This is a genomic window from Rhodopseudomonas rhenobacensis, assembly GCF_014203125.1.
Taxonomy (GTDB): Bacteria; Pseudomonadota; Alphaproteobacteria; order Rhizobiales; family Xanthobacteraceae; genus Rhodopseudomonas_A; species Rhodopseudomonas_A rhenobacensis.
Genome location: NZ_JACHIH010000014.1, coordinates 1 through 57,671, shown reverse-complemented (window position 1 = coordinate 57,671; position 57,671 = coordinate 1). Strand labels below are relative to the sequence as shown.

At 65.9% G+C, this 57,671-nt stretch carries 43 protein-coding genes; 13 read left to right on the top strand and 30 right to left on the bottom strand.

Going from position 1 to position 57,671, the window contains the following annotated elements; genetic code table 11:
• Positions 1–99 precede the first annotated feature (99 nt).
• Positions 100–747 (top strand): hypothetical protein, encoded by a 648-nt coding sequence (locus tag HNR60_RS12475; RefSeq protein ID WP_184257911.1) that lies wholly within the window; start codon positions 100–102, stop codon positions 745–747.
• Between the two features lie 100 nt (positions 748–847).
• Positions 848–1,627, top strand: coding sequence for an enoyl-CoA hydratase (locus HNR60_RS12470; RefSeq protein WP_184257909.1), 780 nt, complete (start codon positions 848–850; stop codon positions 1,625–1,627).
• Between the two features lie 284 nt (positions 1,628–1,911).
• Here HNR60_RS12470 and HNR60_RS12465 read toward each other — a convergent pair whose 3' ends face one another.
• From HNR60_RS12465 to HNR60_RS12450, 4 genes are all read right to left on the bottom strand, one after another.
• Entirely contained in the window at positions 1,912–2,193 is a 282-nt protein-coding gene (locus HNR60_RS12465) for a hypothetical protein (protein WP_184257907.1), read from the bottom strand.
• A gap of 715 nt (positions 2,194–2,908) precedes the next feature.
• Entirely contained in the window at positions 2,909–6,250 is a 3,342-nt protein-coding gene (locus HNR60_RS12460; RefSeq protein ID WP_184257905.1) for an error-prone DNA polymerase, read from the bottom strand.
• On the bottom strand, positions 6,247–7,848 hold the full coding sequence (locus HNR60_RS12455) for a Y-family DNA polymerase (protein WP_184257903.1): 1,602 nt from the start codon (positions 7,846–7,848) through the stop codon (positions 6,247–6,249). Before HNR60_RS12455 ends, HNR60_RS12460 begins: the two co-directional genes overlap by 4 nt.
• Positions 7,745–8,548 (bottom strand): ImuA family protein, encoded by an 804-nt coding sequence (locus tag HNR60_RS12450; protein ID WP_184257901.1) that lies wholly within the window; start codon positions 8,546–8,548, stop codon positions 7,745–7,747. The genes HNR60_RS12455 and HNR60_RS12450 overlap by 104 nt, the downstream gene beginning before the upstream one ends.
• Positions 8,549–8,708: 160 nt before the next feature.
• On the opposite strand from HNR60_RS12450, the gene HNR60_RS12445 reads away from it, so the two are divergent.
• Positions 8,709–9,944, top strand: a complete 1,236-nt coding sequence (locus tag HNR60_RS12445; RefSeq protein ID WP_184257899.1) for a putative DNA modification/repair radical SAM protein — start codon at positions 8,709–8,711, stop codon at positions 9,942–9,944.
• Between the two features lie 11 nt (positions 9,945–9,955).
• Entirely contained in the window at positions 9,956–11,431 is a 1,476-nt protein-coding gene (locus HNR60_RS12440) for a UdgX family uracil-DNA binding protein (protein WP_184257896.1), read from the top strand.
• Between the two features lie 296 nt (positions 11,432–11,727).
• Here the strand turns inward: HNR60_RS12440 and HNR60_RS12435 are convergent, their stop codons facing one another.
• From HNR60_RS12435 to hpnN, 4 genes are all read right to left on the bottom strand, one after another.
• Entirely contained in the window at positions 11,728–12,225 is a 498-nt protein-coding gene (locus HNR60_RS12435) for a YciE/YciF ferroxidase family protein (protein WP_184257894.1), read from the bottom strand.
• Positions 12,226–12,343: 118 nt separating this feature from the next.
• Positions 12,344–13,516 (bottom strand): M20 aminoacylase family protein, encoded by a 1,173-nt coding sequence (locus HNR60_RS12430; protein ID WP_184257892.1) that lies wholly within the window; start codon positions 13,514–13,516, stop codon positions 12,344–12,346.
• A 335-nt stretch (positions 13,517–13,851) separates the two neighbouring features.
• Positions 13,852–15,243 (bottom strand): aminobacteriohopanetriol synthase HpnO, encoded by a 1,392-nt coding sequence (gene hpnO, locus HNR60_RS12425; RefSeq protein ID WP_184257890.1) that lies wholly within the window; start codon positions 15,241–15,243, stop codon positions 13,852–13,854.
• A gap of 479 nt (positions 15,244–15,722) precedes the next feature.
• Positions 15,723–18,311 (bottom strand): hopanoid transporter HpnN, encoded by a 2,589-nt coding sequence (gene hpnN / locus HNR60_RS12420; protein ID WP_184257888.1) that lies wholly within the window; start codon positions 18,309–18,311, stop codon positions 15,723–15,725.
• 280 nt (positions 18,312–18,591) lie between these two features.
• Here hpnN and ispH point away from each other — a divergent pair, with 280 nt between their 5' ends.
• Both ispH and hpnH read left to right on the top strand, forming a co-directional pair.
• A complete protein-coding gene (gene ispH, locus HNR60_RS12415) occupies positions 18,592–19,536 on the top strand; it encodes a 4-hydroxy-3-methylbut-2-enyl diphosphate reductase (RefSeq protein ID WP_184257885.1) in 945 nt (314 codons plus the stop codon).
• A gap of 42 nt (positions 19,537–19,578) precedes the next feature.
• Positions 19,579–20,733: an adenosyl-hopene transferase HpnH gene (hpnH, locus tag HNR60_RS12410; protein ID WP_184257883.1), complete on the top strand. Its 1,155-nt coding sequence runs from the start codon at positions 19,579–19,581 to the stop codon at positions 20,731–20,733.
• 118 nt (positions 20,734–20,851) lie between these two features.
• Here the strand turns inward: hpnH and HNR60_RS12405 are convergent, their stop codons facing one another.
• From HNR60_RS12405 to HNR60_RS12380, 6 genes are all read right to left on the bottom strand, one after another.
• On the bottom strand, positions 20,852–21,577 hold the full coding sequence (locus HNR60_RS12405; protein ID WP_184257881.1) for a phosphorylase: 726 nt from the start codon (positions 21,575–21,577) through the stop codon (positions 20,852–20,854).
• Positions 21,574–23,538, bottom strand: a complete 1,965-nt coding sequence (gene shc, locus HNR60_RS12400) for a squalene--hopene cyclase (protein WP_184258036.1) — start codon at positions 23,536–23,538, stop codon at positions 21,574–21,576. The genes HNR60_RS12405 and shc overlap by 4 nt, the downstream gene beginning before the upstream one ends.
• A gap of 59 nt (positions 23,539–23,597) precedes the next feature.
• Entirely contained in the window at positions 23,598–24,851 is a 1,254-nt protein-coding gene (gene hpnE, locus HNR60_RS12395; protein WP_184258033.1) for a hydroxysqualene dehydroxylase HpnE, read from the bottom strand.
• An 11-nt stretch (positions 24,852–24,862) separates the two neighbouring features.
• On the bottom strand, positions 24,863–25,702 hold the full coding sequence (gene hpnD, locus HNR60_RS12390) for a presqualene diphosphate synthase HpnD (protein ID WP_184257879.1): 840 nt from the start codon (positions 25,700–25,702) through the stop codon (positions 24,863–24,865).
• On the bottom strand, positions 25,699–26,577 hold the full coding sequence (gene hpnC, locus HNR60_RS12385) for a squalene synthase HpnC (protein WP_184257877.1): 879 nt from the start codon (positions 26,575–26,577) through the stop codon (positions 25,699–25,701). The genes hpnD and hpnC overlap by 4 nt, the downstream gene beginning before the upstream one ends.
• 193 nt (positions 26,578–26,770) lie before the next feature.
• Positions 26,771–27,004: a hypothetical protein gene (locus HNR60_RS12380; RefSeq protein WP_184258031.1), complete on the bottom strand. Its 234-nt coding sequence runs from the start codon at positions 27,002–27,004 to the stop codon at positions 26,771–26,773.
• Between the two features lie 549 nt (positions 27,005–27,553).
• Between HNR60_RS12380 and HNR60_RS12375 the strand changes: the two genes are divergently transcribed.
• A complete protein-coding gene (locus HNR60_RS12375; protein WP_184257875.1) occupies positions 27,554–28,057 on the top strand; it encodes a hypothetical protein in 504 nt (167 codons plus the stop codon).
• 274 nt (positions 28,058–28,331) lie between these two features.
• Here the strand turns inward: HNR60_RS12375 and HNR60_RS12370 are convergent, their stop codons facing one another.
• The 13 genes from HNR60_RS12370 to HNR60_RS12310 all read right to left on the bottom strand — a co-directional run bounded on the left by HNR60_RS12370 (position 28,332) and on the right by HNR60_RS12310 (position 49,469).
• Complete coding sequence (locus tag HNR60_RS12370) at positions 28,332–30,722, bottom strand: efflux RND transporter permease subunit (protein ID WP_184257872.1); 2,391 nt, start codon at positions 30,720–30,722, stop codon at positions 28,332–28,334.
• Between the two features lie 163 nt (positions 30,723–30,885).
• Complete coding sequence (gene eutC, locus HNR60_RS12365) at positions 30,886–31,671, bottom strand: ethanolamine ammonia-lyase subunit EutC (protein WP_184257870.1); 786 nt, start codon at positions 31,669–31,671, stop codon at positions 30,886–30,888.
• 10 nt (positions 31,672–31,681) lie between these two features.
• Positions 31,682–33,268: a B12-binding domain-containing radical SAM protein gene (locus tag HNR60_RS12360; protein ID WP_184257868.1), complete on the bottom strand. Its 1,587-nt coding sequence runs from the start codon at positions 33,266–33,268 to the stop codon at positions 31,682–31,684.
• 257 nt (positions 33,269–33,525) lie between these two features.
• Positions 33,526–34,908: an ethanolamine ammonia-lyase subunit EutB gene (locus HNR60_RS12355; protein WP_184257867.1), complete on the bottom strand. Its 1,383-nt coding sequence runs from the start codon at positions 34,906–34,908 to the stop codon at positions 33,526–33,528.
• Between the two features lie 66 nt (positions 34,909–34,974).
• Positions 34,975–36,324 carry a globin-coupled sensor protein gene (locus HNR60_RS12350; protein ID WP_184257865.1) on the bottom strand — a complete coding sequence of 450 codons (1,350 nt, stop codon included), beginning with the start codon at positions 36,322–36,324 and terminating at the stop codon, positions 34,975–34,977.
• Between the two features lie 292 nt (positions 36,325–36,616).
• Positions 36,617–38,323: a methyl-accepting chemotaxis protein gene (locus tag HNR60_RS12345; RefSeq protein WP_184257863.1), complete on the bottom strand. Its 1,707-nt coding sequence runs from the start codon at positions 38,321–38,323 to the stop codon at positions 36,617–36,619.
• A 50-nt stretch (positions 38,324–38,373) separates the two neighbouring features.
• Positions 38,374–38,787, bottom strand: a complete 414-nt coding sequence (locus HNR60_RS12340; protein WP_246432920.1) for a cache domain-containing protein — start codon at positions 38,785–38,787, stop codon at positions 38,374–38,376.
• 429 nt (positions 38,788–39,216) lie between these two features.
• Positions 39,217–40,416, bottom strand: coding sequence for a BaiN/RdsA family NAD(P)/FAD-dependent oxidoreductase (locus HNR60_RS12335; RefSeq protein WP_184257861.1), 1,200 nt, complete (start codon positions 40,414–40,416; stop codon positions 39,217–39,219).
• Positions 40,413–41,291, bottom strand: coding sequence for a transglutaminase N-terminal domain-containing protein (locus HNR60_RS12330; protein WP_184257859.1), 879 nt, complete (start codon positions 41,289–41,291; stop codon positions 40,413–40,415). The genes HNR60_RS12335 and HNR60_RS12330 overlap by 4 nt, the downstream gene beginning before the upstream one ends.
• Complete coding sequence (locus tag HNR60_RS12325) at positions 41,288–43,789, bottom strand: circularly permuted type 2 ATP-grasp protein (protein ID WP_184257857.1); 2,502 nt, start codon at positions 43,787–43,789, stop codon at positions 41,288–41,290. The genes HNR60_RS12330 and HNR60_RS12325 overlap by 4 nt, the downstream gene beginning before the upstream one ends.
• Before the next feature lie 164 nt (positions 43,790–43,953).
• Positions 43,954–47,226: a transglutaminase family protein gene (locus tag HNR60_RS12320; protein ID WP_184258027.1), complete on the bottom strand. Its 3,273-nt coding sequence runs from the start codon at positions 47,224–47,226 to the stop codon at positions 43,954–43,956.
• A 158-nt stretch (positions 47,227–47,384) separates the two neighbouring features.
• The gene (locus HNR60_RS12315; RefSeq protein ID WP_184257855.1) at positions 47,385–48,161 is read right to left on the bottom strand and encodes an HpcH/HpaI aldolase family protein; all 777 of its coding nucleotides are present in this window, start codon (positions 48,159–48,161) and stop codon (positions 47,385–47,387) included.
• 222 nt (positions 48,162–48,383) lie between these two features.
• Complete coding sequence (locus HNR60_RS12310; protein ID WP_184257853.1) at positions 48,384–49,469, bottom strand: malate/lactate/ureidoglycolate dehydrogenase; 1,086 nt, start codon at positions 49,467–49,469, stop codon at positions 48,384–48,386.
• Between the two features lie 210 nt (positions 49,470–49,679).
• Between HNR60_RS12310 and HNR60_RS12305 the strand changes: the two genes are divergently transcribed.
• The 4 genes from HNR60_RS12305 (at position 49,680) to HNR60_RS12290 (ending at position 52,841) form a co-directional block, all read left to right on the top strand.
• On the top strand, positions 49,680–50,078 hold the full coding sequence (locus HNR60_RS12305; protein WP_184257851.1) for a 5-carboxymethyl-2-hydroxymuconate isomerase: 399 nt from the start codon (positions 49,680–49,682) through the stop codon (positions 50,076–50,078).
• Positions 50,079–50,189: 111 nt separating this feature from the next.
• Complete coding sequence (locus HNR60_RS12300; RefSeq protein WP_184257849.1) at positions 50,190–51,827, top strand: thiamine pyrophosphate-dependent enzyme; 1,638 nt, start codon at positions 50,190–50,192, stop codon at positions 51,825–51,827.
• 401 nt (positions 51,828–52,228) lie between these two features.
• Complete coding sequence (locus HNR60_RS12295; RefSeq protein ID WP_184257847.1) at positions 52,229–52,567, top strand: hypothetical protein; 339 nt, start codon at positions 52,229–52,231, stop codon at positions 52,565–52,567.
• A gap of 55 nt (positions 52,568–52,622) precedes the next feature.
• Positions 52,623–52,841, top strand: coding sequence for a hypothetical protein (locus HNR60_RS12290; protein WP_184257845.1), 219 nt, complete (start codon positions 52,623–52,625; stop codon positions 52,839–52,841).
• 10 nt (positions 52,842–52,851) lie between these two features.
• Here the strand turns inward: HNR60_RS12290 and alkB are convergent, their stop codons facing one another.
• The 3 genes from alkB to HNR60_RS12275 are packed head-to-tail and all read right to left on the bottom strand — an operon-like array spanning position 52,852 to position 55,533.
• Complete coding sequence (gene alkB, locus HNR60_RS12285; RefSeq protein ID WP_184257843.1) at positions 52,852–53,502, bottom strand: DNA oxidative demethylase AlkB; 651 nt, start codon at positions 53,500–53,502, stop codon at positions 52,852–52,854.
• Positions 53,503–53,504: 2 nt separating this feature from the next.
• On the bottom strand, positions 53,505–54,191 hold the full coding sequence (locus tag HNR60_RS12280) for a DUF2848 family protein (protein ID WP_184257841.1): 687 nt from the start codon (positions 54,189–54,191) through the stop codon (positions 53,505–53,507).
• The gene (locus tag HNR60_RS12275; protein ID WP_184257839.1) at positions 54,184–55,533 is read right to left on the bottom strand and encodes an amidase; all 1,350 of its coding nucleotides are present in this window, start codon (positions 55,531–55,533) and stop codon (positions 54,184–54,186) included. The genes HNR60_RS12280 and HNR60_RS12275 overlap by 8 nt, the downstream gene beginning before the upstream one ends.
• Before the next feature lie 396 nt (positions 55,534–55,929).
• On the opposite strand from HNR60_RS12275, the gene HNR60_RS12270 reads away from it, so the two are divergent.
• Both HNR60_RS12270 and HNR60_RS12265 read left to right on the top strand, forming a co-directional pair.
• Positions 55,930–56,343: a Zn-ribbon domain-containing OB-fold protein gene (locus HNR60_RS12270; protein WP_184257837.1), complete on the top strand. Its 414-nt coding sequence runs from the start codon at positions 55,930–55,932 to the stop codon at positions 56,341–56,343.
• Positions 56,344–56,348: 5 nt separating this feature from the next.
• On the top strand, positions 56,349–57,488 hold the full coding sequence (locus HNR60_RS12265; RefSeq protein WP_184257835.1) for a thiolase C-terminal domain-containing protein: 1,140 nt from the start codon (positions 56,349–56,351) through the stop codon (positions 57,486–57,488).
• Positions 57,489–57,671: the final 183 nt, after the last annotated feature.

The window sequence follows — 57,671 nt, the reverse complement described above, 5'->3', positions numbered from 1 at the left end:
GTTTGTCGGCGAACGGCAAACAATCCCCTTGTTTTTGCCCCGTTGAGAACACCTCAAGGGGCTCTTTTCGCGGCGGGACTGGCAACTGGAGAGATTGTCATGAAGGCCAGCGGGCGCTTCGCAATTATTGTCGCAACGACGGTGTGGATGTGCGGATTTGGACTGGCGCCGGGGGCTGCCAACGCCGCGCCCGATCAGGCTGCAAGCAGCGCCGACAAGACCTCGGTCGGCAAGCCGCTGTCGTTGAAGAAGCCGGCGAAACCCCGCCATGCCGCCCGTCACGCGCCGGCGCCGCGCCACGCCGCCAAGCCGAAATCCGCCGCCGCGACCTCGACCAACGCAGCCGCCGCCGTCGCCAATGCGGACGCCGCCGAGCTTCCGGCGCAGGTCGCCAATGCCAACGCGGAAATGCCGGCCGCGGCCGCCGACGCGCCGAGCGCGCTGCTCGCCCAGGCCGAAGCCGCCCGCCAGGACGCCGCCAGATCCGCCGCGGCGCCGGTGGCCGACGTGGTCGCTCCCGATCAGGTCAACGATGTCGACCTCGCCGCCAATGTCGAGCAGGCCGCGGCGCCGAGCACCACGGCGACCGTCGCCAAGGCCAGCAGCGAACCGGCCGCTCCGGAGACTGCGACCGAGGTCAAGAATGACGACTCGCTGTGGGGCAATACCTCGCTGATCGGCAAAATCTTCATCGCCTTCGGCGGGCTGCTGACGGTGGCGTCGGCGGCGCGGATGTTCATCGCCTGAACGCGCTCTTCGGCTCGCCCATGCCGCGGCCGGGCGAGCCCTTGAAGCGGACCCCGGCAGCGGGCACATTGCGCGGCGTTATCCAGCAGCGCGGGGTCCCATGAACAGCTACGAATATCTACTCGTCGAGCGCAAGGCCGCGGTCGGCCTGATCACCCTCAACCGCCCGAAACAACTCAACGCGCTGTCGTTCGGCGTGTTCGGCGAGATCGCGACCGCGATCGACGAGCTGGAAGCCGATGCCGCGATCGGCTGCATCGTGCTGACCGGCAGCGAGAAGGCGTTCGCCGCCGGCGCCGACATCAAGGAGATGCAGCCGAAGGGCTTCATCGACATGTTCAACGCCGATTTCACCGCGATCCGCGGCGACCGCGTCGCGACCTGCCGCAAGCCGACCATCGCGGCGGTCTCCGGCTACGCGCTCGGCGGCGGCTGCGAATTGGCGATGATGTGCGACTTCATCATCGCGTCCGACACCGCCAAATTCGGCCAGCCGGAAATTACGCTCGGCACCATTCCGGGAATCGGCGGCACGCAACGGCTGACCCGTGCGGTCGGCAAGGCCAAGGCGATGGATCTGTGCCTCACCGGGCGGATGATGGACGCCGCAGAGGCCGAACGCGCCGGCCTGGTCAGCCGCATCGTGGCCGTGGATAAATTGCTCGAGGAAGCGATGGCGGCGGCCGAGAAGATCGCGGCGATGTCGCAGCCGGCCGCCGAGATGGCCAAGCGCGCGGTGAACCGGGCGTTCGAAACCACGCTCGCCCAGGGCATGGAGGTGGAGCGCGACCTGTTCCGCTCGAGCTTCGCGCTGCAAGACCGCGCCGAAGGCATGGCGGCATTCATCGAAAAACGCCCGCCGCAGATCCGCAACCGTTGAGGCGTCTTTGTCATTGCGAGCCGAGGCCGGCGCGGAGCGCCGGCCGAAGTGCGAAGCAATCCAGGGGCCTCACGCGTGGCCCTGGATTGCTTCGTCGCAAGAGCTCCTCGAAATGACGCGTTGATGCCTGATTTCAGTGATCGCTTTTTGAGTCAGGCTTTGAGGTGAACGATGTCGGCCGAACCCGGCGCATCGCGGATCGACGCATCTTATCAGCTGATAAGTTCGATGGATCGCTGCGTCATCCGCGGGCGACCGAGGATGACGATGCCGCGTCGAACGGCTTAGTTCGCCTTGTGCAGTCCGCCGATCGGAAGCGCCGACGCGAGCTCGCCGACGCTGGAATCCATGTCGATCGACGGCGCGGAGCGCTCGTGGCACATCCGGATCTGCTTCGGCGGAAACGCCGGGCTGCGCACCGAGGTCGGCCGCGCGCTGGTATCGCCCATGGCGCGACCGGTTGCAGTGCAAATAAAATGCTGCTTCGAACACGCCAGACAGACCACGGCTTCGAACGACTGCCGATCGCCCGAGGGCGCATCGATCGTCACCCAGGTCTGGGTCATGAGTCCGGTTTCCGGACAGCGATATACGAGCAAGGTTGCCATGCGTGAGATTTCGCACGTTCGGTTAGGCACGCGATTGACGCAGGTCAAAATCGGCTTGCGCTAAATTGACGCGAGCCGCGTCGTACCAGTGTCGCATTTGATACAGCGCTGCGCATTTTACGCGGTGCAGCAAAAAACCCCTGTCAAACGCTGATATCTTGCAATCACACCGACTGATCAGTCTAACCATCTGGACGATCAGTGTTATCGATGAGCCGAATGTCGCGCCACCGACGACTTGGATTTTGCCGCGGGCTCAAAGCCTCGTAGCCCCGCCCAGGCGCGCGACTACGTAATGTTACGAATTGGAATTTTCGTCGCGATCGGCGAACTAAGCAAATTCTTCTTGGGTCATGCCGCGACTCGGGGGCTTTGTTTGCTGTCAGCATTGTCAGGAACCGAGGGCCACGGCGTGACGGCGACGACGACGAGGCGTCAGGTCGAGTCATCGGCATGGATGACCTCGACGGACGACCTCATGATCGGCTCGCCGTGATTTCTCTGCCGCCGGGCGACTGCTTGTCTGTCCCGTTCCAGTTCTAAGCCTTTTCGAGTTGGATTGATGCGCTTCACGATTCCCCCGGCTGTCATTCCGGAGCGCGAGCAGCTTTAGCTGCGAGCGAGCCCGGAATGACGGCGCGTTTGGGTTGGATGCTTCTCAACCGAAAATGCTCTAATGAAAATCCCGCGACCGCGGCAGGATCCGCACGTCGCGCGGATGGCGAAGCTTCTGCGCAGGGTTGTCGGCATGATCGCGGCGGTCGTCGTTGAGCGGCTCGATCAGTGCTGCGCCGGCGGGAATCGCCGGCCGCGTCATCAGGTTGTCCGACAGCCGCGCCATCTCGGAACTGCGATCGATCAAGCGCTCGGCGACCAGATGCACCACGCCCTCGCGGCTCGCCTGAATGCGGCCTTCGACCAGCAGCAGCCGCGCGCCCATCACCTCTTTACGGAATTGCTCCAGCACTTGCGGCCACACCACGACGTTGGCGATTCCGGTTTCGTCCTCCAGCGTCATGAACACCACGCCGTTGGCGCTGCCCGGCCGCTGCCGCACCAGCACCACGCCGGCGCAGCGCGTTCGCGGGCCGTTGCGGCGCTGCGCCGACACCGCGGCACAGGTCACCACACGCTCTGCCGCAAACATCGCGCGCAAAAATTCCATCGGGTGGCCCTTCAGCGACAGCCGGATGGTCTGATAGTCAGCGACGACGTGTTCGGCGAGCGGCATCTGCGGCAACGGCATCGCCTGCTCGTCCGGCTGCTCGCGCGCGGCGCTTAGTTCGAACAGCGGCAACGCCACATCGTCGGGCAGTCGCCGCACCGCCCATAGTGCTGCGCGACGATCGAGCCCGATCGAGCGAAACGCATCGGCCTCGGCGAGTAGTAGCAGCGCCCGCTTCGGCAGCGCGGTCACGCGCGCGAATTGTTCCAGCGAGGTGAAGCGCTGCCGGCGGCGCGCCGCGACGATGCGCGCGGCCCAATCGTCCACTTCCGGCCGTCCGGCCTGCTGCCTCAAGTTTGCCGCATCCAAATCCGTGCAGCGAAACCCGTCGATCTGGCGGAAGCCGAGCCGCACCGCGTGGTAGCGTCCGCAGCGTTCCTCCAGCGTATTCTGCCCGAAGCTGAACGACACATCGACCGCGCGCACCTCGACGCCGTTCTGGCGCGCGTCGCGCACGATCTGCGCCGGCGCGTAGAATCCCATCGGCTGCGAATTCAACAAGCCGCAGCAGAACGCGTCGGGATGAAAATGCTTCAGCCATGACGACACATAGACCAATTGCGCGAAGCTCGCGGCGTGGCTTTCCGGAAATCCGTAACTGCCAAACCCCTTGATCTGATCGAAGCAGTTTTTCGCGAAGGTGGGATCATAGCCGCGCGAAATCATGTTGTTGACCATCTTGGATTCGAACTTGCCGATGGTGCCGACGTTGCGGAACGTCGCCATCGCGCGGCGCAGTCCATTGGCTTCCTCCGGCGTGAACTTCGCGGCCTCGATGGCGATCCGCATCGCCTGCTCCTGAAACAGCGGCACGCCGAGCGTCTTGTGCAGCACCTTGCGCAGTTCGTCCTTGTCGCCATGCGCGGGCGACGGTGACGGATAGTACACCGGCTCGTCGCCGTTGCGCCGGCGCAAATAGGGATGCACCATGTCGCCCTGGATCGGTCCCGGCCGCACGATCGCGACCTCGATGACGAGGTCGTAGAATTCGCGGGGGCGCAGCCGCGGCAGCATGTTCATCTGGGCGCGGCTTTCGACCTGGAATACGCCGAGCGATTCCCCGCGGCACAGCATGTCGTACACCGCCGGCACTTCGCGCGGGATCGTGGCCAATGCCCAGCGTTCGCCCTTGTGCGCGTCGATCAGGTCGAAACATTTGCGGATGCAGGTCAGCATGCCGAGCGCCAGCACGTCGACCTTCATCATCTTCAAGGTGTCGACGTCGTCCTTGTCCCATTCGATAAAAGTACGATCGTCCATCGCGGCGTTGCCGATCGGCACGTAGCTGTCGAGCCGATCCTCCGTCAGCACATAGCCGCCGACATGCTGCGACAGATGCCGCGGAAAGCCGATCAGCTCGCTGGCGAGATCGATGGCGCGCGCGATCAAGGGATTGCGCGGATCGAGCCCGGCCTGCGTCACCTGCATCTCGTTGAGACCGCGCCCCCAGCTGCCCCACACCGTATCGGCCAGCGCCGAGGTGACGTCCTCGGTCAGCCCCAACACCTTGCCGACGTCGCGGATCGCCGAGCGCGGACGATAGTGAATAACCGTGGCGATGATCGCGGCGCGATGCCGGCCGTAGCGCCGATAGACATATTGCATCACCTCCTCGCGCCGCGAATGTTCGAAATCGACGTCGATGTCCGGCGGCTCCAGCCGCTCCTTGGAGATGAAGCGCTCGAACAGCAGATCGATCTCGACCGGATTGACCGCGGTGATGCCGAGCACGTAGCACACCGCGGAATTCGCCGCGGAGCCGCGGCCCTGGCACAGGATGTTTTGCGAGCGCGCGAAGCAGACGATGTCGTGCACGGTGAGAAAGTAATGCGCGTAGCGCAATTTGCGGATCAGCCGTAATTCCTTGCGCAGCGTCTTCTTCAGATGCGGCGAGACGCCGCGCGGAAAGTATTTATGCGCGCCGGCCCAGGTCAGATCCTCGAGATGGCGCTGCGCGGTCTTGCTCGCCGGCACCGGCTCGTTGGGATATTGATATTGCAGCTGATCGAGCGAGAACTGGATGCGCGAGGCGAACCGCATGGTCTCGGCGATCGCCTGCGGGCAATCGCGAAACAGCCGCGCCATTTCCTGCGCCGGCTTGAGATGCCGCTCGGCATTGGCCTCGAGCCGCGTGCCGACGGTCTCCAGCGTGAGTTTTTCGCGCACACAGCTCAGCACGTCCTGCAGCGGCCGCCGCGCCGGGTGATGATACAAGACCTCGTTGGTGGCGAGCAGCGGCACCCGCGCCTGCGCGGCGATCTGCTGTAGCCGCAACATGCGGCGGCGGTCGTCGCCGCGATATAAGAAACTCGCCGCGAGCCAGACGCCGTCGGCGGCAAAGCTTTGTAGCCGGCCGAGCAAACGCCCCGCTTCCGCGTCCTCGAAGCGATGCGGCAGCGCCAGCACCAGGAGCTGCCCTGCGGCGAACTCCGCGAGGTCGTCGAGGCCGAGATGGCATTCGCCCTTGTCGGCGGCGCGCTTGCCGCGGGTCAATAGCTGGCACAGCCGGCCGTAGGCCGCGCGGTCGCGCGGATAGACCAGGATGTCCGGCGTGCCGTCGACGAAGACGAGCCGCGCGCCGATCAACAGCCGCGGCTTGTGGGCGATCCGTTCGTTGCGCAATTCGCTATAGGCCCGCACCACGCCGGCCAGCGTGTTGTGATCGGCAATCCCGATCACCGGCAGCCGCAATTCGCTCGCCTGATGCACGTAGTCCTGCGGATGCGAGCCACCGCGCAGAAACGAGAAATTCGTGGTGATGCCGATCTCGGCATAGGCCGGCGCGATCATGCGAACAGCCCGTGCATGAACCAGTTCGGCCGCGCCGGCTCGCCCTCCTCGTCTTCGGCGAGTTCGCGCTCATACAGACCGTCGCGATACAGCCAGAACCGCAGGCCTGCTTCGTCCTCGACGCGGAAGTAGTCCCGCGTCAGTAGTGCTGCGTCGGACCGCCACCATTCCATCGCCACCCGCTCCGGGCCTTCGACGCGGACCACCGCATGGCTGACGCGGCGCCAGCGAAACCGCGCCGGCGGTCCGTCCGGCACTTCGGCGATCACCGTGATCGGCTCCGGATGCGCGAACAGCCGCAGCGGCCGCAGCGGCGGCTCGCCTGCGATCCGCGCCGGCCATGCCGCCTGCGCGGCTTCGGCGAGATGATGCTGCGCGCTGGCGGCCCACGCCGCGTATTCGGGAATGTGCGTATCGCGTGGCAGATGCACCACGACGCGGCGGCCGCCGATCCGCGCCGCGATGCGATCGATCAGCGCCGACAACTCATCATTGTCGTGGACGTTCGCGTCGAGGTCGCGCTGCTGCTGCACCACGATCTCGGTCTGGCTTGCGGAGAGCCGGATCAGATCGAAGCCGAAGCCGGGATCGAGCGGATCGGCGATGGCGTCGAGCCGCTCGCGAAACAGCCGGTCGATCACCACGGCCTTGGTGACGGGCTGGCCGGTCTGCAACTCGACCGCGCGCACCGCGCCGTCGCTGCGAAAGAAGCTGGCCCTGAGTTGCCGCGCGCCCTTGCCGTGGCGGGCCATCGCGTCGACCAGCGTCGCCGCCAGCGCCGACAGCGTCGCCGCGATCACCGTGTCGGTCGCCACCGGCTCGGCGAAGCGTTTTTCCACGATGTAGTCCGGCAGCGGCTGGCGCGGGCTGATCGGCGCGTCGCGCTGTCCCAGCGCCTGCTCCAGCAGGCTGGTGAAGGCGGCGCCGAACCGCGCGGTGATCTCGGGCCGCGCGCGCGCCGCCACCTCGCCGATGCTCTTCAGCCCGGCGCGGCGCAGGCCGTGGCCGATCGCGGGATCGGCGCCGAGTGCGGCCACCGGCAGCGCGCTGACGGCGTCGGCTTCGCCGCCAACGCCGACGATGCGGCCATGGCGATAACGGCTGAGCGTGCGCGCGGCGACCGCGGTGCCGGCGATCGCCGCACCGACCGCAAAGCCTTGCGCGGTCAGCGCGCGGCTGACGGTCTGAAGCATCAAAGCTTCGCCGCCGAACAGATGCGCGCAGCCGGTGATATCGAGCAACAGGCCATCGGGAGCGTCGAGCGCTACCAGCGGCGTGAAGCGATCGCACCACGCCGCGATCGCTTCCAGCGCGAGGGCGTCGGCGGCAGGATCGGCGTCGAACACCATGAGGTCGGGACAGATCGCCCGCGCATTGGCGAGCGGCAGCCCGACCTCGAGACCGGCCTTGGCGGCGGCGTCATCCAGCGCGACAATCTGCAGCGCGTTGGCGAGCCGCGCGACGACGACCCAGGGGACATCGCCCGGCGCGCTATCAACTGGCGCGGCGGTGCGCGACAACTGGCGGCGCAGGCGGTCGGTCGGCAATCGCGGCAGCCACAGGCTGAGGATTCGCCGCGTCATGGAAAACGCAGGCATCACATTTCCATTCCATGATCCAACGGCCGTTCGGGCCGTGACGGTTGCGGACAAGTTCGGTGTCGAGCAGCGGCGCGCCCCACGGTTGAGTGGAGACTTGCCAGCGCGGGAGCGGCGGCGAATGCGCCGCGCGGACGATCCAGCGGGTTTCCGCGGTGGAGGCGGTCGGCGTCGCCGCCACACGTAGCACCAGCGCAGTGACGCCGGAGCCACGCGCCGCCAGCGTCAGCTTGCGGCTGGCGACCAGATCGAGCGGCTTGGCCTCGCCCCAGATTTCCAGCACCACGCAGCCCAGCGCGTCGCAGGCCAAGGCATCGGCGGCGCTGCGCAGCGCGCTGTCGAGATCGGCGGCGCGCACCGTCACCACCAGCCGCGGGTCGAGCCCCAATTCGCCGAAGCCCCGCAGCGACAGCGCGCCGGATTCCAGCTCGGCAAAATCCTGCCGCACCCACAGCAGCGGCCGCCGCGGGCCGACCCGCCGCGCCAGGCCGGCGACGAAGCCGGTGGCCGCCGCGACGTGGCGGCCTTCATGCGCAAACACCTCGTGCAGCGCGCCGAGCGCCAGCCCGCCTTGCAGCGCGGCGTCGGCCTCGGCATGGCCGAGCGCCACCCGCGGCAACAGCCGCGCCTCGCTCTGGCTCTCGATGCGTTCGATGTCGCCGCGCAAATGCGCAAGCGTGCTCAGGCGCGCGCTGGTCATGCGCTCGCTCCTTTGTGTTGCCGCTGGCAGGTTTTGGATGAACCTGCGGCTGGCTCATTTGTTCATGATATGTTCTAATATAAAGCTAACCCCGGCGGATGAGTCAATCGCGATCCGCGACAAAGTTTTTTCTCCGAATGGAATCAAGAGGATTCGCTCCATGGACGTGCAGCGCAAACTGGCCATCCTGGCGGACGCGGCGAAATACGACGCCTCTTGTGCCTCCAGCGGCACCGAGAAACGGGACTCCCGCGACGGCAAGGGCCTCGGTTCCACCGACGGCGGGATGGGCATCTGCCATTCCTATGCGCCCGACGGCCGCTGCATCTCGCTGCTGAAGATCCTTCTGACCAACGCCTGCAACTACGACTGCCTGTATTGCGTCAACCGTGCCTCGTCGAACGTCGCCCGCGCGCGCTTCACCGTCGACGAGGTGGTGCAGCTGACGCTGGATTTCTATCGCCGCAATTATATCGAGGGACTGTTCCTGTCCTCCGGCATCATCCGCAGCGCCGACTACACCATGGAGCAGGTGGTCAGCGTCGCGCGCAAATTGCGGGCGCAAAACTTTCGCGGCTACATCCATCTGAAGACCATCCCGGATGCCGACGACGCGCTGATCGCCGAGGCCGGGCTGTATGCCGACCGGCTCAGCATCAATATCGAACTGTCCGACCCGCAAAGCCTGTCGAAGCTCGCGCCGGAGAAGAACGGCCGCGCCATTCGCCGCAGCATGGGCCGGCTGCGGCTGAAGCTCGACGAAGCCCGCGACGGCCGAAAAGCCACGCCGCAAGGCCGCGTTGCGCCGCGCTTCGCGCCCGCCGGCCAAAGCACCCAGATGATCATCGGCGCCGACGCCGCCACCGACCAGAGCATCCTGTCCACCAGCGCCAATCTGTACGGCTCGTACAATCTGAAGCGGGTGTACTACTCGGCGTTCAGCCCGATCCCCGATGCCAGCCGCGCGCTGCCGCCGCAGCCACCGCCGCTGTTGCGCGAACACCGGCTGTATCAGGCCGATTGGCTGATGCGGTTCTACGGCTTCGAGGCCGGCGAAATTCTCGACGACAGCGCGATGCTGGCGCTGGAGATGGATCCCAAACTGGCCTGGGCGTTGCGGCATCGCGACCGCTTTCCGCTCGACGTCAACCGCGCCAGCCGCGACGAGCTGTTACGCGTGCCGGGCTTCGGCCGTCGCACGGTCGAGCGAATTCTCGCCGCGCGCGGTCAGTCTGCGCTGCGCGTCAGCGACCTCGCCGCGCTGCATATTCCAAGGAACAAGGCGCTGCCGTTCATCGTTCTGTCCGATCACCGGCCGGCGCGGCAGCTGTTGGAGAGCGCGACCCTCGCCGAGCGCTTCAAGCCGAGAGCCATGCAACTCGGATTTGGATTCTAACCGGAGATTGGATGCACCTCGTTGCGCTCGACAGCGACATCGACTTCGCCGGATGGCGCGCCGCCGCGCGCCGGCTGGCGCTCGGCCGCGTCAAGCCGGCCGAGGTGACCTGGACGGTGCGCGGCGACGAACCGGAACTGTTCGCGCCGTCCGCCCTGCCCGCGCCGCCCGCGGTGCCGGAGGGCCGCTTCAACGTGACGGCCAAATTCGTCGAGCTGGCGCAGAACGTCATCCTGCACAGCGACCCGCAACGCTTCGCGGTCCTGTACCGTGTGCTGTGGCGGCTGCGGGCCAACCATGAATTGCTGCAACTCGCCTCCGATCCCGACATCGCACAGCTTTCGACGCTGGCCCGTGCGGTGCGCCGCGATTGTCACAAGATGCAAGCCTTCGTGCGATTTCGCGAGATCGGCCGCGAACCGAACAACCGCTTCGTCGCCTGGTTCGAGCCGGCGCATCACATCGTCGAGGCGACCGCGCCGTTCTTCGCGCGGCGCTTTGCCGATATGGCGTGGTCGATCCTGACGCCGAAAGTCTGCGCGCATTGGGACGGCCACAGCGTGATGTTCACGCCCGGCGTCAGCCAGGCCGAGGCGCCGTCCGAAGACCGGCTGGAAGAAACCTGGTTGACCTACTACGCCAGCATCTTCAATCCGGCGCGGTTGAAGGTGAAGGCGATGCAGGCGGAAATGCCGAAGCGCTATTGGCGCAATCTGCCGGAAGCGGCGCTGATCAAACCGCTGATCGCGCAGGCCGGGCGCGCCACCGGCGCGATGATCGACAGCGCCGCGACCGATCCGAGGCCGTCCATGCAGCGCCGGGAGGATGCGATGAAACACCGGGCGACAACCGATCATGATGACAACGCAGGCGCTCCGAGCCTCGCGGCGCTGCGCGAGCAAGCCGCCGACTGCCGCGCCTGTCCGCTATGGAAAGACGCGACGCAGACGGTGTTCGGCGAAGGCCCGCAGCACGCCGCGGTGATGCTGGTCGGCGAACAGCCCGGCGACAAGGAAGACCTCGCCGGCCAACCGTTCGTCGGCCCCGCCGGGCAGATGCTCGACCGCGCGCTGCGCGACGCCGGCATCGACCGCGGCAAGGTCTACGTCACCAACGCGGTGAAGCATTTCAAATTCGTGCCGCGCGGCAAAATAAGGCTGCACCAGAAGCCGACCACGCCGGAGATCCGCGCCTGCCGGCCATGGTACGAGCGCGAACTCGCCGCGGTGCGCCCGGCGCTGGTGGTGGCGATGGGCGCCACCGCGGCGCAAAGCGTGCTCGGCAAGATCACGCCGATCAACAAGACGAGGGGACGGTTGATCGATGCGGCGGGCGACAGCGCGCATCCGGTTCAAGTGCTGGTGACGGTGCACCCGTCCTATCTGCTGCGGTTGCCCGACGAAGACGCCAAGGCGCGCGAATACGACCGCTTCGTCGACGACTTGAAGATCGTCGCCAAGCATCTGAAACGCGCCGACGCGGCGTGAACGCCATCAGGCGGACGTGTCCCGGACGCGGTGCAGCGCCCCTTGGCGCGGCACGGCGAGCCGGGACCGTTACGGATGAAGAGTTGGCGGACGGCACGTTCCGTAACGGCCCCGGCTCTGCAGTGCACCACTCCGCGGCGCGTTGCGCTGCGTCCGGGGCACGCTTCTTGTAGAGAGTTGCTATTTCAGTAACGTGGTCGCAACGTTGGTTCCACTGCCAAAACAAAAGAAAGCGCGCCCCCACGAGAGGAGCGCGCTCTTACTTCAAATCAGCATGACTGAGTTTAGCTCAGCGTTTACGCCGCCGCCGCGATATTGATCGCGGAATCAGCCAGCGTGGTCAGCGACTGATCGGTCTTCTTTTCTTCCTGCAGGGTCTGGTCGAGCAGCCGCGCCGCGTCCTTCAGGCCGAGCTGGGTGGCCCACTGCTTCAGCGTGCCGTAGCGCGAGATCTCGTAGTGTTCCACGGCCTGGGCGGCGGCGAGCATGCCGGCGTCGAGCGCTTCGGTGCCCTTGTAGTCCTCCATGATCTCCTTGCCCTCGTCGAGGATGCCCATGATGGCGTCGCAGGTCTTGCCGCGCGCCGGCTTGTCGAGCAATTCGAAGATCTGCTCGAGGCGCTCGATCTGGCCTTCGGTCTCGCCGTGGTGCTTCTCGAACGCGGCGCGCAGCTTGTCGGAGGTCGCGGCCTTGGCCATTTTCGGTAACGCCTTCAGGATCTGCTTCTCGGCGAAGTAGATGTCCTTCAGGGTATCGAGGAACAGGTCGTTGAGGCCCTTGTCCTTGGTCGGCATGTTGAACTCCATTGTGCGATGAGGCGGGGTAGTCCCGTGCCTCAACGCAAAGTGAAGATCATGGTTCCTGTTACTTCGGCGCGCCGCTTATCTGTCTGGCAGACGACACATGACGGGCTCAGGCGGCCAGCGTGGTCTCGACCAGCTTGATCCAATACGACGTGCCGTAGACGATGGCGTCGTCGTTGAAATTATAGGCCGGGTGATGCAGGCCGGCGCTGTCGCCATTGCCGACGAAGATGAAGGCGCCCGGGCGGGCTTCCAGCATGTAGGCGAAATCCTCGGCGCCCATCAGCGGCGGCATGTCGTGGACGTTGCCGTCGCCGGCGATGGCGCGGGCGACGCGGCTGGCCGCCTCGGTCTGCGCCGCGTGGTTGACCAGCACCGGGTAGCCGCGCTCATAAACGAGATCGATGGTGGCGCCGGTCATCGTCGCGACGCCGGCCACCACCTCGCGCACGCGCCGCTCGGCAAGGTCGCGGACGTCGGCGGTGAGCGTGCGCACGGTGCCCTTCAGTTCCGCGGACGCCGGGATCACGTTGCGGGCATTGCCGGCGTGGAACTCGCAGATCGACAGCACCGCGGACTCCAGCGGATCGACGCTGCGCGACACGATCGATTGCAGCGCGGTGACCAGTTGCGCGCCGACCAGCACCGAATCGATGCATTTGTGCGGCCGCGCGGCGTGACCGCCGACGCCGTTGATCTTGATGTCGATGGAATCCGTCGACGCCATGATCGGCCCCTGCCGCAGCGCGAAGCAGCCGACCGGCAGGCCGGGGCCGTTGTGCATGCCGTAGACCTGATCGATCGCGAAGCGGTCCATCAGCCCGTCCTTGATCATCGCCGCGGCGCCGGCGCCGCCCTCCTCCGCCGGCTGGAAGATCACCACCGCGTCGCCTGCAAAGTTGCGGGTCTCGGCGAGATAGCGCGCGGCGCCGAGCAGCATCGCGGTGTGGCCGTCATGGCCGCAGGCGTGCATCAGACCCGGCGTCTGCGAGGCGTAAGGAAGATCGTTGGCTTCGGTAATCGGCAGCGCGTCCATGTCGGCGCGCAGCGCGATGGTCCGCACCTCGCTGTCGTCGGCCGGCTTGCGGCCCTTGATCACGCCCACCACGCCGGTGCGGCCGATGCCGGTGACGACCTCGTCGCAGCCGAACTCGCGCAACCGCTCCGCCACGAAGGCCGCGGTGCGATGCACCTCGTACATCAGCTCCGGATGCGCATGAAGATCCCGGCGCCACGCCATGATGTCAGGCTGCAGATCGGCGACGCGGTTGATCACGGGCATGAGAGGCTTTCCAACTGGTTGCAGGCTCCGATACCATTAACACGATCGCGCGGATGGCCCAAGCCGGGCCCGCGTCGGCTGCAGGCACGCGTCATGCAGAGGCTTAGCGCCGCTCCAAAATACGACCGCGCTCCAAGCACCGCGTCAGCTGAGGCGCCCGAACAACGCGAAGGCCTCGAAGGATTGAACGCGGGCAAGCGTAGCCGCATCCTTCGAGACGCCCGGCTTCGCTCTTCGAGCTTCGCCGGGCTCCTCAGGATGACGACCCACTAGTTGTAGCGAGTTGGAGCCTGCGGAAAACCAACGTGGATGACAGCCGCAGTCCACTAATCAGCTCAGGCCGATTTGCGCACCGCGTTGTCGACAAGCGTCTTGCCGAGCGACCAGATCGCGCCGGGGACCTTGTGGCTGTCGGCGATCACCGAATCGAACGAGGTCTCGATCCATTTGCAGTCGTCTTCGGTGATGGTCAGCGACGGCAACAGCTTGATGGTGTGGCTGCCATGGCCGGAGACCTGGGTCAGGATCTTGTGATCCTTGAACAGCGGCACGGTGATCAGCTGGCAGAACAGCCCCTTGTTGGCGGTCTCCAGCATGGTCCACGACGCCTTCAGCCGAAGCGATTGCGGCGGACCGAATTCGACGCCGATCATCAGCCCCTTGCCGCGGACTTCCTTGAGCAGCTCGTAGCCCGGCACCATGCGGGTCAGCGCCAGCCGCAGTTCGGCGCCGCGCTTGGCGGCGGATTCCACCAGCTTCTCGTGCTTCATCACCTCGAGCGTGGCGATGCCGGCGGCCATCGCCAGATCGTTCTTGGCGAAGGTCGAGCCGTGCACCACGGCGCGGTCCATCCGGTTGAAGATCTTGTCGAAGATCGACTTGCGGGTCAGCACCGCGCCGACCGGCACGTGGCCGCCGGACAACGACTTCGACAGCAGCACCATGTCGGGTTCGACGTTCCAGTGCTCGACCGCGAGGAAGCGGCCGGTGCGGCCGATCCCGGTCTGGATCTCGTCGGCGACGAACAGCGTGCCGTAGCGCTTGCACAGCGCCAGCGCGCCCGGCAGGAACTCGTCGGTGGGCATGTTGACGCCCTTGCCCTGGATCGGCTCGACGATGAAGGCGGCGATCTCGCGGGTCGACAGCACCTTCTCCAGCGCTTCGAGATCGTTGAACGGGACGGTGGTGACGCCTGGCAGCAGCGGCCCGAAGCCGCCCTGGAAATTCTGGTCGTCGGTCAGCGACAACGCGCCGTAGGTCAGGCCGTGATAGCTGTGGTCGCAATTGACGATGCCGGTGCGGCCGGTAGCGACGCGGGCGAACTTGATCGCCGCCTCGACGCTCTCGGCGCCGGAATTGGCGAAGAACACCTTGTCGAGATACGGCATGTGTTCGAGCAGCCGCTCGGCCAGGATGCCGGCCAGCGTCGAGACGTCGAGCTGCACCAGATTGGGCATCTCGGCGTCGAGCACGCTCTTCAGCGCCTCGCGCAACACCGGATGGTTGCGGCCGATCGCGAATACGCCGAAGCCGCTCAGCAAATCCAGATACCGTGCACCATCGCGGTCGAACAGATACTGCCCGGAGCCGCGCTGGAAGCCGACATCGTAGCCGATGGTTTTCAGCACTCTCACAAGTTGTTCGTTGAGGTGGCGCGCGTGCATGGAACTGCGCTGCGCCTGCCGGTCGGCGAACATCTCGGATACGTCTAAATTCGGATAGGCCATCAGCTACATACTTCGGTTGATGGGCAGGTCGTCAACTGAAAACGCCGGATGCGGCGTTTTGACTATCTACCACAGTTTGGCTGTCCCGGGGCTGAACAAAGTTGGACAGCCCGGGGGAATAAGATGCGGACTTCTACCTGGTTCGGAGTTTTTTTGACTGGCTTGGACCCGCGCTCGCCCCGCTCCGACGGGTGACTGGAAAGCTGAAGCTGAAGACGGCAGCGCAACCCTGGGGTCGCAGACTGCAACGGGAGCATGTGCGGAGCTGACGTCGGACGACGATACCGGGCCGAACCGATAAGAACAATGCCGATCCGGCAAAACAAGGGCAGCCGCGCTGGCATGGTGGATTTATTCGACCCGGTTCGAAATCGCCGGCGACGACCGAGAGGTAAATGCGTCACCCGCGCCGAGACTGGCGCGGGGTGCCGACGGCGACCCGCCGAGCGTTGCCGCATGGCGAGCGCTGCGAAGCCCGGCTACTCCTCGGGCTTGCGCGGCTTGCCCATCAGCGCCGGCTGGAACAGCAGCACCGCGGCCAGCGTGGTGAGCAGCGACAGCGCCAGCAGCTTGCCCATGCTGGCGGTTCCCGGATGGCTCGACAGCCACAGGCTGCCGAACGCGGTCGCGGTGGTGAGCGCGCTGAAGAAGATCGCGCGGGTCAATGCGGACTGCAGCAGGTTGGTGTGGCCGGCGCGCCACGCCGTCACGTAGTAGATCTTGAATGCCACGCCGATGCCCAGCATCAGCGGCAGCGCGACGATGTTGGCGAAGTTCAGCGGCAGTCCGATCAGCACGCAGATTTCCAGCGTCACCGCACCGGCCACCAACAGCGGCACCAGCGTCAGCAGCACGTCGCCGATCCGGCGCAGGCACAGCCACAGCAGCAGCCCGATCACCAACAGCGCCCACAGCCCGGCCTGAATGAACGCCGACACGATGGTGTCGCCGGATTTCAGAATCGACACCGGGCCGCCGACCGCGTCCGGCGCCGCCGACAGCACCGCGCCGGCGAAGGCGCGCAGCGTATCGTTGTCGTTGGGATCGCCCTGCGGCAGCACCTGGACGCGGACCTGGCCATCCTTGGTGGTCCAAGCCGACACCAGACTGGCCGGCAAAGTCTGCACCGTCACCGGCGCCGCCTGCAGCAGATTGCGCAACTGATCGAGCGCGAGCTGCAGCGGCGCGACGAACACCGCCTGCACCTTGTCGCGGGTCGGCTGATCCGCGGCGACCACCTTGCCGAGCGCGTCGGCGAGGCGTCGCGAGGCCTGCGCGCCGGGGCCGGTCTGCTCGCCGGCGGTCTTGCGCAGGTTCTCCGCGGTGCTTTGCAGCGCCGCGATATTCTCTTCGTCCGAGGGAGCCGGATCGACCGAATCCGGGTTGAGCGCGGGATTGAGAATCTTGGCGCCGTCGTGAATCAGCTTGAGCTTCTCCGGCTGGTCCTCCGGCACGAAGCTGTCGAGCGACATCGTGCGCAGCACCTGCGGCAGCTTCTGCATCTTGGCTTCGACTTCCTTCGCCGCGGCGACCGAGGGCGCCATGACGTTGACAGCATTGGCGCCGGCATTCGGATCCTTGCGCAGATCCAGGAAGGTGGCGATGGATTCCACCTTGGGATTGCGCAGATTGATCGGGTTGAAGTCGAAATGCAGGAAGTACAGCAGCGGCAGGCCGAGCACCGCGATCAGAATCGTGCCGCCGACGATGCCGACGCGATGATCCTCGAGAAAGCGATCGAGCGGCGCCAGGAAGGCGTAGCCGAGCGGTTCCTTTTCGCCGGCCGGATTGATCAGTTCGAGCAGCGCCGGCAGCACGGTGATGCTGGACAGGAACGCGATCACCATGCCGGCGCCGGCGATCTCGCCGAGTTCGGAGACGCCTTTGTAGTCGGTCGGCAGGAACGACAGGAACCCCGCGGTGGTCGCCATCGCCGCCAGCGACAGCGGAACCGCGGAATATTCCGCGGCCTTGATCAGCGCGATGCGCAGATCGCCGCTCTTGTAGCGTTCCGAGCGATAGCGGACGCTGAACTGGATGCCGAAGTCGACGCCGAGCCCGACGAACAGCACCGCAAAGGCGATCGACAACAGGTTGAGCGATCCGACCATCATCAGGCCGACCGCGGTCGTGATCGACAGCCCGACGATCAGATTGACGAACACTGCGAAGATGATCTTCCCCGAATGCAGCGCCAGGAACAGGATCAGCAGCACCACCGCCACGGTGCCGACGCCGTTGACCAGCGCGCCCTCCTGCACGGTGGCGAACTCCTCGTTGGCGATCGGAACCGGCCCGGTGAGCCGGACCCGCGCGCCATAGACCCCGGCGAGATTGAGGTCCGCGGCCGCCTGCCGAATCGCATCGGTCGCGGTCTTGCCGGGCTGCAGAGCCTGGAAGTCGAGCACCGGCTTGACCTCGATGAAGGCCCTGCGATCGCCATCGGTCAGCGGGGTCGGGCTGGCCAGGCCGCGCCAGGAGAAATAGCCCGAGCCGGTCTTCAGCACGGTCTCGATGGTTTCGGCGATGGTGGTGAACGGCTTAGCGGTGCTGTCGAGGGCGAGCTCGCCGCGCTTGACGCCGGCCAGCGCGGTCTCCAGCGCGCCGGTCAGGCCGCGCAGGCTGGGGTCGCCCGCCATGATTTCCAGCAACGGCGCCGCCGCCTGGAACTGGCCGGTCAACTCGCCGACCTCCTTGGTGGGCAGGAACAACAGCCCGTTCTTGTCGAAGAACTCCCCGCCGCCGAGCCGCTGCACGGAGTCGAAGTCTTTGTTATTATGAGATAATCTTTCGGCCAGCGCGTTGCCCGCGGCATTGGCGAATTCCGGGGTCGGGGCATCCACCACGGCCAGAACCAGCCGTTCCTGGTCGAATGCCTTGTCGAACGCGATATCGCGCTTGCGCCAGTCGAGATCCGGCGAGATCAGCCGGTTGACGTCGGTGTTGATGCCGAAATTCCGCGATGTGTACACGCCGGCGGCGATCGCAAGGATTATTGCGATCAGGACAGTAGAAACGGCGAAGCGGGTGCAAGCTTTGACAATGGATACGACAACACTTGTCAGCACTTTTTCTCTTTCTATTGCTCTCGGCTCGCCTAAAATACGCTTGATCTATCGCAGTTCCAACGGCCGGTCCGGCTCCGCGAAGTCTTGCCTTCAATGATGCGACAAAATGGCTTATGACGATCGGAAGGATCGTTGCTGCCGAATTAATCGCTTGAGGCTCGGTTGCCAACCGCGTTGAATCGCGGCCGGGACCGTATATGTCGATGGCACGCCACACCAGCCGTACCGTGGTATGGTTGGTGGTTTAGTTTTCACCGCACGCGAAATCAGGACGGTGCCCTTGTATAATGTTCGTCCCCTTGAGGTTTTTCTGGCGCAGCCGCGCGGATTCTGTGCCGGCGTGGTGCGCGCGATCGAGATCGTGGAACGCGCGCTGGAGAAATACGGCCCCCCGGTCTATGTCCGACACGAAATTGTGCACAACAAATACGTCGTCGAGAGCCTGAAAGCCAAGGGCGCGATCTTCGTCGAGGACTTGTCCGAAGTTCCGCCCAAGGCGGTGACCGTGTTCAGCGCCCATGGGGTGGCGCGCAGCGTCGAGGAAGAGGCCGCCGCGCGCGGGCTTCCGGTGCTCAACGCCACCTGCCCGCTGGTCACCAAAGTCCACAATCAGGGCAAGCGCTATATGTCGAAAGGCCGCGCCCTGATCCTGATCGGGCATGCCGGGCATCCCGAGGTGGTGGGAACCATGGGCCAGGTCTCCGGGCCGGTGCTGTTGGTGCAGAACGTCGAGGACGTTGCCGCGCTGACGCTGCCGGCCGACACCCCGGTGGCCTACATCACCCAGACCACGCTCAGCGTCGACGACACCAAGGACATCATTGCCGCGCTGGGGCAGCGCTTTACGGACATCCAGGGGCCGGACATCCGGGATATCTGCTATGCGACACAGAACCGGCAATCTGCGGTAAGAGACCTGTCGAAGCTGGTCGACCTCATCCTGGTGGTGGGCGCCACCAACAGTTCCAATTCCAACCGGCTTCGCGAGATCGGAACCGAGGTCGGAATTCCGAGCTACCTGATTGCAGACGGCAGCGAGCTCAATCCGGACTGGCTGAAGGGCGTCAAGGCCGTCGGCATCACCGCCGGGGCATCGGCCCCCGAGGTTCTGGTCGACGACGTGATCGAAGCACTGCGGCGGATCGGACCCGTCGTGGTGTCAGTACTCCCCGGGCGTGAAGAAAACATCGAGTTTCTGTTGCCGGCCGAGTTGGCCCCGGCCTGAAGCGCTCCCTGAAAATCCGTTCCAGGAAAGAAAAGACTAGTAATGGCAATCCCGTTTTTCAAAGAGCTGCGGATCGGCGGCTATCTGATCAAGCAGAAGATGTTGGGCCGCAAGCGCTACCCGCTGGTGCTGATGCTCGAACCGTTGTTCCGCTGCAATCTGGCCTGCGTCGGCTGCGGCAAGATCGACTACCCCGACGCTATCCTCAATCGCCGCATGACCGCGCAGGAATGCTGGGACGCAGCCGAAGAATGCGGCGCGCCGATGGTGGCGATTCCGGGGGGCGAGCCGCTGATCCACAAGGAGATCGGCGAGATCGTCCGCGGCCTGGTGGAACGCAAGAAATTCGTCTCGCTGTGCACCAACGCGCTGTTGCTCGAGAAGAAGCTGCATCTGTTCGAGCCGTCGCCCTATCTGTTCTTCTCGGTGCATCTCGACGGCATGAAGGAGCACCACGACAAGGCGGTGTCGCAGGAGGGCGTGTTCGACCGCGCGGTGTCGGCGATCAAGGCGGCGAAGGCCAAGGGCTTCACCGTCAACGTCAACGCCACGGTGTTCGACGGCCATTCCGCCGAAGACATCGCCAAGTTCATGGACTTCACCACCGAACTCGGCGTCGGCGTCTCGATGTCGCCGGGCTACGCCTATGAGCGGGCGCCCGATCAGGAGCACTTCCTCAACCGCACCAAGACCAAGAAGCTGTTCCGCGACGTCTTCGCGCTCGGCAAGGGCAAGAAGTGGAACTTCATGCATTCCGGTCTGTTCCTGGATTTCCTCGCGGGCAATCAGGAATACGAGTGCACCCCCTGGGGCATGCCGGCGCGCAACATCTTCGGCTGGCAGAAGCCCTGCTACCTGCTCGGCGAGGGCTACACGGCGACCTTCAAGGAATTGATGGAGACCACCGATTGGGACAGCTACGGCACCGGCAAGTACGAGAAGTGCGCCGACTGCATGGCGCATTGCGGCTACGAGCCGACCGCGGCGAATGCTTCGCTGGTCAATCCGCTGAAGGCGCTGTGGGTGTCGATCCGTGGCATTCGCACCGAGGGGCCGATGGCGCCGGAGATCAATCTGCAGAACCAGCGTCCGGCGCAGTACATCTTCTCGTCGGAAGTGCAGAAGCGGCTGTCGGAGATCCGCCGCGACGAAGCCGCCGAGGCCAAGACGCAGAAGCAGGCGTCGTCCGCAGCTTGAGCCGGTCAGCGGGTTAGCAACGTAACGAAAAAGCGCAGCCGCAAAGCTGCGTTTTTTTTGCGCTCAACGCGGGGGTGATTTTGCGCTCAACGCGGGACGCTGGAGAGTTGGCGGCCTCTCAGGCGACCAGACCGCCGCCGTCCACCAGCAGGCTGCGACAGCCGCGCAGGCTGCGCAGCGCGCGGTTGAAGTCGATGCCGGTCGAGACCAGCGCCTTGATGGTCGCGGGATTGCGCGCCACGCCGCGCAGCACCTTGCGCAGGTCGATGTCGCCGTTCGGCTTGATCGCGGTGGCGACCAGCGACGGCAGCGCCCGGCTGGCCGGATCGCTGACCACCCGCAGCGCCGCGAACGGCAGCCCGGCTTCGGCGGCATAATCCGCCGCGATGTGGCTTTCCATGTCGACGCCGGCGGCCCCGGTCTCGGAATGCAGCGCGGCCTTGGCGTCGCGCGCGCCGACCACCTTCTCGACGCCCACCAGTCCGCCGCGGACGATGCGCTGGCGTTCCAGATCGGCGCCGGCGAGCAGTTCCCGGCTCAGCTCCGGCGCGACGACCCAGCGCCGTGCGCCGGCCATCACTTCGGTGGCCAGGATGATGTCGCCGGTTCGCAGTTTGGGATCGAGGCCGCCGGCGACGCCGAAGCTGACCACGCCGCGCACGGTCTTTGGATCGAACACCGCGAGCAGCATCCGCAGCTGTTGCGGATCGCTACTGCTGCAGATGACGGTCAATCCGGGCCCCGCGGCGATGCGGGCTTCCTGCACCAAACCAGTCACAATCAACACCGGCCGCGAGTCAAACGAGTTGCTCGCGGACGAGTGGTCCCCCGCCCCCAAAATCACATCCCGACCCCTACCGCCTTACTGTTGGTGCTCCTGAGGTTTCGATACCGCGCCAGCGCCCACAGCGGAAAGAACTTTGCATAGCCATGATAACGCAAATAAAACACCCGCGGAAAGCCCGTAGCGGTATATCGCTGCTCGTCCCAGTAGCCTTTTCCGCTCTGTGTGCTTTTTAGGTACTCCACCCCCCGCGCCACCGCGGCGGATTCCACCTCGCCGGCCGCCATAAGCGCCAGCAACGCCCACGAGGTCTGCGAGGCGGTACTCGGGGCCTGCTGATATCCCTTGTAATCGAGCCGGTAGCTCTCGGCGTCCTCGCCCCAGCCGCCATCGGCGTTCTGAACCGACTCCAACCACGCCACCGCCTTGCGAATCGCCGGGTCCTGGTGATCGAGACCGGCGGCGTTCAGCGCGCACAGCACCGACCAGGTGCCGTAGATGTAATTCATGCCCCAGCGGCCGTACCAGGAGCCTTCCGGTAGCTGGGTACGCCGCAGATAGGCCAGGCCGTCGGCCAGCGGCTTGCTGCTCGCCGCGGTCTCGCCGAGCTGCGACAGCATCGAGACGCAGCGCGCGGTGACGTCCTCGGTCGGCGGATCGAGCATCGCGCCGTGGTCGGAGAACGGGATGTTGTTGAGGTAATATTCCAGATTGTTGACGTCGAACGCCGCCCAGCCGCCGTCGTCGGACTGCATGCCCTCGATCCATTCGCGGGCCCGCGCGATTGCCTCGTCATACTCGGCGCTGCCGGTGGCGCGGCGCGAGCGGTCCATCGCCATCACCACCACCGCGGTGTCGTCGAGGTCCGGATAATGCGCGTTGTTGTACTGGAACGCCCAGCCGCCGGGGCGCAGTTCCGGGCGCTTCACCGCCCAGTCGCCCTTGAGGTCGAGCACCTGCTTGGGCGCCAGCCAGTCGATGCCGCGCTTGGCCGGCGGCACCGCCGCCTCGCCGCCGACTTCGAGCAGCGCGTGGCAGCTCAGCGCGGTGTCCCAGATCGGCGACACGCAGGGCTGGCAGTAGGCTTCGTCGTCGCCGATCACCAGCAGCTTGTCGATGCCGCGCCTGGTGATCGCGCGCGGCGGATAGTCCTCGGGATAGCCCAGCACCTTGTACATCATCACGGTGTTGGCCATCGGCGGATAGATCGCGCCGAGGCCGTCCTCGCCGTTCAGCCGCTCCTCGATGAACTTCACCGCGAGCCCAATCGCATACGCGCGCAGCCGCTTCGGGAACCAGGGCTCGATCGTGCGCAACACGGTGTCGATGCCGGCGAACAGCTTGAACAGCGCCCAGCTCTGATGCGGCGCCTTGGCGGGCATCCCGATCGACTTCGGATCCTGCAGGAACAGTTCGTCGAGCCCGACCTGCAGCCTATTCACCGCCCGCGGCTTCAGCGCCGCCAGCACCATCAGCGGCACGATGGTGACGCGCGCCCAGTAGGAGATCTTGTTGAGATGGAACGGCGACCACATCGGCAGCAGCATGATCTCGACCGGCAGCACCGGCACGCTGCGCCAGGTGGTGATGCCGAACATCGACAGCATGAAGCGGGTGAACACGTTGCTGTGGATCGCGCCGCCGCGCGATCGGATCGCCTCGCGGGCCTTCGCCATATGCGGCGCGTCGACGTCGTCGCCGATCATCTTCAGCGCGAAGTAGGCCTTGACGCTGGCGCTGATGTCGAAGGCGCCGTCATGCACCAGCGCCCAGCCGCCATGAGCGCCCTGCAGCCGCCGCAGATAGTTGCCGATCTTGGCTTCTAACGCGACGTCGCCCGGCTCGCCGAGATAGTGCCGCAGCAGCAGATATTCCGACGGAATGGTGCAGTCGGCCTCAAGCTCGAACACCCAGTGGCCGTCGTCCTGCCGAAATCCCAGCAGCGCGCGCGTCGCGGCGTCGATGCTGGCATCGAGCGCTTCGCGGCCGATCATCGGCTGCTCGTTGATCCCGGATTGCATATCGCTGGTCGCTCCGTAACTGCTCAACTATGTCTTGCCAAAGGGTGCCGTTGCGGCGCTCAGCGCCGGCCGATGGCCTGCACGAGGTCGGCGGCACGATTGCCGGAACGCACCGATCCTTCGATGGTCGCCGGCAGTCCGGTATCGGTCCAGTCGCCGGCCAGCACCAGGTTGTTCCAGGCGGTGACCGGCCCCGGACGCAGCGCGTTCTGTTCCGGGGTAGCTTCGAAGGTAGCGCGGCGTTCGCGCACGATCTGCCAGGCCGGCAATTCTGCCGCGATCCCGGTCAGCGTACAAATCTCGCGCCAGATCTCGGCGGCGAGCTGTTCGCGCGGCAGTTCGACCAGGCGGTCGCCGTTGCTGATGGTGACCGAGAGCCGGTTCGGGAATGCGAACAGCCATTCCACCAGCCCGCCGACCACGCCGACCAGCGGCGGCTGGCCGGGCGGCGGCGCGTAGTTGAAATGCGCGTTGACGATCGCACGATATTTGCCGGGGGTCTTCACGCCGGGCAGCAGCATCGCGGCGGGCCGCGGCGGCACCGCCAGCACCACGGCGTCGTCCGGCCCGAGCGCGATGCTGTCGCCGCCGAAATCCAACGCGCCGATCTTGCCGTCGGCAAAGCTGAGCTTGCGCAGCTCGTGGCCAAATTGGACGTTGGCGCCGGAATTGCGCAACAACTCCACCGCCGGCTCGACCAATACCGCGCTCAAGCCGTCGCGCGCGATCAGCGGCCGGCAGGCCTTGCCGCCGGCGAGCAGCGTCTCGCGCACCACCGCGCCGGCAAGCCCCGCGGAGCCTTCCGGCGGATCGACGTTGAGCGCCGCGAGCAACAACGGCTGCACCAGGTTGCGATACAGCGTGCCCTCGCAGCGGATCGCATCGCCGACCAGCCTCGTGGTCGGCGCCCAGATCAGCGGCATCAAGGCCAGATAGTCGCGCAGCGTGGTGCCGGGCACCCGGCGCGCGTCGTCGAGCACCCACAACGGCAACCGGCCGTCGCCGAGCTGCAGCGTCCAGCGCGCATCATTGGCAAGATCGACGAACGGAAACTGCGCGGTGGCGGGGCCGACCAGCCCGGCCTCGGTGCCGATCGAGCGCGCATAGCCGACCGCGGCGCTGTTGCCGGACAATAACAAATGATTGCCGTTGTCGATGGTCAGCCCGGTCGCGGCGTCGAAATACGAACGGCAGCGGCCGCCGGCCTGCTGCATCGCCTCGTGGACGTGAACCTGGTAGTTAGCCTTGGCCAACCGGACGGCGGCCGACAGCCCGGAGATTCCGGCGCCGATGATATGAACGGTCTTCTGCACGGTCTTGGGCATCAGATGATCGCGTATTGCAGCAGGATCGCGATCCGCGAGGCCTTGCCGAGTTTCACCGGCGCGCGCGGCAGGTCGAAGCCGCGGGCGATCAGCAGTCGCAGGATGGCGTGGTAGTATTTCGACATGATCCGCGGCGCACGCACCAGCCGGCGCGGATTGCGGTTCATCACCTCGTCGGCGCGCTTGAAGTGCGACTGCGCCCGCGCCACCAAGGGCGCGCAGACCCGCGGCAGCGCCGCCTCCGCGATCACCAGCTGCGGATCGGTGCTGGTGATGCCGGCGGCGAGCAGGCCTTCGCGCGGCAGATAGAGCCGGCCGATGCCGGCATCCTCGTCGATGTCGCGCAGGATGTTGGTCAATTGCAGGGCGCGGCCGAGATGATAGGCCAGCGACAACCCGTCGTTCTCCGGCAGCCCGAAGATCCGCACCGACAGCCGGCCCACCGCGCTGGCGACGCGGTCGCAATACAGGTCGAGCGTCGCCTCGTCGGGGGCGCGGATGTCGGCCGGCACGTCCATTTCCATGCCGTCGATGATGTCGAGGAAATCCTTCCGCTTCAGTCCGAAGCGCTGCACCGAGGCGGTGTAATCGCGCAGCCGCGCCGGCGGGGTGCCGTTATACAGCGCGTCGATATCGTCGCGCCATTGCTGCAGATCGGCCAGACGCTGCGGCCGCGGCCCGTCGGAATCCGCGATGTCGTCGACATAGCGGCAGAAGCTGTAGACCTGGAACATCGCCTCGCGCTGTTCGCGCGGCAGAATGCGCATCGCGGCGTAGAACGAACTGGAGAGCGCGACGCCCTGGTGCTTGGCCGGGGTTGAGGTGGCTTGCTGATTCATGCGCGCGGCGCCGGTTTCGCGGTCGCGCGGCGACCGATGATTCGACGGATCAGTTCCGCGGAAATGCCGCCGGCGCTGGACAGCGCGAGATCGAGCGGCTTGAGATGCACGTTGTCACAGAGCGGATCGCGGACCTTGAGCAGCCCGACGATCTTGTCGGCGAACGCCTGGATCACCGCGACCTCGAGCCCGAGCCGGACGTCCTTGACCTCGGCGCTGAGCGACTTGGCTTCGATCAGCAGCCCTTCGGTGCGCACGGCCAAAGCCTGCAGGCATTGCAACAGCGCCGCCGAGGCGCGCGGCTTCGCCAGGTCTTCGACCGCGGCGCCCGCCGCGGCGAGCGCGTCGCGCGGCAGATACACCCGGTTGAGGGCGTTGTAGTCCTTGCCGCAGTCCTGCAAGTGGTTGTTGATTTGCAGGCCGGCGCACAGCGCGTCCGAGGCCGCCCAGGTCGCGGTGCTCTCGCCGTGGACGTCGAGCATGAAGCGGCCGACCGGCATGGCGGAATAGCGGCAGTAGTGGATCACTTCGTCCCAGGTCTCGTAACGCTGCTTGGTGACGTCCATGCGAAACGCGGTCAGCACGTCGAGCGCATGGCGCGGCGGCATCGCGCGCGCCGCCAAGGCGCGGCGCAGATTGACCGCCTCGGGCTGGCTGTCGCCCTGCCCCAGCAGCTCGGATTCCATCAGATCGAGATAGTTCAGCTTGGCCGCTGCGCCGAGCTCGGCGTGGTCGGCGATGTCGTCCGCGGTGCGGACAAAATTGTAGAACGCCAGGATCAATTCCCGGTGCCGCGGGTGGATGATCCACGACGCCACCGGGAAGTTCTCGTCCTTATGGGTCTTGCCGGATCGCAGCTCGCTGGCGGAGGTCATCGGGACGGCTAACTCGCTCAAAACAGGGGTGACGTCGCGCGCCGTCACTCCCCGGGCAGGCCCGGAGCGGGACGGATCGCGACGCCATATAAGGGAAATCCGGAGGCTTCACCAACGATATCTAAGGCTTGTCGGCTGTTCCGGGATCCGCCGGACCGCCGCGCGGGGCGGCAGCCGGTCCAACACCAGGGCTTTACTGACCGTGGTTGACCAACACCTGGTTGCAAGCCTTGGTCAATTTCGGCCGGTTTTGCTGCAGACAGGCCAAAATCACGAAATCGCCCTGGTCCATCAACGGCCGGCAGAAGCGCGAGACGTCGCGCGAGCAGGCTTCCTGCTCTTGTTTGGTGCCGCTGCGTTGTTGCTGGGCATTGGCGCTGGAAATGGCAACGAGAAGCAAGCTCACAGCAAGAATAATTTTCGGCATGGTGTCCTTCACAGTGGGGGCAGAGGGTGTCAATTCAATCACAGCGGAGCGATCGCGGTGCAGCCTAAAATGCGGTCTGCCGCACAGGCAACGCGTTCGTCCACCGATATGTAGCGCGCCAAAGCCGGCGCCGTTCCATCGATGCCGAACATCGTTCAAGGGCGGAACGCTTACGCGGATCCGTCCTTGCGGTAAACCCTTCTTGGCGACGTTTCGCCGCCAGTTGCGCTTGCAAATGCGGCCAAATTTGCGGCGCTGTCAAAATCAGACAAGGTTTCCCGATCGCCACCGTGGCGCCGCACCGGCATTTCAAATTTGGAAAAGATTTCGTTCGATCAGGAACTCGACGCGGTTTGCGCCGTCAACCCATCATGATTGCGATCGCCCCGCCGGCCGCAGCTTGAGTGGTCGGGGCGCGGATCGCATCTGGCGTTGCGGCCACCGCGACCCTACTTATATGGCTTGAACCGAACCACATTCGACACGACTAACCTGACGGATGCGGCAAACCTTCCTGGCGGGAACGGCAATTTTCAGAGGTAACGAAATATGAGACTGCTTCGCTCCGGATTCTCCATGCCCGCGCTCAAGGCCGCTGGCGTCGCCGCCGCGCTCGTGCTGTCAGCGCCAGCGAGCCACGCACAATCGGGCGGCCCGTTCGCCGGCTTTGATGGGGTCTGGTCGGGCACCGGCACCGTGTCGTTGTCGGACGGCAGCAACGAGCGGATTCGTTGCCGGGCCACTTACAGTGTCGGCGGCGGCGGCCAGGGGCTGAACCAGACCCTGCGCTGCGCGTCCGATAGCTACAAATTCGATCTCAGCAGCCGGGTAGTGAGCCAGGGCGGCACCGTCTCCGGCACCTGGAGCGAAGCCAGCCGCAATCTCAACGGCAATCTGCAGGGCCGCGCCGGCGGCGGCCACATCGAAGTGTTCGTCGAAGCCGCCGGCTTTGCGGCCAACCTGACCCTGACCACGCGCGGCAACAAGCAGTCGGTCTCGATCAGCTCGAAGGGCGAGATTCGCGGCGTCAACATCTCGATGGTGCGCAGCTAAAGCATGGTGCGCAGCTAACCATTTCGGCGCCGGATGTGCTCCGGCGCTACGCAGGGCTCACGCCAAGCGGCCGATCCGGGCATCATGCCCAGGTCGGCCGCTTTTTTTCGTGCCGATGCGGTGAGCCGGATTGCGAGTTCGAAGAACGAGCAAGTCCGGAATCCATAACCGCTGCGGTGGTTATGGATTCCGGGCGCACTCGCAGCGAAGCTTCTCGTGCCCCGGAATGACGGCCAGTGACTCTTGAACCGCATCAATCCTAACGGAAAATTCTCTAGAGCTCGGCCGACTCCGACTCCACAGCCTTGGCCCGCCCCGGCAGCGCGCCGCGCAGACGCTGCGACGTCGTGAGCAGCCACATCGCGGTCGGCCGCAGGATGAACAGGTCGGCCACCAGGGCCGCGACCATCGCAAAGGCGCTCAACCAGCCGAACAGCCGCAGCGACGGCAGGTCGGAGAACACCGTCACCACCAACCCGCAGGCCAGCACCACCGTGGTCAGGATCAAGGCCGGGCCGACCAGCACGGTGGCGCGCTCGACCGCGAGCGCCGAGCCGACGCCGGGTTTGTCTTCCAGCCGCAAGCGGTTGAGGAAGTGGATGGTGGCGGAAAGTCCCAGCCCGAACGACACCGTCAGCGCCACCACGCTGGCAAATTGCAGCCCCTCCCCGAGTGCCCACAGCACGGTGCCCGACAGCACCACCGGGAAAATCCCGGGCAGGATACAGGCCAGCATCACCACCACGGAGCGGAACGCCAGGCCGATGAACACCGCCACCAGGGCGAATTCGATGGTCAGCCCGTGGTTGAGCTTCTGGATCATGTTGGCGGAGTTGCGCGCCGCGATCGCCGACAGCCCGGTGACCGCGACTTCGTAGCCCGGGTGCTTCTGCCGCACCGCATCGAGCGATTTGTCGAGCTTCTCCACCACCGGCAGGATTTCGCTGGAGTCGAGATCCGGCACCCGCCCCGAGACCACCACCGCGGTCTGGTCGGCGGAGATGAAGCGGCGCACCAGATGCTCGGGAATCACGTTGACGTATTCCTGCAGCGTGGCTGTGTCGGAGCTGCCGGCCTTTTCGGCCAGCCAGCGCCGCAGCGTTTCCAGCGACCAGACGTTGCCGACGCCGGCCTGCTTTTCGACCATGGCGTGGACGTCGGCGATGGTCTGCAGCGTCTCCGGCGAATACAGCGTCTGCCCCTTGGGGAATTCCACCAGAATATCGATCGGGTTGGCGCCGGTCAGTTTGGCGTCGAGCCGGCCCGACGCCTCCACCGCCTGCTGCTTGTCCGGCACCTGATCGGCGAGCCGATAGCGCGGCTCCAGATTGGCATAGATCACCGCCAAGCCGCCGACCACGATCACCGCGATCAGGCTGAACAGCCCGGGTCGGCCGACCATCCGCACCGCGATCCAGTAGCAGAACCGCCGCAGCGCGTTGACGCCGGCGTCGGCGGCCTGGAATTTCGCCGCAAACACCTGCTCGTTGCGCACCAACAGCACGCCGAACACCGGCACCAGCGACAGCACCGCGATCAGCGCGATCACGGTGGCGGCGAGCCCGGCCTCGCCGAAGGCGCGGATCAGGTCGGAGTCGGAGAACTGCAGCGCCAGGAACGAAATGCCGGCGGTGGCGTGGGTCAGCACGCAGGCCGGCCCGACCACCAGCACGGCGTTGCGGAACGCCGAGAAGCGGTCCTCGCCCGCCAACAGCCGGTCACGCGCCGCGAAGGTGAGCTGCATCGAATCCGAGAAGCTGATCACCATGATCAGCGGCGTCATCACGTTGAGGAACATGTTGAGGCTGAAGCCGGCCCAGCCCAGCGCGCCGAGCGCCAACAGGATCGCCAACAGCGGCGGAAACGCCGCGACGATCATGAACGACACCTTGCGGAAGAAGATGATGGCGATCAGACAGCCGGCGAGGATCCCGGCGATATTGTAGATCAGCCCGTCGCGCTCCACCGCGTTGCGGATTTCGAGCTGCATCACCGGCACGCCGGACAGTTGCTTGGACAAGCCGGTGTCGGCGAGATCGTCGTTCATGATCTTGCGGATTTCGCCGACGGTCTTGCTGAGCTTGTTGTTGCCGACCACCTCGGGGTCGAGCGACAACACGATCAGCGCCAGCGTGCCGTCGTCCGACAGCAGCTTGCCGCGGATGATCTCGTTCGACTTCACCGTCTCGATGAATTTGTCGTAGTCGGCGCCTTGCGGCAATTCGTTGGGAAACAGCGCCGCCGGCAGCTTGCCCGGCGCCGGGGCCTGCCGCGCCGAGAACAGCGAGATCAGCCCGCGGGTGCCGTCGACCAGCTGCAGGTCGGTGACGAGGTCGCGGACTTTCTCCAGGTTGTCGCGGGCCAGCAGCGTCTTGCCCTCGACCACCACCAGCACGTCGAACTCGGTGGAGGGAAAGCGCTTGGTGACTTCCTCGTACTGCCGGTATTCCTTGGAGTTGGAGCGAAACAACTGGCTCAGCGAATCGTCGATCTTGATCCGCTGGATGCCGAAGATCGCCGCGACCACCAGCGCCAGCAGGATGACGCAGGACAGGATCGGGGTCTTCACCGCGATCAGTCCCAGCCGCTCGATGCCGAAGGCGATGCTGACCGACCGCCGCTTCAATTCATCGACGTCGGATCCGTTGGCGTTCTTATCGAGCATAAACTGTCCAGTCCTATCGGCGTCTGTGATCTAGCAGCCGTTCCGGGCATCAATGCGACCGCCGCAAATCGGTGCTAGTTCTTTGAAAACAGGCGAGAAATCACCTCGCCCGTGTGGCAAATCTGGTTCCGGTCTCGCAAGCGCGCGCGCCTGCGGCCGGGCATCAGGTCGCATCGAGCCGCCGCGGCAGGTCCGGGGCCTGCAGCCCGCTATCGTCCTTCAACGCGACGCCGGAGAGTTGCCGCGCGAAACTCTCACGCAGCAACCAGGCGATCTTGAACGCCGCCTCGTCGTTGCTGATTCCCGCGGCATGGATGTTGGAGACGCAATTGCGCTCCGCGTCGGTGAGCCCCGGTCGCGGCCCATAGGTGAGGTAAGCGCCGAGGCTGGCGGGCGCCGACAGCCCCGGCCGCTCGCCGATCAGCACCAGCACCATCCGCGCGCCGAGCAGCACGCCGATTTCGTCGCCGAGCGCCACCCGGGCGCCGGTGGCGACCACCGCGGCGCCGAGCCCGATGTGGGCCTCCGCCAGTCGCGGCAGCAGCGCGCGCACGACGTCGACCGCGCGGGCATTGACCGCAGTCGGCGACAGCCCGTCGCCGATCACCAGCACCAGATCGCAAGCGCCGCCAATTCGCGCGAGCGCGTCGCGCGACGCCGGATCGAGCTGCCGGCCGAGATCGGGCCGCACCAGATAGTCGTGACGGCCGCGGGCGCGACTCGCCACCTCGGAGCTTGCGAGCCCGAGCGCCGCCAGCTCCGCGGCGAGCCTCGCGCTGTCGAACGCCGAATGCACCGCATCGCGGGCCCGGGCGTGATCAAGCGTGAAGTCGAGCAACGCCCTGGTCGGCAGGCTCGAGCCTGCGCGGCCGAGCCCGACCCGGGCCGGCGTCAGCCGGCGCAGGTCGCGCAACGATGGCAGGGGAGAGCTTGGCGGTTGCGAGGTCATTCCGGCTGTTTCATTCCGCAGGTACCGACGCCTCGCGCAGCCGCAGCGAATAATTCGAGGCGGCGGCCTGCCCGGTGCAGGCCTTGCGGGCGTAAACGATCAGATGATGCGCCACCAACATGACGCTGAGAAAATGCTCGATCTCGCCGCGCCGCATCCGCCGCCAGGCAAATTTCCAGAACGCCCGGCGATAGTCGCCCTGAAAGCCGATCTGCCAGAACACATTGCGCATGATGATCAGGCCGCGCTTGATGTTCGCCCACGAGGCGCGCTGCCGCGTCGCCGGCAACGGCCGCCGATTCCCGTAAGTGTGTTCGATCTGGTATTCGAAGCGCGCCAAGAGCTTGTCCGGCTGATAGGCCTCCGCCATGCACTCCTTCCAGGTCGCCACCACGTCGTCATAGGGCAACAGGAAGTCGACGTTGGAATCGCGGTCCTCGTCGGCGATCAGCCGATGCTCGCGCTCCAGCCGGTCCCACAGCGGCGTCTTCGGCAACGCCTGCAACAGGTTGATGGTCAACAGCGGAATCTGCGATTCGGCGATGAAGTGCAGCAGGTTCTTGCCGGTATCCGGCTTGTCGGTGTCGAGGCCCAGGATGATTCCGGACACCACTTCGAGGCCGTAGCCGTTCAGCGTCTCGATCGCTTCCATGATCGGGACCGCCATGTTGTGGTCCTTGTGCATCGCCCGCAGCGCTTCCGGCTCCGGGGTCTCGATGCCGCAGAACACCGTGGTGAAATACGCCTCGCGCATCAACTGCAGGATTTCCGGCCGCTTGGCGATGTTCAGCGTCGCCTCGCACGCCAGCCGGATCGAGAACCCGGTCTTCTTCTGCCACTCGACGAGATGCGGCAAGAGATCGAGCGCCGCCTTGCGGTTGCCGATGAAATTGTCGTCGACGAAATACACCGAGCCCTGGATGCCGCATTCCAGCATGCGATCGAGCTCGGTGACGATCTGCTCCGGCGTCTTCAGCCGCGGATTGCGGCCGTACAGCCCCGGAATGTCGCAGAACTCGCATTGATAAGGGCAGCCGCTGGAATATTGCACGCTGCCGAGAAAATACTTGCTGCATTCCGCGAGCTCATAGGCCGGAATCGGAAACAGCGTCATGTCGAGCCGGTCTTCGGTCTGCAGCACCACCTGCTGATCGGGCCGCGACGGATCGCGCGCCAGCCGCGCGATCAACTGGTCGGTGGCGTCGCCGAGTTCGCCGATGTGCAGATAATCGAAGCTCGGATAATGATCCGGACAGGCGCTCACCGAGGGCCCGCCGATCGCCACCGCCAGATCGAAGGCGTGGGCGCGGCGGCAGATGTCGTTCATCTGGTTGCGCTGGATATGCATGCCGGAGACGAACACCGCCTCCGCCCACTCGAAATCATCGGGCGAGGCTGTGCGGATGTTTTCGTCGACGAAGCGGACGTCCCAGTTCTCCGGCAGATAGGCCGCGATCACCAGAATGCCCTGCGGCGGCATGAAGGCCTGCACGCCGTCGGTCAGCGGATAGGCATGTTCGAACGTGCCGAACGAGGAAGTGTAGCGCGGAAACACGCATAGGATGCGTCGGGCTGTAAAGCCACCTTCAGCTCGCATTGGACTCCCCCCCCTGAAACAGACTCATCGACCCGCGGCAACTCCCGGTTCCAGATCATCCAGAGCGATTCAAGGGAGAGGTGGCAAATGCTTGACGCCAAGGCAATCCGCAGTGAGCCGAACCGTTCCACGCATCGAGAACCGCCGAGCCATGGCAATTAAGCATGGCTGTCGAAGCTGGGCCAGAAATTCCTCAAGATTGTGGCGGGCCTCATTGTCAGTCGCGCGCCGCGCCCGGCCGGTTCAGACCCGCAGTGTCAGGCGATCAGCCGCGCGGCGAATTCCGGCAGCAGCAGGTCCTGCTCGGACAGCCGGCAGTCCGTTCCGGCCAGCCCGGTGCGCCGCAGCCAGTCGTCGAACTCCGGCGCGCGTTTCAAGCCGAACACCTCCCGCGCATAGAGCGCATCGTGGAAAGAGGTGGACTGGTAGTTCAGCATCACATCGTCGGCGCCCGGTATTCCCATGATGAAGGTGACGCCGGCGGCGGCGAGGCAGGTCAGCAGGGTATCCATGTCGTCCTGATCGGCCTCGGCGTGGTTGGTGTAGCAGATGTCGACGCCGAGCGGCAGGCCGAGCAGCTTGCCGCAGAAATGATCCTCCAGCCCGGCGCGGATGATCTGTTTGCCGTCGGCCAGGTACTCCGGCCCAATGAAGCCGACCACGCTGTTGACCAAGAGCGGATCGAAGGCGCGCGCCACCGCATAGGCACGGGCCTCGCAGGTCTGTTGGTCGACGCCGTGATGGGCGTTGGCCGACAGCGCCGAGCCCTGCCCGGTCTCGAAGTACATCACGTTGTGGCCGACGCTGCCGCGCCCTAGCGACAGCCCGGCCTGATGCGCCTGTTTCAACAACGCCAGATCGACGCCGAAGCTGCGGTTGGCCGCCTCGGTGCCGGCGATCGACTGGAACACCAGATCGACCGGCAGGCCCTGCTCGATCAGCGACAGCGTGGTGGTGACGTGGGTCAAGACGCAGCTTTGCGTCGGGATCTGCAGGCGCGCGATGATGTCGTCGAGCAGTTGCACCAGGCGACCGAGCACCGCCGGATCGTCGCTCGCCGGATTGATGCCGATGCAGGCGTCGCCGGAACCCAGCATCAGCCCGTCGACGATCGAGGCGGTGATCGCCCGCTCGTCATCATAGGGATGATTCGGCTGCAGCCGCACGCTCATCCGGCCGCGCAGCCCGATGGTATTGCGAAACCGAGTAATCACCGCGCACTTTTTCGCGACCAGAATCAGATCCTGGTTGCGCATCAGCTTCGAGGCCGCCGCGGCCATTTCCGGCGTCACGCCGCGCGCGATGCCGGCCAGCACTTCAGGGGACGCGGCGTCCGACAACAGCCAGTCGCGGAAGCCGCCGACGGTGAGTGCGGCGATCGGCCCGAACGCCGCGGCGTCGTGGCTGTCGATGATCAGCCGCGTCACCTCGTCGGCTTCGTAAGGCACCACCGCCTCGTTGAGAAACTGCCGCAGCGGCAGATCTGCCAGCGCCATCCTTGCGGCGATCATCTGTTCGGCGCTGTCGGCGGCGAGCCCGGCGAGACGATCGCCGGAGCGCGAAGGCGTCGCCTTGGCGAGCAGATCCCGCAGATCGGCGAACACAAAGCTGTGCTGGTCGATGGTGTGGCGATAGACCATGGCGGCTCCGATGCGGCGCGGCGATGGCGCCGCGACCGTTCGGAAACCTAGCATGAGAGGCGGCGTTTATGCTGCCCGAACGGTGAGCAGGAAGCACGTCACTTCGCCGCGCAGCTTCTCCGACTGCCGCGACAGTTCGGAGGCCGCGTTCAGCACCTCGCCGGCCGCCGCGCCGGTGTCGCCCGCCGTGGCGGTGATGCCGGCGATGTTGCTCGCCACCTCGTCGGTGCCGCGCGCGGCGTCCTGGATGCTGCGCGAGATTTCGACGGTGGCGGCGCTCTGCTGTTCCACCGCGGCCGCAATGGTCGAGGAGATTTCGTTCACCGCGCGGATCACCCCGGTGATGTTCTCGATCGCCGCGACGGAGTCCTCGGTCGAGCTCTGGATGTCGCCGACCTGGCCGGCGATCTCCGCGGTGGCCTTGGCGGTCTGTTCGGCGAGCGATTTCACTTCCTGCGCCACCACGGCGAAGCCGCGGCCGGCCTCGCCGGCGCGCGCCGCCTCGATGGTGGCATTGAGCGCCAACAGATTGGTCTGCGCCGCGATGTTGTTGATCAGGTCGACCACCGCGCCGATCTTCTGCGCGCCGTCCGACAGCCGCTTCATGGTCGCCGCGGTCTGATCGGCGTCGCGCGCAGCACCGCCGGCGATCCGCGCCGATTCGTGCACCTGGCGGGAAATCTCCATCGTCGAACTGGTGAGCTGCTCTGTGGCGGCGGCGACCGACTGCACGCTCTTCGAGGCGTCTTTCGACGCGCTGTTCACCACTTCGGATCGCGTGGCCGCGGCCTTGGCCGATCCGGTCATCGATTCCGCGGAAGCCTGCAGCTCGGTCGCGGCCGACGCCACGATGTTGACGACCCCGCCGATCGACTTTTCGAATCCGTCCGCCAGCTTCTCCAGCACGGTGCGGCGGTCGCGCCGTCCGGCTTCGATGTACACCGCGATCGCGTAATCCATGTCCAGCATCGAGGCCTTGATGATCGCCTGCTGCAGCGCGGTCTTCTTCTGCAGCGCGTGACGGTCGAATCGCCCGGTCGGCATCCGCAGCGCCACCGCTTCGATCAGCCCGGACACCAGCGCGTTGTAACCGCCGATGTACCAACGCGGCTCGAGGCCGAGTTTGTTGTGGACCTCGCCGACCTTGGTGACCGAGGCCTCATAGGCATCGTCGAACCGGCCGTCGAGGATCACCCCCCAATGCTTGATCTGCATCTTGCGGGCATGGGCCATCCGCTCCGGAGTCTTGAAATGTGCCGACACTTCAGGGAAGCGGGCGATGTGCTGGTAGAACCGCTCCAGGATCGGCTCCAGCTCGGCCAACACGAAGGCTTTCCCCGCCCGCAGCGCGGCGATGGTGTCCTGATCGATCAGATTGAATTTGAGGCGCTCGGCAATCGTAGAGGTGTTGCTCATGTCGATCTCGCGGCATTGGCCGGCAGGGCCGGAACGGGTCAAATTCGAAGGCTGCCACTACGTCATGTGGCTATACTGGTTCGGCTTCGGTGTCCGCCGCGATGCATCGTCGTCCTGAGCACCGCGTGACAAATCAGCTATCTAATCAAATGGTACCAGAAAACAGAATTTTTCGTGAGTTCTAAGCTACGTAAGACTACGCAACCGGAACTCTTGCGAACCATGCGACTGATCCCCCTGTCTGGAGATCGTGACGGCAAACGCCACTTGCAGGCGCGGCCAACCCGTTCGACTACGCGACCCGGACGGTGGCGAGGAATTTGTTGACCTCGGCCTTCAGCCGCTTGTTCTCGCTCGACAGCAGTTGCGCCGACGACAGCACCTGCGAGGACGCCGAGCCGATGTCGCTGGCGCCGCGGCTGACGTCGCCGATGTTGTTGGCGACCTGGGTGGAGCCGACCGCCGCCTGCTGCACGTTGCGGGCGATGTCTCGCGTCGCGGCGCCCTGCTGCTCGATCGACGCCGCGATGGTCGCGGCGATCCCCGACACCCGGGCGATGGTGCCGCCGATCTGCTTGATCGCCACCACGGATTCCTCGGTCGCCGCCTGCATCTCGGCGATCTGCGCGCTGATCTCGCCGGTGGCCTGCGCGGTCTGCGAGGCGAGTTCCTTGACCTCCTGCGCCACCACGGCGAAGCCGCGCCCGGCCTCGCCGGCGCGGGCGGATTCGATCGTGGCGTTGAGCGCCAGCAGATTGGTCTGCGCCGCGATCCTGGCGATCATCTCGGTGACGTCGCCGATGCGGCCCGCGGCCAGCGCCAGCTTGGCGATCCGCGCGTCGGTGTCTTTGGCCTGCTGCACCGCCTCGTCGGTGATCTTGCCGGAGAGTTGCACCTGGCTGCCGATCGCGCTGATCGAGGCCGCCATCTGCTCGGTGGCGTCCGCCACCGATTGGACGTTGCTCGAGGTCTCCTCCGAAGCCGCGGTCACCACGGTGCTGAGCTGTTGCGTCGCGGCACTGCTGTTGGCCAGCACGATCGCCGAATTTTCCAATTCGCCCGAGGCAGTGCCGACGTTTTCGATGATCTTGCCGACCGCGGATTCGAAACGCTCGGCGAGTTCGTGCAACTCGATGCGGCGGGCGGCGGCGAGTTCGCGGCTCTTCTCTTCGCGCTCGGCGACCTCGCGCTCGGCCTTGGCGGCGGCCTGAACTTTGAATTCTTCGACCGCGCGGGCCATCTGGCCGACCTCGTCGTGGCGATCGAGCCCTGGCAATTGCACTTCGAAATTGCCGGAGGCCAATTCGCGCATCGCGCGGGCCATCGCCACCACCGGACGGGAGATGTCGCGGCCGATCAGGAACGACAGCAACACGCCGGTGAGCGCCACCGCGACCAGGATCACCAGCAACAGTGATTGCTGCTGCTCGAGCCGCATCCCGGAGCGCGCGACTTCGAGATCGCGGCTTTCATTGCTGGCCAGCGTCAGCTGGTCGGTCAATTGATCGATCTCGCCGAAATGCCGCTCGGCGCCCTTGATGAACATCATCGCCGAGCCGGGATCGCCGTCGGCCATGTCGATCGCGCCGCTGGACTGCTTGAGATAGCCGGCGACCGCGGTCTTCAGCTTGCGCAGGATCTCCGGCTTCACCGCCGTCGGATCGAACACGCCTTCGATCGCCTTCAACGCGGTCGGAACCTTGGCGGCGGCGGAGGAGGCCTCCTTGGAGGCCACCGCAATCTTGCTGGCGTCGGTTTCATTGGCGGCCATCGCGGCCAGCCGGTACAGCTTGGCGTGGGCTTCCCACAGCGTGGAGTCGAGCTCGCCGGCGAGCTCGGACTGCCGGACCGGGCCTGCGATCAGCGCGTCGGCATTTTCCCGGTTCAGCTTCAGCGTCTGCAGGGTGTAGGCGCCGACGCCGATTAGTGCGACGATCAGCAACGTCGGCGCGAGCTGAACCTTCCACGGCAAACCGAGGTTCCTGATCAGCTTCAGCATGGCACCCTTCGCTCGTTCAGCGCGTCAGCCGGCAATCGCGATGCCGGTGGTTACTTGTAGATGCCCGCGCAGACCGCGGTGTTGTCCAGCTTCTCGCAATACATCTGCTTCGGCTCGACCTTCTTGCTGACCGGATTGACGAACTTGTAGTCCTGCCAGAACGACGGCTGCTTGGCGGCGAACTCGACGCGCTCCTTGACGTACAGCTTGCCGTCGACGTCCTGGGCGTCGATCATGTCCTTGCCGATGAACTTTTGATTGGAGCCGTGCGCCAGCACCTTGCCGTCGAGCTGATAGACCACGACGTAAAGGTCGCCCTTGACGAATTTGCCGGCCTTGTCGCTGATGTCCGGATAGGCCTTGTCCGGCCCCTGCTCCTTGATGAACGTCACCGCGTTCTTCACCATGGCGATGGCGTCGTCCTTGCCGACGCCCTCGCCGCCGTGAGCTGCGAACGGGAGCATTGCGGCAACGGCCGCGCAACACATCAGGCGGGACATCTTGGCGTTCACATCGAATCTCCGTGACACAAGGGAGCGACGGCTTTCTTGCCGCGCCTGGTCACAGCCTGCCGCAAATACACCAACTAAGCGTTAAGGCGCGATAGGTAGAAACCCCAGGTAGCAATGCCACCTTACGGAATTTCGATGCCACTCACATATACGAGGCCGTCATTCCGGGGTGCGAACCGCGCCAGCGACCAGAACGTCATTCCGGGGCGCGAGGCCGCAGGCCGAGCGAACCCGGAATCTCGCAACAAACAGAACGCTTGTGCGGGTGGCGAGATTCCGGGTTCACTCGCAGCTGAAGCTGCTCGCGCCCCGGAATGACGGAGCGTATTTATGAAGCCAGAACGGAGCGTATTTGGGGGATCGCAGACCACGCCAAACCAACTACACGCTGCGTCCGGCCGCGACACCCGACGACCAGGCCCATTGGAAATTGAAGCCGCCGAGCTGGCCGGTGACGTCGACCACTTCGCCGATGAAATAGAGGCCCGGCACGCTGCGCGCCTCGAAGGTTTTCGACGACAATTCGCTGGTATCAACGCCGCCGAGCGTCACTTCCGCGGTGCGGTAGCCTTCGGTGCCGTTCGGCTTGACCCGCCATTGCTGCACGGTGCTAGTAGCGGCGGTCAGAATCTTGTCGGAGCAATCGGCGATCCGCATCGGCGGCGCCAGCCGCTCGGCGATGCTCTGCGCCAGCCGCTTCGGCAGCAACGCGCCGAACGCCGCCGCCAATTCCTGTCGCGGGTGGTCGCGGCGTGCCTGCTTCAGCGCCGCCAGCACGTCGGTGCCGGGCGCCATGTCGATGACGATGTCGTCGCCGTCGCGCCAATAGGACGAGATCTGCAGGATCGCCGGCCCGCTCAAGCCGCGATGGGTGAATAAGAGCGCCTCGTCGAATTTCGCCTTGCCGCAACTCACCACCGCGTCCACCGCGATGCCGGACAGCGCGGCAAATTGCGCAAGCTCGTTTGGCGCAAAGGTCAGCGGCACCAGGGCGGCGCGCGGCGGCACGATCGTCAGCCCGAATTGCTCGGCGACCTTGTAGCCGAAGCCCGAGGCGCCGATCTTCGGGATCGACGGCCCGCCGGTCGCCACCACCAGCGCGCGGCCACAGAACCGGCCGTGATCCGTAGTCAGCGTGAAGCCGTCCGCGGTCCGCTCGACCTGCGGGCTGCGAATCCCGGAGCGGATCTGTACGCCGCCGGCGCGGCATTCGGCGAGCAGCATGTCGATGATCTGCTTGGCCGAGCCGTCGCAGAACAATTGGCCGCGGGTCTTTTCATGATAGGCGATGCCGTATTTCTCGACCATCGCGATGAAGTCGCGCTGGGTGTAGCTACTCAGCGCTGAGCGGCAGAACCGCGGATTCTGCGATTGGAAATTTGCCGGGCCGGTGTGCAGGTTGGTGAAGTTGCAACGGCCGCCGCCGGAGATCCGGATCTTCTCGCCGGGATGCTGGCCCTGCTCGAGCAGCAGCACCGAGCGGCCGCGTTGCCCGGCGATGCCGGCACACATCAGCCCGGCGGCGCCGGCGCCGAGGATGATGACGTCATAAGTCGTCGCAGCGCCGCCAGCCTTGCTCATTCGACCGGCACGACGTCGACCGCCACCCCGAGCTTCTGCCGACGCGATCCGACGATCACGCCGTCGACCGGCGAGACGTCGGAAAAGTCACGGCCCTGCGCCAGCACGATGTGGTCGTTCTCGACGAGAATATCGTTGGTCGGATCGAAGCCGACCCAGCCGATCGGCTCGCCGCACCACACCGCCACCCAGGCATGCGTCGCATCGGCGCCCTGCAGCCGCGGCTGGCCGGCCGGCGGATAGGTGCGCAGATAGCCGCTGACATAGGCCGCCGGCAGCCCGAGCCCGCGCAGCCCTGCGATCATCACATGGGCGAAATCCTGGCAGACGCCGTGACGCTTCTCGAACACTTCCTTCAGCGGCGTATGAATCTCGGTGGCCTTCGGATCGTATTTGAAGCCGGTGCGGATCCGATGCATCAGGTCAACCGCGCCGCGGAAAATGCCCTCACCGCGGGAAAAACTCTCGGCCGCGTAGTCGGTGACCGGCTGTTCGAGCGGCGCCAAAGGGCTCGCGAACACGTAGCCGATCGGCGAGCCGCCGCCGAGGCTTTTCGAGGCGAAGGCCGCTTCGCGAACGTCCTCCCAGGCCGGGCTATCGGCGGCGCGACTGCGCGCCTCGCGATTGACCGCGACGCGGGAGCGGGAATCGATGCGCAACAGCCGATGCGGGGTTTCGATCAGCACGCTTTCGGTATCGGTGCCGAAGAAATCCAGCCGGCTGGCGCGGTTGATCGGCCGCGGCTTGATCTCCACCGCGTGCGAAATCAGCTGCTGGCCGTCGCCATTGACCGGCTTCAGCCGCAACGAGCAGCGCGCGTAGCTCACCGCGCTGCCATAGCTGTAGGTGGTGACGTGGCGAATATCGTAGATCACGCCAGCCCCATCAGCTTCTCCGGCCGCATTGCGCTGGCGCCGTGCGGGAAGTAGCGCTGGCCGATCGCGTCAGCGAGCTCCAGCAGCTGCTGCTCCAGCGCGAACAGCGATTTGGCATCGAGCGTCGCCGCCTCGGCGGTGATCAGCGTCGATTGCAGCGCCACCGCAAGCCGTTGCGGCCGCTCGATCAGGCCGCCGGCGCGCAGCGTCGGCAGGCTGGCGATGTGGTCGTTGAGCTCCTGCGCCTGGAACGCCACCGAGCGCGGGTTGTAAGGATCGAGCACCACGAGATCGCGCACCGGCGGCAGCAGCGCGCCGACCAGATAGCGCGACCGATAGGTGATCTGGCAGTCCACCAGCGTCAGCAAAATATCGAGATCCTCGCCGGTCGCCTCGTCATAGGCGAACTGCCGTGCAAAGCGCGTGCTGTTGATGGCGCGCTCGATGCGGCGGCCCATCTTGAGGAAGCGCCAGCCGGCGGCGCGGTTCATGTTCTCCTGGGCAAGCCCGGCGAAGCTCGCCAGCTCCTGCAGCGTCAATTCCGCGGTGCTGACCACGCCGTCGTCGTCCTCCACCGGCTGCGCCAGCCGCTCCGCCATTTGCGTAATGACCTGCCAGGCGTCGGGCGACAGCCGCTCGCGCAGCGAGGCGGCGTTGCGCTGCGCCGCGCGCACCAGCGACAGCGCCGAACCGAATTCCTCCTCGTTCTGCAGCGCCTCGGCGGCGATCTTGGACGGGTTGGCGCGGGCGCCGAGCGCGGTGGCGCCCCAGGTCACCAACAAGCGCTGGATCCGCTCCAGCGACTGATGCTGCGGCCCCTTGCCGGGGTCGCGCTGCGGCACGCTGAGCGCCCGCACCAGTCGCAGCGTGCCCTCGGCGCGCTCCAGGTAACGCCCGAGCCAGAACAGATTGTCGGCGGCGCGGCTCGGCACCCAGCCGGTGATGCGCTTGATCCGCACCGTGTCCACGGTCGGCAGCAGCGTCGAGGCGGTGACCGCCTTTTCCGACACCACCCAGACGTCGGCGGCGCGGGCACCCTGCCCCATCGACACCGCGCGGGAATCCAGTCGCTCGGCGATCCGGCAGAACCCGCCGGGCATCACCGTCCAGCCGTCGGCGGTGGCGGCGGCGAACACCCGCAGCACGAACGGCCGCGGCGCCAGCTTGCCATCGTCCCACACCGGCGTGGTCGACAGGCTGACCAGCTCCTGGCCGACGTAATCGATGCCGCGGTTGCTGATCGCATTGCGCAGACGGTCGCGTTCGCTCGCCGACAGATCGGCGGCGAGCACCGGCCCGGGCCCCGGAAAGCCCGGCACCGCGGCGCCATAGGCGCCTTCGATGGCGAAATCGTCGAGCCGATCCAGCACTTCCTCGCGGGCGCTCTTCTGGCCGCACCACCAGGTGGCGATATGCGGCATCTTCAGGTCTTCGCCGAGCAGCCGGCGCGCCAGGTTGGGAAGAAAGCCCAACAGCGCGCGGGATTCGATCACTCCGGAGCCCGGCATGTTGGCGACCACGACGCCGCCCTTGCGGAGCACGTCGATCAGGCCGGGAACGCCGAGTTGCGAGGAGGCATCAAGCTCCAGAGGATCGAGCGAATTGGAATCCACCCGGCGCAGCAGCACGTCGAGCCGCTTCAGCCCGGCCACGGTGCGGATATGCACCCGATCGCCCGACACCGCGAGGTCGTCGCCTTCCACCAGCAGATAGCCGAGATAGCGCGCCAGGGTGGCGTGTTCGAAATAGGTCTCGCTGAAACGGCCCGGCGTCAGCACGCCGATCCGCGGCTCGTCGCGGTCGGCGCTGGCGCGCAGATGGTCGCGGAACGCCTCGAAGAACGGCGCCACCCGCTCGGCATTCATCGATTTGTAAAGATCGGCGAAGGCGCGCGACAGCACCAGGCGGTTTTCCAGCGCATAACCCATGCCGGACGGCGCCTGGGTGCGATCGCCGAGCACCCACCAGCGGCCATCGGGACCGCGGCCGATATCGGCGGCGTAGAGGTTGAGATAACGCCCGCCCGGCGGCTTGATGCCGCACACCGCGCGCAGATATTCGGCGCTGCCGGCGATCGCCGCCGCCGGCACCGCGCCGTCGGCGATCAGCCGGCCGTCGCCATACAGATCGGTCAGCACCTCTTCCAGCAGCGTGACGCGCTGGACGATGCCGGCGGCGATCTGCTGCCACTCGACCTCGTCGATCAACAGCGGCACGTGGCTGAGCGGCCAGGCCCGCTCGCTGGTTTCTCCCGGCGCGCGATACGACACCCCGGCCTCACGCAGATGCCGGTCCGCCGCGCCGAACCGCCGGGTGATCTCCGGCGGCGAGAGGCTGGCGAAATAATCGAAGAACCGGCTCCAGACCTCGCGCGGCGCGCCGTCGGGGGTGATGAACTCGTCGGGAATGCCAGGCAGCCGCACGTAATCGCGGGTCCACTGCGCGACCTTGCGGTCGCGCGGGCGCGCCTTGCTGCCGTGGACGGCGGAATCCGCCATGACCTGGTCTCCTGACTGGTGCGCGCTGAGTTGCGGGAGACGTTCTCGTTTGCACAGCGGCGGGTCAAGAGAACAAATGAACTAGGCCACAGCAGGATGCAGGTTCTTCAAACCGTCATCCTGCTTGGTCGTTGTGCGCGGTCTCGTACGAACCCCAGGCACCGCTAATCCGGCAGCGGCGTCCGCAGATCGAGGGTGAGCGGGAATTCGAGGCTGCGCTCCTCGCGCGGCGGATCGATCTTGCCCGGGGTGTGGCCGTGGTCCTGAAACCGTGCCAGCCGCCGCGCCTCGGCTTCGTACGAGTTGACCGGCTTGGTCTCGTAGGAGCGCCCGCCCGGATGGGCGACGTGATAGACGCAGCCGCCGAGCGAGCGGCCGTTCCAGCTGTCGACGATGTCGAACACCAGCGGCGAATGCACCGGAATGGTCGGATGCAGCCCCGACGCCGGCTGCCAGGCCTTGAACCGCACCGCCGCCACCGCCTCGCCGGAGCGTCCGGTCGGCGTCATCGGCAGCCTGCGGCCGTTGCAGGTCACGACGTGGCGGCCTTCGACAAACCCTTCGGTCTTGAGCTGCAGCCGCTCCACCGAAGAATCGACATAGCGCACGGTGCCGCCGGCGGTGCCTTCCTCGCCCATCACGTGCCACGGCTCCAAGGCTTGGCGCACTTCCAGCGAGACGCCGCCATGGCTGACGCTGCCGAACACCGGAAAGCGGAATTCGAGCTGGGCTTCGAACCATTCCGGCGAGAAGTCGTAGCCGGACTGGCCGAGTTCGGCGAGCACGCCCTTGAAATCCTCCCACAAGTAGTAAGGCAGCATGAAGCGGTCGTGCAGCGTGGTGCCCCAGCGCACGAACTTGCCGTCCAGCGGCTCGCGCCACAGTTTCGCGACCAGCGCGCGGATCAGCAATTGCTGCGCCAGACTCATCCGCGGATCCGGTGGCATCTCCAGCGCGCGGAATTCCACCAGGCCAAGCCGGCCGGTCGAGCTGTCCGGCGAATACAGCTTGTCGATGCAGATCTCGGCGCGATGGGTATTGCCGGTGATATCGACCAGGATGTTGCGGAACAGCCGGTCGACTAGCCAAAGCGGTCCTTCGACGCCGGGCGGCGGCACATGCGCGATCGCGATCTCCAACTCGTAGAGCCCGTCGTGCCGCGCCTCGTCGATCCGCGGCGCCTGGCTGGTCGGGCCGATGAACATCCCGGAGAACAGATAGGACAGCGACGGGTGCCGCTGCCAATAGAGAACAAAACTCTTCAGCAGATCGGGCCGGCGCAGGAACGGCGAGTCGGCCGGGGTGGCGCCGCCGACCACGACGTGGTTGCCGCCGCCGGTGCCGGTGTGGCGGCCGTCGATCAGGAAGCGGTTGGCGCCGAGCCGGACCTTGGCGGCCTCCTCGTAGAGCCCGAAGGTGGTCTCGACCGCCTGCCTCCAGTTTGCCGCGGGATGAATATTGACCTCGATCACCCCGGGATCTGGCGTCACCTTGATCACCTCGATGCGGGGATCGTAGGGCGGCGGATAGCCCTCGACGTGCACCTGCATCTTCATGTCTTCGGCGGTGGCCTCCACCGCGGTGATCAGTTCGAGATAGTCTTCCAGCTTCTCCACCGGCGGCATGAACGCGCACAGCACGTCCTCGCGAATCTCGATCGACATCGCGGTGCGCACCGGGACCTGCTTCTTCTTCGGCTTTTCCGGGGGCTTGGTCGCCGCGGCCTTGGCCTTCGCTTCGCTCCCCTCCGACAACGGATCGCGCGGCTCCAGCGGGTCCTGCTCGACGGTGTAGGGGAATTCGTCCTCGGGAATATGCGGCAACGACGAGATCGGCAGCCGCAAGCCTAGCGGCGAATCGCCCGGCGTCAGAAACAGGTTGCCGCGGCGGAATTTCCAACGCTCGCTGCGCCAACGGTCAGCCTCGGCGTTCCAGCGCTGGATCGGCAGCACATAGCCCTTCGGCACGTTGAGTCCCTGGTCGAACACCCGCGCCATCCGCGCCCGCTCTTCCGGATCGGCGAGCTTGGAATCGCTGGGATCGACGTTCGGCGGCAGCCCTGCTTCCTTCTGCAGCCAGTGCGCCGGATCTTCGAACGCCGGCAGGATGTAGTCGGAATGGATGCCGAGCCGCTTGGCGGTGTCGACGGCGAAGCGCTGCGCTTCCTCGATCTTGACCGGACGCTTGCCGTCGACCGGCGCGATCAGTGCCGGATTTTTCCAGATCGGCACGCCGTCCTTGCGCCAATAAAGGCCAAATGCCCAGCGCGGCAAGCTTTCGCCGGGATACCATTTGCCCTGGCCGAAATGCAGCAAGCCGCCCGGCGCGAAGCGCTCTCGCAACCGGCGCAACAGATCGTCGCCGAGCACCCGCTTGGTCGGGCCGACCGCGGCGATATTCCACTCCGGCGATTCCAGATCGTCGATCGACACGAAGGTCGGCTCGCCGCCCATGGTCAGCCGCACGTCGTCGGCTTTCAAATCCGCATCGACCTTTTCGCCGACCTTGTCGAGCCGCGCCCAGGCTTGGTCGGAGAACGGCTTGGTGATCCGCGGCGCCTCGCGGATCCGCTTCACGCTCATCTCGAAATTAAAATCGACATTGGCGAAGCCGGCCATGCCGGAGATCGGCGCCGCCGAGCGATAATGCGGCGTGGCGGCGACCGGGATATGGCCCTCGCCGGCCAGCATGCCCGAGGTGGCGTCGAAGCCGATCCAACCGGCACCGGGGATATAGACCTCGGCCCAGGCGTGCAGATCGGTGAAGTCGTTCTCGACCTCGACCTTGCCATCGACCGGCGCGATGTCGGGGCGCAACTGGATGAGATAGCCGGAGACGAAGCGCGCCGCGAGGCCGAGCCGGCGCAGCGTCTGGATCAAAAGCCAAGCCGAATCGCGGCACGAACCGGCGCCGGTCTCAAGCGTATGCTCCGGGGTCTGGATGCCCGGCTCCATGCGGATGATGTAATTGATGCGGTCGCGCAGCCTGGCGTTGAGCTCGACCAGGAAGTTGACCGTGCTCGGCGCCTCGCGGGCGATCTCCGCCAGATAGGCCTCGAACAACGGACCGCTCGGCTCGGTCGCAAGATACGGCGCGAGCTCGATCTGCAAGTCATTGGTATAAGCGAACGGGAAGCTCTCGGCGTAAGGCTCGACGAAGAAGTCGAACGGGTTGATCACCGTCATCTCGGCGGTGAAATCGACCTCGATCTTCAGTTCGCTGGCCTTCTCCGGAAACACGAAGCGCGCCAGCCAATTGCCCTGCGGGTCCTGCTGCCAGTTGACGAAGTGATTCGAAGGCTTGACCTTGAGCGAATAGCTCAGGATCGGCGTTCGGGTGTGCGGCGCGGGCCGCAGCCGCACGGTTTGCGGGCCGAGATCGATGGGACGGTCGTATTTGTAATGCGTGACGTGGTGTAGGGCGACGAAGATCGACAAAGCGGGCAACTCCAGCAGCTTTTTTGAGCAGAACACCGGAGCCTGCGCGGATCAAGCGTTAACAACGGGCAGCGCTGCCTAGGCAGCGTGCGGTATAGCTCACCCGGTCGCCGACGTCACGCGGGAGTGCGCCACCCAGCGCAACGATGGGGCAATCGTTACGCTTTGCCGCCAGAATTCTTCCGCGTCTCGCCGACCCAGGCCTTGGCGCCGGTCGCCATGATGCCGCTGTCGTTGAGCAGCGTCACCAGCTTGAAGCCCATGGCGATGTTTTTTGCAGCGCCGGCGGGGCCAGAGCAATGGATGCCGGGATAAATCCCGCGCTTGTCGCATTCCTTCAACAGCTTGTCGTAGATCTTCAAGATCTCCGGCTCGTCGCGGTCGAGCTTCGGCACCAGGCCGTAGGAAAAGCCGAGATCGCTTGGTCCGACATAGATCCCGGCGATGCCTTCGACGTCGAGGATCGCTTCCATATTGTCGACCGCGGTTCTGGTCTCGATCATCGGGATGCACAGCGTCTCGTCGTTCGCCGTGGTCTGGTAGTTGCCGGACGAGCCGTACAGCCCGGCACGGATCGGGCCGTTGCTACGCGTGCCGCGCGGTGGATATTTGCAGGATTGCACGAAGGCTTCGGCTTCTTCCTTGCTGTTGACCATCGGGCAGATCACCCCGTAGGCGCCGGCGTCCAGCACCTTGCCGATGATGCCGGGCTCGTTCCACGGCACCCGCACCATCGGCGTCACCGGATGCGCCTGCATCGCCTGGAAACAGCTGACCATCGACTGATAGTCCTGTACGCCGTGCTGCAGATCGACGGTGACGCTATCGAAGCCGCATTGCGCCATCACCTCGGCGGAGAAGCCCGACGGAATCGCCAGCCAGCCGTTCAGCGCAACCTTGCCGGCGGCCCAGATGTGTTTGACGTTGTTGGCCATCGGTGCTGCTCACTTTCTTGCTGACGCTCACCACAATGAAGATGCGCGCGAGGAACTCAGGCGCTGGAGGTCGTCATTGCGAGGAGCTCTTGCGACGAAGCAATCCAGGGGCTCAGTGTTCCGCGACCCTGGATTGCTTCGCCGTCGTTCGGCGCTACGCGCCGACCTCGGCTCGCAATGACGGTTCGGGTTGGCCGCGCTCGTGAAGGATACGATCACGCGTCACGCCGTCGCGGTCTGCACCGCGCGCTCGGATACGCCGAGTTCGCGCGCGGTGGTGACGATCGCCGTCCAGGTGTCGTCGGGCAGCGGCACGCCATTGGCGGTGCGCTCGGCGCGGCTGCGGGCTTCGGGATCGCCGGGAATCAGCACCTCGGTGGAGCCCGCCGCCGGCTTGGTGTCCTTGAAATACTTGACGTAGCGCGCGACGTCGCCGTCGAAGAAATGCTCCGGGTCGATCTGCTTGGGGTCGACATAAATCGCGAACATGCCGTTGGCGAAGCGACGGTTCGGCCCGGTGGCGCCGGTGCCGGTCAGCGCGCCGCCGAGCAGTTCGCAGATCAGCGCCAGGCCGGAGCCCTTTTGCTCGCCGAACGCCCGAATCGCCCCAGTGCCGTTTTCGTGGATACGCGGCCCTCCTGGTGTGCAGGGGCCGTAGAGTTGCGCCGGGTCTTCGCTGAGCGTGCCGTCGGCGGCGATCAGGGCGCCGGCCGGCAGCTTCTTGCCGCCGCGGCTCGCCACCAGCACCTTGCCCTCGGCGACGATCGAGGTGGCGAAATCCAGCACGATCGGAAGCTGCCCCTCGCGCGGAATGCCGACGCAGAACGGGGCGGTGGACAATCTGCGCTCGACGCCGCCGAACGGCGCCACCAGGATCGAGCCCGCCGCATTGACGAAATGGATCGACACCAGGCCGGCGGCGGCCGCCATCTCCGCCCAGTCACCGACCCGGCCGATGTGGCCGGAATTGCGCAGCGCCACCGCGGACAGCCCCGACGCCTTGCATTTGTCGATGCCGATCTGCACCGCCTCAGGCGCCACGGTCTGGCCGTAGCCGAACCGGCCGTCGACCACCGCCAGCGCCGGCGTGTCGACCACCATCGCGATGCTCTGGTTGGGGATCACCGCGCCGTCTTTTTTCCAGCGGATATAGACCGGCACCCGGATCACGCCGTGGCTGTCATGGCCGGTGAGATTGGAGGTGGTGAGATAGCTCGCGATTCGCCTCGCCTCGGCTTCCGAGGAGTCCGCGCGGACGAACACTTCCGTCACGAAATCGATCAACTTCTCAGCTTGGATAGTCACCATCAGTTTTCTTCTTGTCTTCCGTTCAATTTTAAGCGGCGCCCTGGCGCGGTCGCGCTTGGGAGCCAGCCCGTCAGTTGATCGAAAATTCGGTGGGCTGTCTACGCCCCGGCGCGATCAATGGCGGTTTGCCGCCCGAAGCCGTCACGACGGCATTGCCAGCGACGTAGTTCGACGCTATTGGCGGTGAGCGCGACTCAGCAGGAGTAGTCCATGCCGCATTTCACGATTGAGTATTCCGCCAATCTCGACGACCGGGTCGATATTGCCGCCGTGGTCGAACTGGTTCGTGCCGCAGCGGCCGAGACCGGGCTGTTCGCACTCGACGGGATTTGCGTCCGCGCCGTGCGCTGTGCGAACTACGCGATCGCCGACGGCCGCGACGGGCTGAGCTTCATGGCGATGCTGCTGCGGGTCAACGAAGGCCGCGACGCGGTGGCGCGCAAGCACGCCGGCGACCACATCTTCGGCAGGCTGTCGCGCTACCTCGAGCCGCTGTTCGCCGACGACCGCTTCGCGCTGTCCTTCGACATCAAAGTGCACGATCGCGAGGCCGGCTGGGAGCGCAACAGCATCCACGACCTGCTGATCAACGAAGCCCGGCACGGCTGAGCGGCGATCCGCCGGCAAGGGGTGGCCGGCACGATGGGACCCGCCGAAAGCGCTATGGCGTTCGCCAGCCGATCGCTTATCACAGCTGCTCCACCCGCGATGGAATGAACGATGACTGCAATCACCGGCGGCGAGGCGATCGTCGAGGGCCTTGTCGCGCACGGCGTCGACACCGTGTTCGGGCTGCCCGGCGCGCAGATCTACGGGCTGTTCGACGGCCTCGCCAAGGCGCAGGCGAAGGCGCAGTTGAAAGTCGTCGGCGCGCGCCACGAGCAGGCCTGCGGCTATATGGCGTTCGGCTACGCCCGGGCGACCGGCAAGCCCGCGGTGTTCAGCGTGGTGCCGGGGCCGGGCGTGCTCAACGCCTCGGCGGCGATGCTGACCGCGTTCGGCTGCAACGAGCCGGTGCTGTGCCTCACCGGCCAGGTGCCGAGCGGGTTTCTCGGCCGCGGCCGCGGCCATCTGCACGAGATGCCGGACCAGCTCGCGACGCTGCGCAGCTTTCTGAAATGGGCGGAACGGATCGAATATCCGGGCGATGTGCCGGGGCTGGTGTCGCGCGCGTTCCAGCAGATGCTGTCCGGCCGGCGCGGCCCCGCCGCGCTGGAAATGCCGTGGGACGTCTTCATGCAGCGCGCCGAGGTCGGCGCCCCGACGCCGCTGCCGCGCTTCGCTGCCCCGCAGCCTGATCCGGATCGCGTCAGCGCCGCGGCGGCGCTGATCGCCGACAGCAAGACGCCGATGATCTTCGTCGGCAATGGCGCGTTCGACGCCGCCGACGAGATTCTCGAATTGGCCGAACTGATCGACGCGCCGGTGGTGGCGTTCCGCTCCGGCCGCGGCATCGTCAGCAATGCCCACGAACTTGGTCTCACGTTTGCCGCGGCCTACAATCTGTGGCCGACCACCGACCTGATGATCGGGATCGGCACGCGGCTGGAGCTGGCGACGATGTATCGCTGGCCGTACCGGCCAGTGGGACAAAAATCGATCCGCATCGATATCGACGCCTCGGAGATGCGCCGCTTCACCCCGGACGCCGCGATCGTCGCCGATGCGCCAGCCGGCACAAGCGATCTGTTGGCCGCGGTGCGCAAGCTTGGTTACATCAAATCGAGCACCCGCCGCGGCGAGATCCGTGACGCTGCGGCGCTCGCCGCGCAGCAGATCGAAACCGTGCAGCCGCAGATGGCTTACTTGAAGATCCTGCGCGAGGTGCTGCCGGCCGACGCCATCATCACCGATGAACTGTGCCAGGCCGGCTTCGCTTCCTGGTTCGGCTTTCCGGTGTATCAGCCGCGCAGCTATCTGACCTCGGGCTATCAGGGCACGCTCGGCTCCGGCTTCCCGACCGCGCTCGGCGCCAAGGTGGCCTATCCGGATCGGCCGGTGGTGGCGATCACCGGCGACGGCGGTTTCATGTTCGCGGTGCAGGAATTGGCCACCGCCGTGCAGTACGACATCGGCGTGGTGACGCTGGTGTTCAACAACTCAGCCTACGGCAATGTGCGGCGCGACCAGCGCGCGATCTTCGATGGCCGCGTGGTGGCGTCCGATCTGGTCAATCCGGATTTCGTCAAGCTGGCGGAATCGTTCGGCGTCGGCGCCGCGCGCGTGCGCTCGCCAGGCGAATTCCGCGGGGCGCTGGAGCGAGCGCTTTCCGATGGCGGGCCGTATTTGATCGCCATCGAAATCGACAAGGATTGCGAGGCCAGCCCCTGGCCCTTCATTCATCCGCCGAAACCGTGATGACACGCCCCGCCCAGTTCCCGCAGTCCGAACGAGAATGGCCTCGTTTGTGACGTTTTTCTGCGGTCTTTGCGGCTTGGCCGGAACATCTCTTGACATGGGAGGTTGTCGTGTCACACCGCGCAGTGAACTCGCTTTCCATCTAGACCGATGCTCTCAACAGACCGCTTTCCAATAGCGGCGACGTTCTCTCGCCGAACTTTGGCAAGAGCCTGCCTGGTTAGGCCGACGAGCAACGATGCCCGTACGGCCGGCAACGGCCCGAGATTCGCCAAGCCGTGGTCGTCGGCGCCGCAGAATCTTCCAATGTAACCGTGTTCATCGCTCCGCTCGCCGGAGCGATGTGGCTTGCACTTTGACACATGCGTCCTCGACGCAGCCCGATGGGGGAAGGAAAGACAATGTTGATGACTCGCGCGGTTGTATGCGGCGCACTGCTGCTCACCGCTGGTTCGGCCCTGGCGCAAAAAAGTTCGTTCGACGGCGTGTGGAATGTCACTGTGGTCACCAAGGCCGGCAGCTGCGAGCCTAAACTGAGCTATCCGGTCGTCGTCACCGACGGCCGCGTCACCGGCTCGCCGGATATCACCGGCATCGTCGGCCGCGAGGGCAACGTCAAGGTGTCGATCCGCGGCGCTTATGCCAACGGTCAGCTCAACGGCAGCGCCGGATCCGGCAAGTGGAACAGTGCAGCAGCCGGCGTGCCGTGCAGCGGTCGCTGGGAAGCCACGCGCGGCTGAGCGCGGCGTCGCGACACGATCGGTTCCCGATCCTACCTCCGAAGGAGAAGAGACGATGAAGGATTTTTCCAACGCGTCGTTTCCGCCGGACACCATCCAGCTGATGCAAACGGCATTGGATGGTGCCGTGGCGGCGCTGCCGCATCCGGTGAGTTCGGCGCATGTGCGCTCGATCGCCGAAACCATCCTGCGCACCGCCAAGGAGGGCGAGCGCAATGCCAAGGCGCTGGAGCGCATGGCGCTGCTGGAGCTGCAACTGTCGCCGCGCGAATAGCGACCCCGCGTTACCGTGCCCTGCGGAAGGTGAGGTTGATGCGCTGGCGGCCGAGCACGGGATGCTCGCCGTCCTTCAGCGGCGCGACGCCATGATAGGCGAGCCGCGACGGCCCGCCCCAGGCCACCACGTCGCCATGCTCCAGCGCGAAGCGCTGCGGCTTTTCGCTGCGCTGCATTCCGCCGAACATGAACACCGCCGGCAACCCGAAGGATACCGAGACGATCGGCGCGGCGAAATCGGCTTCATCCTTGTCCTGATGCAGCGACATCTTGGCGCCCGGCACGTAGCGGTTGATCAGGCAGGCGTCGGGCCGAAAATCCGCAAAGCCGGCCTCGGCCGCGGCGCGCCGCGCCAGTCCCACAAATGACGCCGGCATCGCCGGCCACGGCCGTCCGCTGTTGGGATCGATCGCGTCGTAGCGATAGCCCTTGCGGTCGGTGGCCCAGCCCACCGCGCCGCAATTGCTCATCGCCACCGACATGGTGTGGCCGCCCGGCGTGATCATGTGGCGGAACGGCGCCGCCAGCAGGATCGCGCGTAGGGCCGCGAGCAACTCGCTTTCCTCGCTGCGCGCAAAGCCCCGCAACAGTACCGCGCCGTCGGCGATCGGCTGCCGCGCCGGGCGCGGATCGAGCCCCTCGAACAGGTCGCCGCTCACTTTCACCCGACCACGGGCAGCACCGCCACGTCGTAGCCGTGGTGGATCACGCGGTTCAGCACCGGGTCCTCGATCTCGTAGTCGAACCGGCTGGCGGGGCGGATGCCGCCCTTGGCGGCGAAGGTGCCGCCGAACATCGCGCAGCCGTCCGGCAGCCCGCCGTCGCCGAAGCCGCGCGAAATCAGTTCGTCGTGCGGCAGCATGCCGTCGAGCGTGCCTTCCTGATACAACACGCGCTTGCCGTCGATGGTGGCGAACGAGCGCAGGATGATCTTGTCCCAATGCCCCTCGAGTTCGGCGACGTCCCACAGCTGCGGCGCCAGCGGCTTGTCGCACATCTGTTTCGACACCGTGATGTTGTAGGTCTCGACCTTGCGGTCGGTGTGGTCGGAGCCGACGCCGAGCAGCGTGCGTCCCTGCGCGCCGATCAGCACGAACTCGACCTCGCCGCTGGAATGCCGGCCGCTGCATTCGATGCGCTCCGCGGTGGTCAATCGCCGCGCCGACACCCGGTAATAGATCGGCGTCGAGGCCGGCCGCGCGATGCCGATCGCCTCGAGTTCGGCGATGTGCTTGTCGCGCGCCACCGGATCGCGGCCGGTCCAGCCGGCGATCACCGCCTGCCGGATCGGCAAGGTCAGTTCGGTTGCGCCGTCGTTGGTCGTCAGTGTGAATGCGATTTCAACCACGAATGATGCTTTCCATTGCTGCCGCGAGTTCAAAAATCCGCCGATCGGCGCCGCCGGGCGCCCCCAGCATCAGCCCGACCGGCACCTCGCCGGCGCGGTGACAGGGCAGCGAGATCGCGCAGCCGTCGATCATGTTGATCAGCGTGCAATTGCGCAACGCCAAGAGATTGGCCTTGGTGAAGGCCTTGTCGTCGGCGAGCTCGGCGATCTTCGGCGGGGTGTTGGCGGTGGTCGGCAGCACGATCGCATCATACGGCGACAGCCGCTGCGTGGCGCGCGCCACCAGCGACTTGCGGGCGTTGACGAGGTCGACATAATCGGCGGCACTCTGGGTCTCGCCGCGGATGATGCGGTCGCGCACCCGCGGATCGTAGACGTCGCCATTGGCGACGATCAGATAGCGATGCCAGGCGAAACTCTCCGCGGCGGTGAGACCGCCCTTGGCGCTCATCGGCGCGACGTCGAGAAATTCCGGCACCGCGATCCGCTCGATCGAGGCGCCGGCACGCGACAATGTTTCAAGCGCACGCTCGAACGCTTCAGCAACCGCGTCGTCGAGTTCGTCGAGCGCCAGCGTGGTCGGCACCGCAAGCCGCATGCCGCGCACCGGCCGCGGCTGCAGCGTCGGCAGCGGCTGATCCGCCAACGCCGCGTCGAGCGTGGCGCAGCATTGCACGCTGCGCGCCAACGGGCCGATGCTGTCGAGCGTCGGCGACAGCGGCACCGCGCCGTCGAGCGGCACCCGGGCTTGCGTCGGCTTGAAGCCGACCAGGCCGTTGAACGCCGCCGGGATTCGGCACGAGCCGCCGGTGTCGGTGCCGAGCCCGCCATGCGCCATGCCGTCGGCGACCGACACCGCCGCGCCGGACGACGAGCCGCCGGGAACGTGGCCGACATCGCGCTGCCAGACGCTCTTCGGCGTGCCGTAATGCGGATTGATGCCGATGCCCGAATAGGCGAACTCGGTCATGTTGGTGCGGCCGATCACCACGAAGCCGGCGCGCCGCAGCCGCGCCACCGCCGGCGCGTCGGCCTCCGCGGGCGGATTGTCGTCGAGCGCGCGGGAACCGGCGCGGGTCACCTGGCCCTTGATGTCGAACAGATCCTTGATCGAAACCGGGATGCCCGCGAAAGGCGACGGCGCGGCGTTGGCCTTGCGCAATCCGTCCATCGCCTCGGCTGCCGCGAGCGCCGCGTCGACGTCGACGCGCACGAAAGTCCGCGCCCCCTCGCCGCTCGGATCGGCGATCGCCGCCAGGCATTGCTCGACCAGCTTGCGGGAGCTGATGCGGCCGGCGTCGAGGTCAGCCGCAAGCGCGGCAAGAGTGGGAAGCGTGGTCATGGGCAGTATCCGCTGATGAAACGATCGCGATCGATCGACCGATAACTTGGTATCGCCGATGCGGCCGACGATTTCCAGATCAAGCCGCGGGCAATCGCACGATTTGTAAGCCGCGATGCTGCTATGCGAACCAACTGTTGCAGACGCGCCTGCCGTGCTGCGAAATTTCTAATCGACCGATCGCGTCCGCGCTTATCGATCACTTGGAACGCGCGCGCAGCAGCACACCTTGTTCGCGGCGCACCGCCATTGCGGAAGGTCCACGGATCGTGCGGAGCAGCCCTGCTCGGGGAGGGAACCCGCGATGCGGCGCCCGGGCATTGACGCTGACGAACCGATATCGCATCAACGCGACAAGGCGGGACAACCGCCACCGATCAAGGGAGTGACTCAACCATGGCAGAGCCTTCGCGCGCGCGGCCGAAACCGACGCCGGAAACCCAGCACTTCTGGGACGGCACGCGAGCCGGCGAATTGCGGCTGCAACGTTGCGACGCCTGCGCCCATGTGTATTTCCCGCCGCGGCCGTTCTGCCCGCAATGCGGCGGCCGCGAGGTCACCGTGTTCAAGGCCTCGGGCGAGGCCACGCTGTACAGCTACGTCATCAATTATCGCCCGGCCGCGCCCGGCTTCGACGCGCCCTACGCGATCGCCGTGGTCGAGCTCGCCGAAGGCCCGCGGATGATGAGCAACATCGTGGATTGTCCGCAGACCCCGGAGGCGCTCGCACTCGACATGAAGCTCGAACTGGCGTTCGAACGACTCGACGACGCCATCACGTTGCCGCAGTTCCGTCCGGCGAAGGGGTAGCGATCATGCGACAGAACGCAGTCGCCGTGGTCGGCGCCGCGGAAACCACCCGGCTCGGCGTCATCCCCGACATGTCGCAGATCCAGCTGCACGCCGACGCGGCGCTCAACGCGCTGGCCGATTGCGGACTGAAGCTGTCCGATATCGACGGCATCGCCACCGCGGTAGAGACGCCGCAGCAGATCGCTCATTATCTCGGCATCACGCCGACCTGGGTCGACGGCACATCGGTGGGCGGCTGTTCGTTCATGCTGCACGTCCGCCACGCCGCCGCGGCGATCGAGGCCGGGCTGTGCAGCACCGTGCTGATCACCCACGCCGAAAGCGGCAAGTCGATGATCGGCAAATCGCCGCGCTTCACAGCGCCGGACAGTCTCAACGGCCAATTCGAAGCGCCGTACGGCGTGGTCGGCCCGCCCAGCATGTTTCCGATCCCGGTGCTGCGCTACATGAAGACCCACGGCATCACCCACGAACAGCTGGCGATGGTCGCGGTGGTGCAGCGCGAATGGGCGGCGCTCAATCCGCGCGCGACGATGAAAGCGCCGATCACCGTCGAGGACGTGCTGAATTCGAAGATGATCGCCTACCCGTTCCGGATCCTGCAATGCTGCCTGGTCACCGACGGCGGCGGCGCGCTGATCCTCACCTCGGCGGAGCGCGCCAAGGATTTTCCGCACAAGCCGGTCTATATCATGGGCACCGGCGAGAGCGTCGAGACGCCGATGGTCTCGCAGATGCAGAGCTTCGATAGTTCGCGCGCGTTCCGCACCGCGGGGCCGGCGGCGTTCCGCGAGGCCGGCATCACCCACAGCGACGTCGATCACCTGATGATCTACGACGCCTTCGCGCATCTGCCGCTGTACGGGCTCGGCGATCTCGGTTTCATGCCGCACGAAGACACCGGGCCGTTCATCGCCGCGGGCCACACCCGCCCCGGTGGCCAGCTGCCGCTGAATACGAATGGCGGCGGCCTCAGCTACATGCATTCCGGGATGTACGGCATGTACGCGCTGCAGGAGAGCGTGCGGCAGCTGCGCGGCATCGCGCCGGCGCAGGTCGCCGAGGCGACGATCTCGGTGTGCCACGGCGTCGGCGGCATGTTCGCCGCGTCCGGCACGGTGATTTTCACCAACGAGACGTGAATGCTGCGCTGATGCGGTACGGGTTGTCGCCGAAGTAGCAACGAAAGCGGAAAAATCGACCCGGACGCCCGTTGCAAGCACTGACTTAACCTCTCCCCGCTTGCGGGGAGAGGTCGACCCGGCGGAGCACCCGGATCGGCGCTTCGCGCCGTCCGAGTACAGGCTCCGCGAAGCCGGGTCGGG

Excerpts from the sequence above, each read along its gene's own strand:
- HNR60_RS12475 (WP_184257911.1), top strand. The coding sequence starts at position 100 with ATGAAGGCCAGCGGGCGCTTCGCAATTATTGTCGCAACGACGGTGTGG.
- HNR60_RS12470 (WP_184257909.1), top strand. The coding sequence starts at position 848 with ATGAACAGCTACGAATATCTACTCGTCGAGCGCAAGGCCGCGGTCGGC.
- HNR60_RS12465 (WP_184257907.1), bottom strand. The coding sequence starts at position 2,193 with ATGACCCAGACCTGGGTGACGATCGATGCGCCCTCGGGCGATCGGCAG.
- HNR60_RS12460 (WP_184257905.1), bottom strand. The coding sequence starts at position 6,250 with ATGATCGCGCCGGCCTATGCCGAGATCGGCATCACCACGAATTTCTCG.
- HNR60_RS12455 (WP_184257903.1), bottom strand. The coding sequence starts at position 7,848 with ATGCCTGCGTTTTCCATGACGCGGCGAATCCTCAGCCTGTGGCTGCCG.
- HNR60_RS12450 (WP_184257901.1), bottom strand. The coding sequence starts at position 8,548 with ATGACCAGCGCGCGCCTGAGCACGCTTGCGCATTTGCGCGGCGACATC.
- HNR60_RS12445 (WP_184257899.1), top strand. The coding sequence starts at position 8,709 with ATGGACGTGCAGCGCAAACTGGCCATCCTGGCGGACGCGGCGAAATAC.
- HNR60_RS12440 (WP_184257896.1), top strand. The coding sequence starts at position 9,956 with ATGCACCTCGTTGCGCTCGACAGCGACATCGACTTCGCCGGATGGCGC.
- HNR60_RS12435 (WP_184257894.1), bottom strand. The coding sequence starts at position 12,225 with ATGCCGACCAAGGACAAGGGCCTCAACGACCTGTTCCTCGATACCCTG.
- HNR60_RS12430 (WP_184257892.1), bottom strand. The coding sequence starts at position 13,516 with ATGCCCGTGATCAACCGCGTCGCCGATCTGCAGCCTGACATCATGGCG.
- hpnO (WP_184257890.1), bottom strand. The coding sequence starts at position 15,243 with ATGGCCTATCCGAATTTAGACGTATCCGAGATGTTCGCCGACCGGCAG.
- hpnH (WP_184257883.1), top strand. The coding sequence starts at position 19,579 with ATGGCAATCCCGTTTTTCAAAGAGCTGCGGATCGGCGGCTATCTGATC.
- shc (WP_184258036.1), bottom strand. The coding sequence starts at position 23,538 with ATGCAATCCGGGATCAACGAGCAGCCGATGATCGGCCGCGAAGCGCTC.
- hpnD (WP_184257879.1), bottom strand. The coding sequence starts at position 25,702 with ATGAATCAGCAAGCCACCTCAACCCCGGCCAAGCACCAGGGCGTCGCG.
- hpnC (WP_184257877.1), bottom strand. The coding sequence starts at position 26,577 with ATGACCTCCGCCAGCGAGCTGCGATCCGGCAAGACCCATAAGGACGAG.
- HNR60_RS12380 (WP_184258031.1), bottom strand. The coding sequence starts at position 27,004 with ATGCCGAAAATTATTCTTGCTGTGAGCTTGCTTCTCGTTGCCATTTCC.
- HNR60_RS12375 (WP_184257875.1), top strand. The coding sequence starts at position 27,554 with ATGAGACTGCTTCGCTCCGGATTCTCCATGCCCGCGCTCAAGGCCGCT.
- HNR60_RS12370 (WP_184257872.1), bottom strand. The coding sequence starts at position 30,722 with ATGCTCGATAAGAACGCCAACGGATCCGACGTCGATGAATTGAAGCGG.
- eutC (WP_184257870.1), bottom strand. The coding sequence starts at position 31,671 with ATGACCTCGCAACCGCCAAGCTCTCCCCTGCCATCGTTGCGCGACCTG.
- HNR60_RS12360 (WP_184257868.1), bottom strand. The coding sequence starts at position 33,268 with ATGCGAGCTGAAGGTGGCTTTACAGCCCGACGCATCCTATGCGTGTTT.
- HNR60_RS12355 (WP_184257867.1), bottom strand. The coding sequence starts at position 34,908 with ATGGTCTATCGCCACACCATCGACCAGCACAGCTTTGTGTTCGCCGAT.
- HNR60_RS12350 (WP_184257865.1), bottom strand. The coding sequence starts at position 36,324 with ATGAGCAACACCTCTACGATTGCCGAGCGCCTCAAATTCAATCTGATC.
- HNR60_RS12345 (WP_184257863.1), bottom strand. The coding sequence starts at position 38,323 with ATGCTGAAGCTGATCAGGAACCTCGGTTTGCCGTGGAAGGTTCAGCTC.
- HNR60_RS12340 (WP_246432920.1), bottom strand. The coding sequence starts at position 38,787 with ATGCTCCCGTTCGCAGCTCACGGCGGCGAGGGCGTCGGCAAGGACGAC.
- HNR60_RS12335 (WP_184257861.1), bottom strand. The coding sequence starts at position 40,416 with ATGAGCAAGGCTGGCGGCGCTGCGACGACTTATGACGTCATCATCCTC.
- HNR60_RS12325 (WP_184257857.1), bottom strand. The coding sequence starts at position 43,789 with ATGGCGGATTCCGCCGTCCACGGCAGCAAGGCGCGCCCGCGCGACCGC.
- HNR60_RS12315 (WP_184257855.1), bottom strand. The coding sequence starts at position 48,161 with ATGGCCAACAACGTCAAACACATCTGGGCCGCCGGCAAGGTTGCGCTG.
- HNR60_RS12310 (WP_184257853.1), bottom strand. The coding sequence starts at position 49,469 with ATGGTGACTATCCAAGCTGAGAAGTTGATCGATTTCGTGACGGAAGTG.
- HNR60_RS12305 (WP_184257851.1), top strand. The coding sequence starts at position 49,680 with ATGCCGCATTTCACGATTGAGTATTCCGCCAATCTCGACGACCGGGTC.
- HNR60_RS12300 (WP_184257849.1), top strand. The coding sequence starts at position 50,190 with ATGACTGCAATCACCGGCGGCGAGGCGATCGTCGAGGGCCTTGTCGCG.
- HNR60_RS12295 (WP_184257847.1), top strand. The coding sequence starts at position 52,229 with ATGTTGATGACTCGCGCGGTTGTATGCGGCGCACTGCTGCTCACCGCT.
- HNR60_RS12290 (WP_184257845.1), top strand. The coding sequence starts at position 52,623 with ATGAAGGATTTTTCCAACGCGTCGTTTCCGCCGGACACCATCCAGCTG.
- HNR60_RS12275 (WP_184257839.1), bottom strand. The coding sequence starts at position 55,533 with ATGACCACGCTTCCCACTCTTGCCGCGCTTGCGGCTGACCTCGACGCC.
- HNR60_RS12270 (WP_184257837.1), top strand. The coding sequence starts at position 55,930 with ATGGCAGAGCCTTCGCGCGCGCGGCCGAAACCGACGCCGGAAACCCAG.
- HNR60_RS12265 (WP_184257835.1), top strand. The coding sequence starts at position 56,349 with ATGCGACAGAACGCAGTCGCCGTGGTCGGCGCCGCGGAAACCACCCGG.